Here is a 57,671-nt window from a genome sequence, read left to right as displayed (position 1 = left end):
TCCCGCTACATGGTGCGTCATTGACAACAACAGCTGACTATTACATTCTGAAGTTGACGAAACCGCGCGATGGCAACGCTTGATGATAACTCCACAACTGCGAGAAACGATTGTGGTCAATGTTCAGTAACCGCAAGGAATCAACGATTGCGTGATACTAAATCTACCAGTCGTGCATCACGATTGTGCGAATCTATTACGTTGACATCCATACGTCCGTTGCGATTCTGAAGCGTTGACTGATGATTAATTCTGTCGTTTGTCGAATCAACGTCAGTCGTTGCAATACTGCCGTAATCCGTTCAGTTAAGCGCTTGAGATGATCTACAATAGTGCTAAATTGTGCAATGTGAGATGGAGGTAGCTGGCCAGGTGGATGCTGTGTCGCGATAATTGGTGGTTGTTGGTGATTTTCCAACAACCGCCAATTATCGGGGACGAATTTCAGACTCGCATGGGTTTTGGCGAGGCTGAAATTCGAGGCCTGAGACCGCCCTTCGGCTCAGGCCGGCCCCATAGCAGGAACCTGGCCGGCTACCGGAATCGACAGTTTACGCAAATCACTGCACGTCACAAACTAAACAGAAGAATGTTTACGCTGGACACAAACGTAAGTAAAAATTGAATGCCCCTTGACAGTATGAGAAACCTCAACTATAATCTAACTTAAATTTAATGAACGTTTTTAATTGCGTTGATGAGAAGAGTAGTAGTGCGAGCGGTTCACAAGGGAGTCGTGATAGTGGAACACGATAGCCGCAACCATTACGAAGATGAGCTCAGAGCAGAAGTTAGGTTCACGCTTAATTTCCGGTAGCCACCGATAACTGGCCGGGTATCAACAGGTACCTCGAGGTGTTGGCTGTGAAGCCAGTACGAACTAGGGTGGTAACGCGAGCTTTCGCCCCTATAACCGAGTCAGTCGGTGTAGGGGCGAAAGCTTTTTTTTCGTCAACAAGTGCCAGCAAATGAACGTTCATTAAAAAATTAAAACTAACGGATAGATTTCTAATTAAAGGGGATTACACATTATGAGCGAACAAACAGCAGTTGAATACACGAAACGAACAACATCACCATTCCGGTACGACGTGGTCGGCAGTTTCTTACGGCCTGAATCATTGAAGCATGCCCGGCAACAATTTGCCAACAACGAGATCAACGCCGCTGAATTAAAGTTGGTTGAAGATCAATCCATTATTGAACTATTACACCAAGAAGAAAAGGCCGGCTTGAAGGCCGTTACCGATGGCGAATTTCGCCGGAGCTGGTGGCATTTAGACTTTTTTTGGGGCTTACAAGGGGTTGAAAAGGTTGATCTTGATAGTGGGTACGCCTTCCATGCTGAAGAAACGCGGGCTGAAAGTGCGCGCTTAACTGGTGAACTGAGTGGCGAAAACCATCCATTCGTTGAGCATTTCAAATTCACTCAAAAGCATGCCAGCGATAACGTGTTAGTTAAACAGACGATTCCAGCGCCTGCTCAATTTTTGGCAGAACTGCAGCGTCCTGAAAACTTGAAGGCTACCCAAGCCGTCTACGCAACTGATGACGAATTGATTGAAGGCATCGCTAAGGCCTACCACAAAGTGATTTTAGATTTGTACGCTGCTGGTTGTCGCAATGTGCAATTGGATGACTGTACGTGGGGCATGTTAGTGAGTCGCCATGATGGCGCTCGCCCTGGCGATCCAACCCCTGAAGAAGAACAGTTAGACATTTTGAAGTTACAATATGTGACGGTCAACAACAAGGCTATCGCTGATTTACCAGCTGATCTGACGGTTAACACCCACATTTGCCGTGGTAACTATCACTCAACTTGGGCTTCTGCCGGTGGTTACGAATCAGTTGCTGAACCACTATTCACCAAGGAAAATGTCTCGGCTTACTTCTTGGAATATGACAGCGAACGTGCCGGTGGTTTTGAACCATTGAAGAAGGTTGCGACTGACAAATTAGTTGTTTTAGGGTTGATTACGTCAAAGGATGGCAAGTTGGAAGATCCACAAGCCATCATCGACCGGATTCACGAAGCTGGTAAATACGTGCCATTGGATCGCCTCTGCTTGAGCACCCAATGTGGCTTTGCGTCAACTGAAGAAGGTAACATTTTGACGGAAGCTCAACAATGGGAAAAAATCGCGCTGGTTCGTAAGATCGCCAACAGTGTGTGGGGCGAAGAATAAACCGTTTAAAATAATTGATTAATGATTAAATAGTCCCGGAACTTCTCTGACTGGAAGTTGCGGGACTATTTGCATTTGTGGTGGGGTTAAATTTAAATAATCAAAATACTAAACAAAATCACCTTCCAAGCCTAAAATAGACTGGAGAGGTGATTGGATTGAAACGGTCTGAACGAAACGTAAAACAAGGTGTCATTATTGATATGAATGATTTTCTGATTGCTTATGGCGCACAAAAGCTAGGTAAGCGAGCGGATTTAGCTGAGGTGATTTACAACGCAGCTAAGCAAGATTTGAAGGGGTTAGATGACCTGTTCAAAGATAACGGTAATGCGCGCCAGCAAGTCTTTGAAGCGGTTGGTGAAGGCTTTATTGCCGACTACTTTGGTGACGATGACCCAGATCAACGTCAAAAGCGCGCGGATGAGTTGACGCAAGAGGCGATTTCGTATCTTGGGGCGCATTTGAGGGATTTTGATGATTGGGAGAATAATTAGAGCGTGAAACGAGACGCTTAGAAGGTGGCGTATAAGGGCCAGTACGTAAAACTCCCCGGGCTTTGGGGAGTTTTACGTACTGGCCCTTATACATAACCTTCTGTCTCGGTTCACGCGTTTCGGCGTGGTGGCCAGAAGGCGGGAAAGTTGGCGATTTCTAAAGGTAAATGGAACCCCAAGAAATATCAGGTTAAATCAAGCCGAAAACCAGTTGCCAGGAGCACCGTTTTGGTGGAGCCCTAGAGACTTTGGGACTTGTGGTGAGCGGGGCTTATGTGCAAGTCTCTGTTTTATTTTAAGCGTTTCGGCGTGGTGGCCAGAAGGCGGGAAAGTTGGCGGTTTTTGAATGTAAATGGAACCCCAAGAAATATCAGTCTCACCCAAGCCGAAAACCAGTTGCCCGGAGCAGTGTCTTGACTTAGCACTTTAAATTTACTGAGTATTATTGGCGACGCACATTACTATTACACATTTTCGGCGCTACTTAGGCTGTAGTTAGCAATAATCGTTACCATCGTGAAGCTGACTTAGATTACCGCCTTGATTAGCCTGCGCCGAAACGAGTTGCGCCAAACTGAGACTTGCATATAAGGGCGTCCAAGTAATACTGACTAAAACCCAGCCAGTATTACTTAGACGCCCTTATACTCCAGTCTCAAAACGTTTTGCTCCGCTCTCTAGTGACGTGCATTGCTACTACATAGTTTTCGACGCCACTGAAACTCTAGTTAGCAATAATCGTCACCATCGTGAAGCTGACTTAGATTACCGCCTTGATTAGCCTGCGCCGAAACGAGCTGCGCAAAACTGAGACTTGCATATAAGGGCGTCCAAGTAATACTGACTAAAACCCAGCCAGTATTACTTGGACGCCCTTATACTCCAGTCTCAAAGCGTTTTGCTCCGCTCTCTAATGATGCATCTTAAACTCCAAATACAAATCATTATACTTCCCAACCATCACCGGCGACAGGTTCTTATAGATCTGCAGATGCGCCATGGTTTGGTCGTTTGGATAGAATTGTGGGTCGCTTCGGACTGATTTTGGTAGTAGGTCCTGGGCGCGCTTATTTGGGGTGGCGTAGCCCACGTAGGTTGCGTTTTGGGCTGCGTTTTTTGGTTGCATCATGAAGTTGAGAAAGGCGTAAATGGCCTTATAGTGCTTGGCCGTTTTGGGAATCACTAGGTTGTCGAACCAGAGGTTGCTGCCTTCCGTTGGTACCACGTAGTGCAAATGCGAATTGTTGGCCATCATTTCGGCCGCTTCACCCGACCAGTCCACCGCGATAGCGGCTTCATTTTCGGCCATGTACATCTTGATTTCATCGGCAACAACGGCCTTAACATTAGGACTCAACCGATTCAACTTATTCTTAGCAGCCAGCAATTGTGCCGAGCTGGTCGTATTCATTGAATCACCGTTGGAAGCTAACGCAAAGCCCATGATGTCGCGCGCCGAATCCACCAACATGATCTGGTTACGGTACTTGGGTGACCAGAGCTGGTTCCAATGTTGCAAACTGCCTGGTTTGACCATTTTATCGTTATAAACGATGCCTAACGTTCCCCAGAAATAAGGAATTGAGTAGCGGTTGTCGGGGTCAAAATCCAGATTCATTAACCGCGGATCAAAGTTGTTGAGGCCCTTTAACCGGGATTTATCCAACGGTTTCAACAAATGCGCTGCCCGGAGCTTTTCAATCATGTAGTCACTGGGCACAGTCAGATCGTAACTGGTACCACCTTGCTTGATCTTCGTGAACATGGCTTCGTTGCTGTCAAAGGTTTCCACGTTAACGTGAATGCCGGTTTGCTTCTGAAATTTAGTGATCAAAGCAGGATCGATGTAGTCACCCCAGTTGTAGAGGTTTAACACGTTGTCACCGCCACCGGTGTTGTCGCTGGCAAGGAGTCGGTTGGCTGAAAAGCCGAGAAGCCCACAAGTTGCTAGAATTAAAATGGCGAGGGTCATTAATCGTTTCATCAGCGCGCCTCCCGTCGTTTTGACTTAGTTGCGGACTGCTGAACGAAGTAGTAGCCCACAATCAACGCTAGGGTCAGGATGAAGAGTAGGCCGGACAACGCATTGATCTCCAGACTAATCCCTTGACGCGCTCGCGAGTAGATTTCAACGGAGAGCGTTGAGAATCCGTTCCCCGTCACGAAGAAGGTCACCGCAAAGTCATCCAGCGAGTAGGTCAGGGCCATGAAGAAGCCGGAGAAGATGCCGGGGGTGATGAACGGCACGATGACGTGGCGAAGAATCTGCGCTTGGTTGGCGCCAAGGTCAGCCGCCGCGTCCAGCATACTGCCGTTCAGTTCCTTTAAACGTGGCAACACCATCAGCACCACAATGGGAATCGAGAAGGCCATGTGACTGAGTAGCACGGAAGTAAAGCCAAGTGGAATACTTAACGTGGTGAAGAAAATCAGGAAGCTGGCCCCGATAATGACGTCTGGTGACACGATCAGGATGTTGTTGAGGGACAGCAAGGTATTTTTAAATACCGGCCGGCTCGTTTGATGGATCCATAACGCACCCAGTGTCCCGATAGCGGTGGCCATTAACGCTGATAGTAATGCAATCACCAACGTTTCTAACACAATGGCGATCAGTCGCCGGTCAGCGAATAATTCGCCGTAGTGCGCGAGAGTGAACCCCTGAAAGTGGTCCATAGTTTGACCGCTGTTGAAGGAGTAAACGACTAGGAAAATAATCGGCGCGTACAACATGATGAAAACTAACGTCAAGTAGAGTCGCGACCATTTAAATGAGTTTAAGCGGGTCATCGTGTCACCCGCCCTTCGAGTTTCCGGTCACCAGTTAAAATCATGATGACGACCATGGCAATGATCAACACGACCCCAATCGTGGAGCCCATGCCCCAGTTCATGGTGGTGAGGAAGTGTTCTTCAATCGCCGTCCCTAAAGTGATGACTTTGTTACCACCAATCAGGCGGGTCAACATGAAGAGGGAGAGTGAGGGAATGAACACCGATTGCACGCCCGCCTTAACACCGGGCAGGGTCAGTGGCCAGATAACCTTTGAGAAAGTTTGCCAACCAGTGGCGCCTAAATCGTGACTGGCGTTTATATAGGAAGGATTTAAATCGTCCAACGCGTTATAAATCGGTAAAATCATGAACGGAATCTGAATGTAAGTGGCCACGAACACGAAGCTAAAGTTCGTAAACAAAATCTGTTGGGGGCCGATGCCAAAGACCTGAAGGAACTGATTCACCACCCCAGATTGACTGAAAATGCCAATGAACGCGTAGGCCTTCAGCAGCAAGTTGATCCAAGTGGGCAGAATCGTCAGCAACAGCCAGAGTTGCCGGTGCTTGAGTTGGTGAATGTAGTAAGCCGCGGGATAGCTGATCAACAGCGTAAACGCGGTGATCAAGAAGGCCCACCACAGTGAGTTCACGGTCATCATCAGGTAGGTTTTCGATTCAAAGTAGGTCTGGTAGTTGGCCAGGGTAAAGTGGTGATTTAAACTTAAAAAGGATTGGTAGATGATCAAGCCGACTGGCGCCAAAACGAACAGGCCAATCCAGAGCCCGTAAGGCACGTAGTAGGACCAGTTAGCAAATTGCCGACGATTCATTGCGTGACCTCCTCATCATCGTAGCTTTCCAACCGGGCGTCGAAGTCGGCCTCGGTTTCGTGCAGTCGCATAACGTGGATGTCATAAGGCTCGAAGGTCAGGCCGACCACTTCGCCGTCCTTGGCGGGATTGATCGAGTGAATCAACCATTCGTTGTGGTCATTATCGTAGGCCACAATTTCGTGGTAGTCGCCCCGGAAGAGCTGACTATCAATAGTGACGGTCAACTTACCTTGATCAGGCGTGGTGATATCGAGGTCTTCGGGCCGTAAAACAACTTCGACTGGTTCGTTAGGTTTCATCCCAGCATCGGCACATTCAAAATGCTTACCGACGAACGCCACCTCGTAATCCTTGATCATGGTCCCCGTCAAAATGTTGCTTTCGCCAATGAAGTCGGCAACAAAGTGGTTGATGGGTTCATCGTAAATATCCACTGGCGTCCCGCTTTGGAGGACGTTACCGTTATTCATGACGAAAATTTCATCGCTCATGGCAAGGGCTTCTTCTTGGTCGTGGGTGACGAAGAGGAAGGTGATGCCCAGTCGTTGTTGCAGATCACGTAGTTCGTACTGCATGTCTCGACGGAGTTTGGCATCCAACGCAGAAAGGGGTTCATCTAGCAGTAACATCCGCGGTTTCATGACAATGGCACGGGCGATGGCGACCCGTTGCTTTTGGCCGCCAGAAAGTTCACTGATTTGGCGAGAGCCGTAGTCGGCGAGGCGAACGGATGCCAGAGCTTCGTTAACCCGCTGGTTGATTTCAGCTTTACTGATTGATTTTTGAAGCCGTAGTCCAAACGCCACGTTATCGTGCACGTTCATGTGTGGGAATAGCGCGTAGTCTTGGAAGACGGTGTTGACTTTGCGTTGGTTAGCGGGCAAGTTATTGATGGCTTTGCCGTCAAATAAAATCGTCCCCTCAGTGGCATCGGTGAAACCAGCGATGATGCGCAAAATGGTTGTTTTGCCACAGCCGGAAGGGCCGAGCAGGGTATAGAACTTCCCCTGTTCAAGCGTGATGTCGATGCCCTTGAGAATCTCAGTGTCCCCGTAACGCTTCACAATGTGGTCTAAACGAATAATTGGTTCGGTCAATAAAAAGGCCCCCTTGAAGATCTAATTGAATAAGTGCAAGTTGCTTGCTATTTGGTGATATTTAGGCAATAATCACTTGTCATTATAAGTGGTTTAATGGGCAAAACCAAGCCCTGAGATCGTTGAATTGGTTCGGTTGATTAAAATACCCAGCGCTTCAAATTTTACACGATTTTTTACCGGAAAAATCTAAAAATTTCATGGCAAAAACCGCCGAATACGTCAAGTCCAACTTGACATACGTCAAGGCAATCGGCGGACTGGTCTGTTACGCTAAACTATGATAGATTGATAGTAGTGAAACCATCCGAGGAGGGGTTTAACATGTTAGGTCATCATGATGCAATTGCGTGTGTGCAGTTAGTGCCGATTTTCCAAGATCTTGATCACGCCACGGTATCAGCCGTTGCGGAACTCGTTCAAGAACGGCACGTTGCGAAGGGTGAGTTTGTCTTTTTAGCGGGAGATCATGCAGATTCGTTGGTGATTTTAGCGCATGGTCAGGTCAAAGTGACGCAGAGCACGGCTAGCGGTCGGGAACAGTTGATTCGGCTATTACAACCGGGCGACTTTGACGGCGAGTCAGTTTTGTTTGAAGAAACCGATCGGCAGACCAGTGCCCAAGCGTTGGTCGATTCGCAGATGTGCTTGATCACCCGGCAGGATTTCCAGCAACTCGTGCAACAATCGCCAGCCGTTGCGCTGAATATGTTGAACGCGTTGGGTAAACGGGTGGCTGACCTTGAAGCACAAGCAGCTGCCACGCTCACGACCAGTGTCGGTGAACGCCTAGCAAACTACCTCGTTGAAACCAGTTCCGAGATTGGCACGGCATCATTTGACCTGCCGCTTCAAAAAAAGGACCTGGCCCTGTACCTTGGGACGTCACCAGAAACGATCAGTCGCAAGCTCAGCCAATTTTCAAAGCAGGGACTGATCAGTCAAAGCGGTCGAAGTCACATTACGATTCAGGACGAAGATGGGTTAGCACTAGTTGAAAATTAATTGGAGGATGTTGGGATGAAGAAGGGACTTTGGTGGCTTGTAGGGATTATCGTAGTGCTCGTCGGTATCAGCGGTGCCCTGTACGGCATTCAAAACTACGGCCGTAGCTACTACGCGCAGGTTGGCAATATCAGTCATACCTACTTGCAAAAGCAAAAGGACGGCACCGTTATGGGCAAGAGCTACACCTATAACATGACCGGCTACGACAAGAACGGTAGCGCCAAAAAATTATCAGTCAACTCAATGACTGGTGTCAAATTCACGAAGGGCCACTACGTGAAAGTACTCTGGTCACCAGCTAAGGGTGTTAAGAGCTACGAACGTGTCAGCTGGTCACAAGTACCGAAAGCGGCACAGTCTAAATTGAAGTAGATTAACGTGGAACGTTGCGATGATTGCAACGTTCTTTTTTTGTATATGCTTGTCCAGTGATAGGGTACGGAGTTTGTGAAACTTGGCTTCATTGCGCGTTAATCATGGGTGATATTGTGGGCACAACCGGTCGGTCAGAAAATTTGGGCTGGAACGCCGTGGGCACGATTCTGAGCCGGAAAAACACGTCTCAGAATTCGGCCTTTCACTAAGCTGGAAGTTCACCAGCTAAGTGAAATTTCACGGCTGAGCCCAATTTTCTGACCGACCTCTTGTTTGCGGGTTTTCGGCATCGATTACCGTACTCCCGAAAATTTATCACGAAGGGCAAAACTGTCGCACGATGACAATTGCAAGCATCTCAGCAAGTGTTGAATGGCAACGTAACGACATTGGGTCAGTAGTATGTTCAAGCGAGTTGAGTCAACGTTCAGGATAGACTTACACTTGTTCATTATGGAAATGGCGACTGCTGACCGATTGTGTTATTTACCGAGTTGACATCAATCGCTGTCATACTGCAACAGCATGACGTCCGGTGAAGTACTTGAGATGGTCTACAATAGTACCGATTTACGCCAATGTAAGATTTCGGTAAGCGGCTAGGTGGATGCTGTGTCGCGATGATAGGCGGTTGTTGGTGTTTTTCCGACAACCGCCTATCATCGGGGACGAATCTAAGACTCGCGCGGGTTTTGGCGAGGCTTAGATTCGAGGGCTGAGACCGCCCTTTGGCTCAGGCCGGCCCCACAGTAGGAACCTAGCCGCTTACCGGAATCGTAAGTCCACGCAAATCACCGCACTTCACAAACTAAACATGCTTACGCTGGACACAAACGACAGTAATCGACAAAAGTAGCGAAAACCGTTAAGTCGCACGGTAATTCTTGATTTTAAGCGAGAACCATGCTAGCTTTAAACTGTTACCTCACTAACGATTTGGTGAGGAACGAACAACGGCCTGCCAATTGAGAGGCAAGGAGCGAATAATAAATGGAAGCAAAGGACACGGGGCGCTTATTACGGAAAGCAGCTAATCAGTTGATCTATAACTTCGACCAGTTCGCTGGTCAGTATGGGTTAACCAGTATGCAGATGTCAGTGATCGATTATTTGAGCCGACAAGGAAGGCACGTGGTGATTCAGCGGGATTTGGAACGCGAATTTAACGTGCAACGCTCAACGATGACCCTGCTATTGCAACGGATGGATAAAAAGGGCTTGGTGAAGCGACAAAAAGCGGTGACTGATGGTCGCCAAAAAGAAGTGACGCTGACGGCGAAAGCTCGTGAGATGGAACGAATCATCCAAGATTACATGCAAGATCAAGACCGCAAAATTCGTGCAACGTTTGATGATGAAACAATTGAACAATTTCAAGAGATTTTAACGTACTACATTAATTTGACTGAAGGGAAATGATGAGTTGAGTTTAACGCAACAACGAGTACTGATTCTTGGCGGGACGTCTGGCTTTGGCCTGCAAGTTGCCCAACAGGCGATCGCCGCTGGGGCCGAAGTGACGATCGTTGGTCGGCACGCTGACCGATTGATGAAGGCCCAACAAGCAATTATTGCAGCCCAACCAGAAGGCATTCTTGAAACGGCGCAGTTTAATGCGAGTGATGTTAAAACGCTGACGGCGTTCTTTGAAACGAACGAGCGGTTTGATCACGTGGTGTCGATGCTGGGTGGTGCCATGGGTGGCGGTTTTTTAGCTAATTCGGTGGCGGATATTCGGGCGGCAGTTGAGGCCAAGTTCTTTGATAACCTGAAAATTGCGCAGGTTGCCAGTCGGTATTTAAATGCCGGTGGGAGCTTAACGTTTACTTCGGGTTCGGGTGGCAGTCCCGCGACGGCTTCTGGTGCAATTGTTGGTAACCAAGCGATCAATTTAATGGTACAAGGGTTAGCCGTGGAATTAGCGCCCGACAAGCGAGTTAACGCGGTGTCGCCAACTTGGACGCCAACCGGTTTGTGGCGAGATTTGTCCGATGATGAGGTTGCAGAACAGACCAACGCGTTTGCAGCAAACGTACCGTTGAAACGGGTTGCCAAACCGGCTGAGGTGGCATCAGCGTACCTTTACTTGATGCAAAATCGGTTCATAACTGGACAAGTACTAGCAGTTGATGGAGGCGTTGATTTAGCCTAAATATGAAAAGTATCCGGTCGGCATTACAGGTTGTCTCGGATACTTTTTTTGATATGATTAGAGGATACGCAACATAAAAAATAGAGTAGGTGGCTTCAGATGAGAATAATAACGGCAGTGGTTCACGTTTTGGATAAGGACTCGGGTAACGTGGTATTATCCCACAAGGATATGGATCCCAACGATGTTGTCGTTGAGGAGTACCTGCAAAAGGTCATCCAAAAATTTGTGAACTCGGAGTACACGGAAACGGCTCTTGATGACTGTCCGATCGTCAAATCATTGGTTGATGATCCGGCTAGTTTTATGGACCAAACGACTGAACTTAGTTTGGCTTTTTTTGAAGCCATTAAGGGTGCTGAAAAAATTGGTGGCGGTGACCTGCTGTTTTTCCGGGTTGAAAACGATGATCTGGCAGAGCTGACCGGGATGGTGAAGTTGGATTATAACGCAAAGTATTTACACACCATCGAATACCAAGATGATGTGTTGGTCAACACGATCATTCAAAATAAAACCATTTTGCCGTCACCAGTTCAAACGATCAACGATGGCTTTTTGGTGATTGGCAACACGATTCGGGTTCGGTCGAAGAAGTACGACAATAATGGTGAAGACTGGAGTTTTGCGCAAAATATCCTGAAGATTCCAGCCGTGAAAAAAGTGTCGGAAGAGATTAAAATCATCGAAAAAACGGTTCAAGAAACAACGAAAAAATACACTGAAACCGGTGTGCTAACCGCACCAGAAACGCGAAAGGCCGTTCATGATAGTATCAAGAAGGATGAAACGATTGATAGCAATTACGTTGCGGAGGCGGTTTTCCCGGATAATCCGGTCGCTAAAGAAGAATTTAAGGCAACGTTGAAGGAACGCGGCGTTGCCGAAACGGTGCCGGTTCCTAACGCACCGATTTTTGAGAAGAAGTACCAAAAGCAAAAGATCAAGCTGGGTAACGGCATTGAAATGACGGTGCCAGTTGAGTTGTTGAAGAACAAAGACGTGATTGAATTTCGCACTAATCCGGATGGGACGATGTCCGTGATCGTGAAAAATGTTGAACGTGAGTAGTTGTCAGCATTAGGTTAATCAATAAAAAAGGTTCAGACCAGTTACGGTCTGAACCTTTTTTATGATTTTCAGTTGAAAAACAACCGGTTGCAATCAAACAACGACGGTTATCTTGACCAGCGGTTTACAGGTACCGCTTCTCAGCTTCTTTCCGGGCTTCAACGGCGTCGCTCTTATCGGTAAACGTCCGGTTTAAGACGTACCGACCATTGAAGTATAACCGGGCGATCCAGCGATCCTGCGCTTGATCGTAACTCACACCCGTGACCCCACTCTTGTTGTTCGCCCGTCGCTCATCGGACTTAGGGTGCCACGTTTTTTGAAGCACTTCCCAGTTACCGATGTATTTACGAGTAGCTGGGTTTTCCCGGATCATTTGACGCGACCGTTGCTTGCGGATACAGCCGCAGCTCAGGGTTTTCTTGGTCCGCAATTGGTGACCATCAACCACACAGCTGTTACCACAATCACAGTGACAGTTCCAGGTAATATTGCCGTTGGGTAATTTACCGGCCCGGCTTAAAACGGTTAAGCGACCGATGCGTTGCCCACGCATATCGATCATTTTCTGAGGCATGCTAATCCATCCTTCGTATTGATTTCAGTCCATTTTTAAGACATACAGGACTGTTTGTGTTGTTTCCTAGTATACCCGATGTGCTATGAAATTGATATGTCAAATTTCGGAGAGTGCTGGGTGCTGGGGGTAAAATGCAAACGGGAAAAGGTTGGGTTGAAGTGATGATGACGGGGTTAGTAGCGGGTGAGTGATGACTGATTTTTGGGGTGAAAATTTTTTTTATTTTTTTTGATTGGTTAGAGGAAAACGGTTGGTTTGAGTTAAATTGGGATATTGTTAAGAAAGTTGTCAGGTGGCGGTTGAAAAGGTGTTTGGTTGGTTTTGGTTGTCATAGAAGTTGACAATTGGGGGTGGTGGGATGGTGATTTTTCATTAGGTAAAGGGGTGTGAAATTGTGCCTTAAATTGCTCCGTATGAGGGATGTAAGGCGGTCCCGATATTAAATCGAGGGGCGTGACTTGGGTGGTGAGTGAGTGGGATAGGCGACGAGCATTTAGGCGGCGTTGTTTTCGGCTAACATTAAGCTGAAATTTTCCAGACAATCGAGTCAATGGTGAAGTTTGTCAGCGTTGGTTGGGTTAGGCGGCCACGCCGAAACGCGTTAAATCAAGCAGAAGGTTGCATATAAGGGCGTCCCCAGCAAACCTACCAAAACCCGGTAGGTTCGCTGGGGACGCCCTTATACTCCACCTTCTAAACGCTTGATTTAACGCTCTCTATCTAAAAACCGGCTTACTATTCCGATACAAAATATCATCATGCTTCTCCAACATGTTCGCATAGCGCGCTGCTGCGAAGAAGTAGTCTGATAAGCGGTTCATGAAGACTAATACGTCGTGGTTGATGTCGTCTTCGCCTTGTAACGTCACGATGCAGCGTTCTGCGCGGCGGGTGATCGTTCTTGCAACGTGTAATGCGGATGCTGGTTGCGCACCACCTGGCAGGATGAATTTTTGGACGGCTGGGACGGCTTCGGTGTACTTATCGATCTTGCCCTCCAACCACGTGGTTGCTTCTGGGTTGAAGATGAAGTCGCGCTTCGGGTCGTCGTTTAGGGTTGCTAAATCAGTGCCGGCGTCGAAGAGTTGTTGTTGGATCTCTTCCAGTTCGTCGTGAAGTTCAGCGGTGTTGGCCGTTAATAATGAGATGGTGTAGCCCACCCAAGAGTTGAGTTCGTCAACGGTGCCGTAAGCTTCAACCCGTGCGTCATCCTTGGTCACGATTTTCTTACCGATGATTCGAGTAGAGCCTTTGTCGCCTTTTTTGGTATAAATCTTCATGTCAAAATCCTCCTTAGTGTGTGGTGCTCATGTGTGTCCATTGTACCCAAAAATCCCGGCAAGTCACGCTTTAGACGGTATGGAAACGCCAAAGCACCAGAATTGGGTGAAAAGTTACCGTGTGACCGGCTAAATTGTGGGGACAATGGGGTGATTTAGTCAAAAATGTGCTATTTTTACCGAAATTAGCAGTTATTTTAATTCCAAAAATAACAATCTAAAAATTCGTAAATTATAACGACCCCATTATACCAGTTCCGAATCGAAATACCAGTATGAATCTTAACTGGTCCAGAACGAACTGATTTGCCAAAATTAGTAGTTTTTTATACTGATATTGAGAAGCGTTCCACAAATTTGTTAGACCGGTCACAAGCCGTTGAAAGACCGGCCCGGCTATCATATCTTTATATCAGGACGTTTTGTAAGCGACCTCATTTTAGCTAAAATTTGGACGAAGAAGGTTTAATGGTATGGATAATTCTGCAAGGTTAAAGCGAATCGTGTTGGCGGCCATGTTGCTGGCACTGTGTGTGGTTGGGGCCAACGTGAAGATTTTAGGATCGATCGCGTTTGATTCTCTACCAGCGTTCTTGGGCGCAATTTTATTGGGTCCCGTTTTCGGTGCTTTTTTAGGCGTATTTGGTCACTTAGTATCCGCTGGGTTAGCGGGGTTCCCTTATACGTTGCCAGTTCACTTGGTGATCGCCGTGATGATGGGCGTCTGCATGTTTGTTTTTGGCTGGATCCGTCAACGATTCGGTAAGGACAAGCTCAGTGTCGTTTTGATCGCTGATGTGATCGGTTACGTCATCAACGTGCCACTGGAAGTGCCGTTGATGTACCCGTTCTTGAAAGGCACGATCTTCGCGCTCTTTATTCCACTGACGGTCGCCACTATCGTAAACCTTGCAGTTTGCGAAGTTGTCTACGCTTTCTTGCCACAACGCGTCAAACACGCACCATTTTTAAGGAGTGAGGCATCATGATCAAAGTGATTCATGGTGGTAACCGGGAGGCAATTGCGCAACGAACCGGTCTCGACGCTACGGCGTTGATCGACTTTAGTGCCAATATTAATCCCCTGGGCCTATCGCCAAAGTTAAAAACGGTTTTAACCGAGTCGCTAGACGAACTGGTCTACTATCCCAATCCACAGTATCCGCAATTAAAAGCAGCTATTAGCCATTATTTAAACGTTTCTGCGGATGACGTGTTTGTTGGGAACGGGGCGGTTCAGATGATTTTTGACACGGCCACGGCGTTGCAGTCAACGCACGCCGTTGTGTTAGCACCCACGTTTGGTGAGTACGAACGCTCGTTGCGGCGAGCCGGGGCGACGGTTGACCATTACCGATTACGAGCAGAAAACCAGTTTCAAATTCAGTTGCCTGAACTGATCCAGTTTCTGGACCAGCAGCCGACCGTTGATCTGCTCTGCCTGTGTAACCCTAATAACCCGAGCGGCCAAGTCCTCTTACCAGATGAGGTACAGCGGCTAGCCGATTATTGCCGCCAACACCAGATTTGGCTGATTTTAGACGAAGCTTTCATGGACTTTATTGACCACGACCGCCTTAGCTACATTAACCGGTTAAGCGAAACGGATCCGGTAATGATTATTCGATCAGCTACCAAATTCTTTGCGATTCCAGGGCTACGGCTCGGGTTTGCAGTGACGAAACACCCGCAACTCAAACAACAGTTGCTTGAACAAGCCGAACCGTGGTCGGTCAATACGCTGGCCGCCCGGTTTGGAGAGCACATGTATGATGACCAGGCCTATATTCAAGCGACCTACGCTTGGTTATTAGCTGAAAAGAAAGCGCTTTACGAGGGTCTTGAAACGATTCCGTACCTCACCGTTTACCCGTCAGCAGCCAACTACTACCTCTTCAAGAGTGACATTCCCCAACTACGAGAACGGTTGTGGCCAAAGGGGTTAATGATTCGGGACTGTTCCGATTACGTTGGCTTAGATGCGAGTTACTACCGGGTTGCGGTGCGGTCACATGATGATAATCAAACATTATTAGCAGCATTACACGACTTAGCTTAAGGAAGGTGACGGACGTTGAAGAAACTACTGATTGCGGGCGCGACGAGTGGTTCTGGTAAGACTAGTGTGACGTTAGCCATCTTGGCGGCGTTACACAAGCAGTACCGAATTCAGCCTTATAAAGTAGGTCCTGATTACGTGGATACGAAGTTTCATTCTCGAATCACCGGTCGTCAGTCACGCAACATCGACAGTTTTTTGGTACCAGATCCGCAAACGTTACGGCAGTTGTTTGCGCGAGACACCGGGGATGTTGATTTGGGATTGATCGAAGGGGTGATGGGCCTGTACGACGGGCTTGGCACGGATAAGGACGCCCATTCAACCGCCAGTATTGCCAAACAGCTAGACGTCCCCGTGATTTTAGTTGTTAACGCTCGGTCAGCTTCAACCTCGGTTGCCGCTATTGTGAAGGGGTTTATGACCTTTGATCCGGCGGTCCCAATTGCGGGGGTGGTGGTCAATAACGTGATGAGCGAGAACCACTATCAGCTGATCAAAGGGGCCATCGACCGTTATGTTGGGTTACCAGTATTAGGGTATTTGCCCTTTAAAAAAGAACTGGCCCTACCTTCTCGGCAACTTGGGTTGGTTCCCGATAATGAGTTGCCCGAGATCGACAGTAAGATTGCAGCGCTGGGTGAGTTAGCAACTAAACATCTGGACTTAAACCGACTCTTGGCGTTGGCTGGGATGAGTACGACCATTGAAAATCCGCAACCGTTAGCCCGTCAGCGCGTTCAATTACGGTTAGGCATTGCCCAAGACGATGCGTTTAGTTTTTACTACCAAGACAACTTGACCGCGCTGCGAGAAGCGGGGGTGACATTGATACCGTTCAGTCCGATTCACGATGCGAAGTTGCCGGACGTTGATGCGCTGTACCTTGGTGGCGGTTATCCAGAGGAGTTTGCCGAACAACTGGCAGCTAACGGCACCATGAAACAGTCGATTCGAACATTTTCCGAAGCTGACAAGCCAATCTACGCCGAGTGTGGTGGCCTCATGTATCTGGGCCAAAAATTGATCACGGCAGACGGGACGTTTGACATGGTCGGCATCTTCAATGGCGATAGCCAGATGACGCCACGCTTGAAGCGGTTTGGTTACTGTCAGGCAACGCCAAGAACAACCACGGTGTTAGGTGACGCCGGAACGGTCATTTACGGCCATGAGTTCCATCACTCGGTTTTTACCACGCATGACACCCAGCTAAAACCAGTCTTGGAAATGGAAAAGGTCCGCGATGGCCAGACAGTGGCGACTTGGACTGGTGGGTATCAGGTTCGCCGGACGTTCGCCAGTTACCTGCACGTTCACTTTTATCAAAGCCAAGCGTTGTTTGAACGCTTGCTGCAACAGTTAGGGGCGGTGCGTGATGCAACTGATTAGCATGATCGTGATTGGTTTTGTGCTCGACTTGCTACTAGGTGATCCACCGAGTTGGCCGCACCCCATTAAGGTGATTGGCCACGCCATCGGTGGTTTGACCAAGCTGTTTAACCGACCGAAGTACGCCGCAACAACGCGCCAATGGTTAGGGTTATTGATGTGGGTCATCATCGTTGGTGGCACTTGGTTGATCGTAGCTGGCTTGATGTGGTTGGTCCGCGACGTGCTCTGGTTGAAACTGGTGCTCGGTAGCTACCTGTGCTACACCTGCCTTTCAATCAAGGGACTGGCAGTTGAAAGTCGTAAAATCATGGCAAGTTTAAAGGCGGATGACCTGGAGAAGGCCCGTTATCAGGTAGGAATGATCGTTGGCCGTGATACAGCGGCACTTTCTGGTGAGGACGTTTGCAAAGCCACCATTGAAACGGTGGCGGAAAATACCAGCGACGGGGTCATCGCACCGCTGCTATTTCTAATTATCGGTGGCCCAGCACTGGGACTGGCCTATAAAGCAGTCAACACGCTGGACTCAATGGTTGGGTATCAAAATGAAAAATACCGGGATATCGGCCGAGTGCCGGCGCGTCTCGATGACGTGTTCAATTACATTCCGGCGCGGTTAACGTGGCTGTTTCTGGTGATTGCCAGTGCGCTGTTACGGTACGACGTTCACAAGGCGGTTTCAGTTGGTTTGCGTGACCGGGAGCACCATAAAAGCCCTAATAGTGGCTTTTCAGAATCGGTTGTGGCGGGTGCACTCAACTTACGGTTGGGTGGTCCCCACTACTATTTCGGCGAGTTAGTGCCCAAACCCTACATCGGTAATGCGGATGCCGGGCCGGCGGATGCGCACGCTATTAACCAAACTTTGAGGCTATTGTACACTGCGTCAACGCTGGGCTTAATTGTTGTGATTGGCGTTCGCTGGAGCATTTTAGCACTGTTGTAACAACGAGTGAGAAGGAGGGATTGTCGTGACGGACTACATCACGATTCCAAATCAAATTACGGATAAGAGTTTTGAAATGATTCAAGCTGAAATTGATCAAATCGCACCGAATTACCACTTTGAATCACCGGTTGAAGAAGCAACAATCAAGCGGGCGATTCACACCACGGCGGACTTTGATTACTTGCATAACCTAAAATTTACCCATGATGCAATCAGCAAAATTGCCCACGTCATCACCAATGGTGGCACGATTTTTACCGATACCACCATGGCGTTATCAGGGATCAATAAGCGTAAGTTGGATGCGATTGGCTGTCATTATCACTGTTATATCAGCGACCCGGCGGTATTTGACCGGGCGAAGCAACAGGGAATCACCCGCTCCATGGCAGCTATTGAATTGGCGGCGGAAGTGCCAACTGAGAAGCTGTTTGTGGTGGGGAACGCCCCAACAGCCCTCTATAAGATTCTTGAAATGACCCAGGCCGGTACGCTGAAGCCGGATGCTGTGATTGGGGTGCCAGTTGGGTTCGTGGAAGCTGCCGAAAGTAAGCAAGCGCTCTACGAAAGTGAAATTCCCGCAATCGTTGCGTTAGGTCGCAAGGGTGGCAGTAACTTGGCTGCCGCAATGGTCAACGCGGTGCTGTACAACTTAGATTTAGTTTAGGCGGTGAGTAGATGCCAGCGGCAAAGGATGAGAATGATTATGTGTACTATAACGGTCGCAAGCTCCGAAAGGGCTACACGACTGGGACGACGGCAACAGCGGCGGCGGTGGCAGCGGCCAAAACGATTTTAGAACAACAGGCCACTACAACGGTTCACGTGAACGCCGCCAACGGTCAACCCGTTGACTTTGAAGTTCAGGATTGTCAGTTTGATGACCGGTCCGCACGAGTTGCCATTACCAAGGACGGCGGTGATGATCAGGATGCCACTGATGGGATGCTGATTGTTGCCACTGTGACGTTGCGCTCGGATGCCGAAATCACCCTCGATGGGGGTCAGGGCATTGGGCGGGTCACGCAGGAAGGTTTAGCAAACAAGCCGGGAATGCCAGCAATTAACCCGACGCCGTATAAGTTGATCCAACAGGGCGTTCGGCAGGTAATAGGCGATGACCGAGGTGCGGACATCGTGATTTCGGCGCCCGAAGGTGAACGGGTGGCCAAACTGACTTACAACCCGAAATTGGGCATCGTTGGCGGCATTTCAATTCTTGGGACTAGTGGCATCGTCACGCCGATGTCCGAAGAGAGTTGGAAACACTCGATTTCGATTGAAATGAATATTCACCGCAAACGTGGCGATACTGCCTTGATCCTGACGCCCGGCAACTACGGTGAGGATTTTCTAACCGGTGAGATGCACATCGGCACCGAAAAACAAGTTCAGATGAGTAACTTTGTTGGTTACGTATTGAAGGAAGTTCAGCGGTTGGGCTTCACCAAGCTGCTGATCGTTGGCGACCTTGGCAAAATGATTAAAGTTGCCGGGGGCATTTTCTCCACCCACAGTAAGGATGCGGATGCCCGAGCTGAAATTATGGTGGCCAACTTAGCACTGCTGGGCGCACCGGTTGAGTTGTTAAAGCAGGTCAACGATTGTTTAACGACGATCTCGATGATCAAGCTCGTCAACGAAGCCGGTTACCAAGCGGTTTACCAAGTGTTGGTGGATAAGATCAAGGGCCGGGCCGAGAAACTACTGGCGCACCGGGAACCCCACGTTGACATTGACGCGGTGATTTTTTCCCGCGATACCGGCTTTTTGGCGGCAACACAACCACTAGCAGTGATTGAGGAGGCTTGGCAATGATTACGGTACTTGGCATTGGCCCAGGGAACTCGTACTTAATGTTGGCCGGCACCCAGCGGTATTTGGAAGACGCCACGCTGGTCATTGGGTCTAAGCGGCAACTGTCGCTTTTTCCCCAAGTTGCTTCTAAGCAGTTATTGCTGCCGAAATTAAGCGTGCTCCGGGAGTTATTGGCGACTCGGCTGGACGATAACGTGGTGCTGTTGGCTTCTGGTGATCCACTCTTGTACGGCATTGGCACCTGGGCGTTTCATCAATTTGGTCGGGCGCGGGTTCAAGTCGTGCCGGGAATCAGCTCGATTCAGTACCTGTTTCACCAAACCGGGCTGTCCATGAACGAGTGTTACTTCACTAGTAGTCATGGTCGGGTGCCGGACTTCGATTTTCTACTGATGCACGACACAATTGGCATGGTAACGGATGACAAGATTGGGCCGTACGAAATTGCCCAAGCAATCGTCAAACGGCACCAGCACCGACAAGTGATCGTGGGTGAGATGCTCAGTTATCCAGAGGAAACCATTACAACCTATCCGGCAGAAGCAGTTGAACAACGAGACTATCAAATGAACGTGGTGATTATAACAAATGCGTGATGAACTCTTTTTACGAACGAAGGTCCCGATGACCAAGGCGGAAGTCCGGGCCATCAGCATCGACCACCTGCGATTACAGGGAAAACAGCAGTTTCTCGATATTGGTGCAGGAACTGGTAGCGTGAGCCTACAAGCAGCGTTGATGTACCCCGATTTACAGGTGACCGCAGTTGAAAAAAGCGATGCGGCAATCGATATTATGCGGCAAAATATGGCCCAGTTTGGGACGACTAATCTGAATTTGATTCAGGGCGAAGCACCAACAGCCATTCCGGATCAACAGTACGACGCCATTTTCGTTGGCGGCAGCGGCAGCAACCTCGATGAGATCATCGACTTTGCGTTAGCCCACCTGACAGTGGGTGGCGCGTTGGTCCTGAACTTTATTTTGCAGGAAAATGCGTTACAGGCCTATCAGTATTTGACCACGAAAAACGTGACCGATTTAGACATGACAGAAGCGCGAATCGCCAAATGGCACGCGCTCGGCAAGGGTCACTACTTTAAACCACAGAATCCCACGCTGATCATCAGCGCAACTCGAAAGGACTGAACAAAATGACATTAGTAAGCTTTGTTGGGGCAGGTCCCGGCGATAAAGATTTGATCACATTAAAGGGGTACCGGCGGCTTTCGGAAGCTGACGTCGTGATTTACGCGGGCTCGTTAGTGAACCCAGCGCTCCTCGACTACTGTAAGGCTGGTGCGGTTAAATCCGATAGTGCCAGTATGACGCTAGAAGACATCATTAACCAAATGGCTGAGGCCGTTGCGAATGACCAAACGGTGGTCCGGCTTCAAACCGGTGACTTCTCAATCTATGGGTCAATTCGCGAACAAATCGAAGAATTGAAGAAGCGTAACATCGGTTATGAATGTATCCCAGGAGTCAGCTCCTTCTTGGGCGCTGCTTCCAGTATGGGTGTTGAATACACAGTGCCAGATGTTGCCCAGTCGGTGATCATTACCCGAATGGCCGGCCGGACACCAGTGCCAGAAAGCGAATCACTGAAATCGTTAGCGCAACACCAAACTTCGATGGTGATCTTCTTATCCGTTCAAGGCGTTCGCAAAGTGGTTCGGGAACTATTGGCAGGCGGTTACACCGAAGCCACCCCAGCAGCCGTGATCTACAAAGCCACTTGGCCAGAAGAAAAGATGGTCAAAGGCACCTTAGGCGACATTGCCGATAAGGTGAAGGAAGCCGGGATTCGTCGAACGGCGCTGATCATGGTGGGTGAGTTCTTAGGCGACGAGTACAACTACTCCAAACTCTACGATGCTCAGTTTACGCACATGTACCGGAAGGGTGTGCCGGATGACAGCGACAACCAGTAACACTAAGGTCGCCGTCATTGCATTGACGGTTCACGGCGCGACGTTAGCGCGGCGGTTGAGCCAAGCATTAGCCAGTCAGTTAGTGTTACCCGCCCGGTTCGCACAACCCGGAGAACAGTCGTTTGAAAAGGGCATGTTCACTGCTACTTGTCAGCGGCTATTTCGAGATGTTGATTGTGTCATTTGCGTAATGGCGACGGGAATTGTGGTTCGCACGATTGCACCGTTGATTACTGACAAGACGGTTGATCCAGCGGTACTGGTGATTGATGAACAAGGTCACCACGTGATTAGCCTGTTATCAGGACACGTTGGTGGTGCCAACGCCTGGACAACTCAGGTGGCAACGATTTTGGACTCGGATCCGGTGATCACCACCGCAACCGATACCGAAAACGTACAGGCGCTAGACACGCTGGCTCAGCGGGTGAATGGCTGGTATCCGGAATTCAAGCGCAACACTAAACGGTTTAACGGTTTATTGGCGGCGGGAAAGCCCGTTGCCATTTACGTTGACCCGGTCTTTCGGCCCCAACTCACTGATTTAAGGGGCTGGACGGTGGTTGAACGCGTTGCTGACGCGCCAGCCGGGGTACCGCTTGTGATCGTGTCTGATCGGACTGATTTTGAGAAACGTGCTGACACGTTACCAGTGATTCCGCGGCTGAATGCCTTAGGAATCGGGTGTCGCCGAGATGTAACGACCCAAATGATGCAGGACACCTTTACTAAATTCTGCGCTGCCCATCACTTGGCTTGGCGGTCGATTGCCCAACTCGGATCGATTGATGTTAAGCAGCACGAAGCCGCTATTCAGATGTTGTCAGCCACGCTAAACGTGCCGGTTAAATTTTTCACCGCTGACACGTTACGACCAGCAAGTGCGCACTATCCCGAATCGGCCTTCGTGGCGAAAACAGTGGGGGTGGGCAACGTGGCAGCCGCCAGTGCGGAAGTATTAACGGGGCACTTAGCGGTGACGGACCGGTTTGCCCAAAACGACATTACCATGGTGTTAGGACGCCAACTCGAAAACATAAACAACTTAAAAGGATGATGATGACATGTTATACATTGTTGGCTTAGGCCCAGGTTCACGAGACTTAATGACCCAAGAAGCCCTCGACGTGATCAAAAAAGTGCATACGATCGTGGGGTACGCAACCTACGTGCGGTTGATCCGCGACATGCTGGAAGGTAAGGAATTAGTCGTTACCGGGATGCGCGGTGAAGTTGAACGCTCCAAGAAGGCGATTGAAATTGCTGCCAGTGGTGAAGACGTTGCCATTATTTCTAGCGGTGACGCCGGCATCTACGGGATGGCGGGGTTGGTCTTAGAATTAGCCTCCAAAATGGAACAGCACATTGACGTGCGCGTCGTCCCTGGTGTCACGGCTAGTATTGGTGCAGCGGCTGCGTTAGGCGCACCGCTCATGAACGACTTTTGCCACATTAGTTTGAGCGATTTGATGACCCCTTGGGACGTGATCAAACAGCGGGTTGACGCCGCAGCGAAGGCGGATTTCGTTATCTGTCTCTACAATCCACGTAGCAAAGGGCGGCCAAACAATTTACGTGAAGCCCTAGATATTATGTTGAAATACAAGTCACCGGACACCGTTGTGGGTCTTGGAAAGGACGTTGCCCGTAAGAACGAGATCGAAACGATCACCACGATCAAGGATCTCAACGAAGAAGACGTTAACATGACCACCATCGTCATCGTGGGGAATCAAAACACCTACGTGGCTGATGGTCGCATGATCACCCCACGGGGCTACACTCTATGATTTTGTTACTTGGTGGGACGAGTGAAAGTCTGGCGGTTGCGGACTGGTTAACGGCGCACCAACGGCCGTTCATCTTATCGGTGACGACCGACTACGGTGCCACTTTGGCCCGACAGCACGCCCAGCAGGTTTCAGAAGCGGTGCTGACACCGGCGACGTTCAGCCACTTTTTTGAAACGCACGCGATTACGATGGTTCTTGATGCGACTCACCCGTTTGCGTGGGTCATTTCAACCACCATCATCGAGGCCGCTGCAACGGCGGGCATTCCTTACTTACGGTTTGAACGCGAGGACGGATTAAAATCCAGCGCGAACCTAGTTTTAGTTGACAGTTTGACGCAAGCCTGCGACTATCTTAAACAACGGGTCGGAACAGTGTATCTATCAACGGGTAGTAAAACAGCCGCTGATTACGCCGACCAGCTAGGTGTCGACCGGCTGCACGTTCGGGTGTTACCGACGACCGGCGTCATGACGTTGTTGACGGCGGCCGGGTTTAACTCCGGTCAAATCGACGGGATTCGCGGGCCCTTCACGGTGCAGTTAAACGTTGAGCTGTTTGAACGCGCCAACGCCATTGCGGTGGTGACCAAGGAAAGCGGTCGTCGCGGCGGCGTTCAGGAAAAGATGATGGCCTGTGATCAGTTGGGCATTCCCTGCATCGTCATTCGGCGACCAGCAGTCGATTACCCGCAGCGCGTGTCGACCCTAGCAGATTTAGCACGGTATTTTACCGCGACAAACTGAGTGTGATGGAGGATGTTAAGTATGAGTGGACGCGTTTCTTTGATTGGTGCCGGGCCAGGAAATCCGGAGTTGTTGACGTTGCTAGCCCAACGGCGGTTAGCGGAGGCTGACGTAATCGTTTATGATCGGTTGGTCAATCCCGCGTTGTTAGCGCCCTATGCGGCGGAAAAAATTGACGTTGGGAAGTTACCCCATCACCACAAGGTCAGTCAGTATCAAATCAACGATATGTTGGTTGAACTTGCGCAGTCGGGTAAGCGGGTAGCGCGGCTTAAAGCGGGCGACCCCTACGTCTTTGGCCGGGGTGGTGAAGAAGGACAGTACCTGAAACAACACCACGTGGCTTTTGAAGTGGTGCCCGGGCTAACCAGTGCGATTGCTGGGTTAGCGGCAGCGGGAATCCCCATTACTCACCGGGACTACGCCTCAAGTTTTCACGTGATCACTGGTCACCGGAAGGCCGAGGGTAAGGAACTGGATTGGGCCAACATTGCGCACCAGGAAGGGACCCTCGTGTTCTTGATGGGCATGGAACAACTGGCCACGATTGCCGACCAACTGGTGACCAACGGGATGCCAGCGACGACACCCGTAGCGGTTATTCAGTGGGCGACCCACTGGAAGCAGCGGTCGGTCTCAGCAGATTTAGCAACGATCGTGGACGTGGTTGCAGCGGCCAAAATTGGTGCGCCGGCGTTGATCGTTGTCGGCGGTGTTGTAAAACTGATGCCTGAGTTACAACCACAATTGGCACTACAGGGCTTGCACCTCTTGATTCCGTTTAAAGCCGAATCAAAGTTGTTTGCGGCATTGCAAGATGAGGGTGCCTCGGTCAACTACTTTGATCGACGCAAGAAACAACCTCGTGCAGTGGCGTTACCAGATATGACAGCTGGTGGCACGCTGGTGATCACCGACTTTGCGGCGTTCCATTATTTCCAACAACAGTTACTCACGCTGGGCGTTGATGGTCGGAGTTTGAACCACTGGCAACTGGTGGCAATGAACCGGGTGGTCGCCACTCGGCTACAAGAAACCGGGCTGTTGGCAGATGCCTTATATGATGAACAACAGTTGGATCTGACCCAGCCCGTTGTTTACCTTGGTGAACAGGCCGCGCTGGCCCAGTTGAATGGTCCAGCAACGGCCCAGTACTTGGCAACTTATGAAAGTATTGCAGTGCCACAATCGGTGGATCTAGCGGACTTTCACGCGGTTGTTTTCCCAAGTTCAGCCTCGGTCAACGACCTGTATGCCGGTTGTGATGCCGCTCAACGTGCGCAACTGCAAACGATGACCTGCTTTGCGATGGGCCAAACGGTTGCCGATGAATGTCAAAAATTAGGTTTGCACGCCATCGTGGCGGCTCCAAGTTATGATGACGTGATTCAAGCCGTTAAAAAGGAGTTTTCAACGGATGAGTCGAATCGCGTTACTGGTCGTTAGCTTCGGTACGACCTACAAACAAACGCGCCAAAAAACGATTGCGGCAACGGAACAGGCCTTTCAACGGGCCTTTCCAGAAGCGGACGTTTTTCGCGCCTTTACCTCTAAAATTGTGATTTCACGAATTCAGCAGCACGAAGGGGTGGTTGTGGCTACCCCGGCACAAGCCCTTGAAAAGATCCAAGCGGCTGGCTACGATACGCTGTACGTCCAGTCGTTACACCTGATTCCGGGCATCGAATACCACCAACTGTTACAGCAGGTTCGCAAAGTGACGCCGGCGTTTAAACAGGTGGTCATCGGCAAACCATTGCTAGAGACCTTTGAAGATTACCAACAAGTGGTCACCTTTTTAGAGCAGTTGCACCAACCATTGGATAAAAATGCGGCCGTCCTCTTTATGGGACATGGGACTGCGCATCATGCCTTTACTGCGTACGCCTGCTTAGATTACATGTTGCGGGGCACCCGGCACTACGTTGGGGCAGTTGAAAGCTATCCGGATATTGACTTAGAACTGGCGCGACTAAAGGCAAATGGCATCACTAAAGTGACGTTACAACCGTTGATGTTGGTGGCCGGCAACCATGCGCATCAAGACATGGCTTCGACCCAACCAGAGTCGTGGCGTTCAAAGTTAGAGGCGGCTGGTATCAAGGTGGCCAGTGACCTCACTGGGATGGGCGAGTATCCAGAGATTCAAAACCTATTCATTGCACACCTTAAACAACAACTCAATCAACAAGGGACGGTGACGGCATAATGGCAACGTTTTATGGTATCGGGGTAGGCCCCGGTGACAGTGATTTATTAACCCTCAAGGCAGTCAACACGCTGCAGGCGTTAGACATTTTATACGTGCCTCAAGCACATAAGGGACAGGCAAGCGTGGCGGAACGAATCGCAATGCCACACTTACCCGCAACCTTAGTGGTGAAACGCCGGCATTTTCCAATGGTCAAAGACCTGACGGAAAAGCAGCAAAGTTGGCGTGAAATTGCGACTGAAATCGTTGCTGACGTTCAGGATGGCAAAAACGTTGGCTTTGTGACGTTAGGCGATCCAAGTGTTTACAGCACTTACAGCTACCTCGTAGAACTGATCGATCATCAAATCGACGTTCAAACGATTGCGGGGATCTCGGCGTTTTCGCAAATTGCCGCCAGCATCTCCGTGCCGCTGACGTTGGATGACGAACTGCTAGAAGTGTTACCGGCAACCGCAGACCTCACCACGATTGAAAAGGCCATCGACGTCAACGATAACGTGGTCATCATGAAGATTTCGGCGAACTTCCCGGCGATTTACGATTTGTTGGCACAACGCGACCTGTTGCAACACGCCATTTTGATTTCAAATGCCTCGATGGACCAACAGACCAAGCGGACGTTAGCCGACATCGCGCCGACGGAGAAGTTACCGTATTTCTCAACCCTATTATTGAAGAAACGGGTGCAGTTTGCGGCTGAATAGCGTGACTTCGTTTTGATATTTAAAGCGTTCTGGCGACGTGGCAGTGCCGAAACGGTGCAAAGCCACGTCAGTCGTTGTGTTATCGGTGATAAATCAAATTAATCAGGCAACGGTGACGTAATGGACGCAACGTTTTCTAATCAACGTTTAATATGATATAAATAAAGTACGTGTCATTTCAGGTTAAGCTGGAAGTGATACGCTGGCGGGGCTTCGGTCGCCGTCGTATTTTGGGAGGGACTCACATGGGTACACAATCGATCATGTTTCAGGGGACGGCGTCAGATTCCGGCAAGAGTTGGGTGGCTGCTGGCCTATGTCGAATTTTACATAACCGTGGCTTAAAGGTGGCGCCCTTTAAATCTCAGAATATGGCGTTAAATTCCTACATCACGAGTGACGGCAAGGAAATGGGCCGGGCTCAGGTTTTTCAAGCGGAAGCTGCCGGTATCGCACCAGATGTGCGGATGAACCCGCTGCTGTTGAAGCCCTCAACCGATCAGGATTCTCAAGTCGTTTACATGGGTAAGGTGCTCAGTAACATGAGTGCGGCAGCCTATCAGGACTACAAACCCCAGTTGAAGCAACAGATCTTTGAAACCTACCGTTCATTGGCTGATGAAAACGACGTGATGGTGCTTGAAGGCGCCGGCAGTCCAACGGAAATCAACTTGAACGAGCGTGATATCGTTAACATGGGGATGGCTGAAATTGCGGATGCACCGGTAATCTTGGTAGCCGATATTGATAAGGGCGGGGTTTACGCCTCAATCTACGGCACCATTAAACTGTTACCAGAAGCTGACCAACGCCGGTTTAAAGGCATCATCATCAACAAGTTCCGCGGTGACGCCACCTTATTAGAATCAGGTAACCGAATGATTGAAGAACTGACGGGCGTGCCGGTGATTGGCGTTGTGCCCATGACGGATGTTGACTTAGATGAAGAAGATAGTGTGGTCTTGGCTCGTAAATCCCGGACAAAGGATAGCACGAAGGCGTTAGACGTTGCCGTGCTGGCATTGCAAAAAATCTCTAACTTTACTGATTTTCATAGTCTAGAGATTCAACCCGATGTGTCGGTCCGTTACGTGGTTCGACCAGAAGAGTTGGGCCACCCAGACTTATTGATTTTACCGGGTAGTAAAAATACCAATCAGGATATGGCCGCCCTGCGTGAACAGGGCTTTGTGCCATTGATCCAACAACTGCATACCGATGGCACCCAAATTATCGGCATCTGCGGTGGTTACCAAATGCTGGGCACCCAGATGTTTGATCCCAACCACGTGGAGTCTGATCTGTCGCAGCAAGCCGGCTTTGGTTTGCTGGATACCACGACCACCTTTACGGGTGAGAAGACGACGACCCAAGCCGTTGCCCGACATCGCGATATCGAACTGCACGGTTACGAGATCCACATGGGCGAGACGGTGCTAGGACCGACTGCAAAACCATTTTCGACGATTATCGAAAATAACGGCCAACCGGTTGATCGCCCAGACGGCGCCGTTGACGCCGCTGGCCGGGTATGGGGGACTTATCTTCACGGTATTTTTGATAACACCGCTTGGACCCGTCACTTACTTGACCAACTACGGCAGGCGAAGGGGTTACCGGTTTTGCATCAGAGTAGTCCCGCAATGGCGGCCTACAAGGAAGCCCAGTACGAGAAACTTGCTAAGGTGATCGAAGCCAACGTTGATATGGCTAAACTTGATCAAATCTTGGCCGATTCAGCTAAAGGAGATGCGTAACGTGAAACACCCATACCCAATCAACATCGACCTGAGTCGAAAAGCGGTCGCCGTTGTGGGCGGTGGTGCCGTCGCAACGCGAAAGATTCGGGCACTATTGGATGCCGCGGCCAACGTGACGGTGATCAGTCCGGTGTTAGCGCCGGAAATCGACACGAGCCAAGTGACTTGGCGACAAAAACGTTATGAAACTGGCGACATCCAGGCGATGGATATGATCATTGCCTGTACGGATGACGCCGCGGTGAACGCTCAAATTACGCGGGACGCCACGCATTTTCAACTGGTGAATAACGCTAGTGATAAGACCCAGTCGGACTTTTTTAACGTGGCGAAGCTTGAAGATGAGACGTTACTGTTAACGGTCTCGACAAAGGGCAAGTCGCCAGCAACGGCGAAACGCATCAAACAAACACTCCGGCGCTGGTTAGACGATCAGCACTGGTTTAAAGGGGAGGATCAGTAAACCATGTTTGTCATTTACGTGAGTTTAAATTATCAGCAATTACCAATTGATATTCGCGAACAGCTGGTCTTTGCCAAGGAGGACCTAGACAAGGCCAACCAACTGTTAAATAGCGAAAAAAGTATCTTAGAAAACGTGATTCTATCGACCTGCAACCGGACGGAAATTTACGCGGTGGTCGATCAGATTCATACCGGGCGCTACTACCTGAAACGGTTTCTCGCCAACTGGTTCCACGTGACGATTGATCAAATGACTGAGTGGTCCGTGATTGGCACCAAGGAAGACGCCGTCGCCCACGTAATGCGGGTGGCGACTGGTTTGGAATCGCTGATCATGGGTGAACCGCAAATTTTGGGTCAGTTGAAGAACGCCTTCTTTACCGCCCAGAAGGATGGGACGACTGGTGTGATTTTAGACCATCTGTTCCAAGAAACGATTGCCTTTTCAAAGCGGATGCACACCGAATATCGGGTCAGCGAGTTGGCGAAAACGTCTGGTCAAACTGGGTTACATCAAATCAAGGTACAACTCCAAAATTTGACTGGGAAACAACTCGTAATCGCCGGCATGGGCGAAGTCGGGACTCACGTACTGAAAAATGCCAGCACGATGGGCTTTGACCAGATCACCGTGTTGAACCGAACGGATGCGAAGGCGACTCAGTTGGCGGCGGATTACGACGCAACCGTTCAAGCGGATGCGTGGTCGGATCTACCCACGGCGGTCGCTGATGCTGATGCAGTCATCTTATCGACAGCCGCTAAGGAACCGGTACTTTCCGCACAGGCGCTTCAAACGACGCGGCCTAAGTTAAAAGTGATGATCGACTTGGGGGTGCCGCGTAACGTTGATGCCCAGACGTTACCAGCTGACGTGACCTACTATGACATTGATCACTTAACTGAAATCATTGCCCAGAATCAACAGACTAAGGATGCGATGATGACCGCCATTGCTGAAAATGTGCCGGCAGCGGTGAACGACTTTTACGTTTGGCAACGGCAGCTTCACGTGGTGCCGGTCGTTCGTGAGTTGCGGGAATCAGCGTTGAGCGTTGAAAAAAACGTCTATGACAGTTTGTTACGCAAATTGCCAGAACTGGATGCCCATCAACGTAAGGTCATCAGCAAGCACATGAAGAGTATCATTAATCAGATGATCAAGGGCCCCATCAAGGAAATCAAGGAGTTGTCGGTTCGCGATGATGCGGCGTTAGATTTAGCCTTTTTCTGCCAGATTTTTGGCCTCGCAACGGATGACGTTTTACAGGAGGACAGTCACCATGAAAAATAAGTTTACCGTGGGGACGCGCCGGAGCCAGTTGGCGCTGTGCCAAACGAACCTCGTGGTTGCCGCACTGCAGGCACAATTTCCCGATGTTGAAATCACGGTGAAGGAAATCGTGACGCAGGGTGACCGCAACCTCAAGGATAGCCTCCAAAAAATTGGTGGTAAGGGCGTTTTCGTCAAGGAAATCGAACACGATTTACAGACGAACGAAATTGACTTTGCGGTTCACAGTCTCAAGGATGTCATGCCGGTACTGCCGGATGATTTGACGATTGGCTCGATTCCGAAGCGCAACTCGCCCTTTGATTGTTTGATCACACCCAAGCCGGTTGCGAGTTTAGCAGATCTACCGCAAGGCGCTCGCATCGGCACCAACAGCCTACGTCGGCAGGGCCAGTTGTTGCACGCTCGACCAGATATTGCCATTATTCCGATTCGGGGGAACGTTGAGACCCGAATCAACAAAATTGAGAGCGAGCACTTGGATGGCGTCGTGTTGGCCGAAGCCGGCCTTAACCGGTTGGACTTTGACTTGACGGGGCTGTACCGCATCAGTTTGAAGGACGTGATTTTGCCCGCAACTGGACAGGGTGCGATTGCCATCGAGTGTCGGAAAAACGACGCCGATACGTTGGCGTTGCTGCACAGCATTGAAGACGCCGCGACCCGAACTAGCGTTGTGGTTGAGCGCGACTTTCTGCGCGAACTTGGCGGGAGCTGTACGTACCCGATTGGGGCGTATGCTTACTTGGAAGCCGACACCCTGCATTTTCACGGGTTGGTTGCCTCGACTGACGGCCAGCACCTGTTTACGAAGCATCAGACAGGAGTTGCCGGTGACCAGTTAGGCCGCAAAACCGCCCAAGCGTTGATTGCGGAAGGCGCGTTGAAATTCATTGAATAATTCGCTATGCTGGAATTAACTTAAACTAAATGATTGAGAAAGAAGATTGTTATTATGGTAAGTTTTGATCGTCACCGTCGTTTAAGAAGTAGTGCTGCTATGCGTGATCTCGTTCGCGAGACGCACTTAGCCAAGTCTGATTTGATCATGCCCGTGTTCGTGGACGCCACGATCACCGGTAAGGAAGCCATCGACTCCATGCCCGGGATCTACCGTTTCGGCTTGGATTCGATTTTGGATGAAATCAAGGAAATCGTGGACTTAGGCATTGAATCGATCATCATCTTCGGGATCCCCGACCACAAGGATGACCTCGGTACTGGTGCTTGGGAAGCGGATGGCATCGTGCAACAAGCCATTCGTAAAATCAAGGCCGCATACCCTGACCTAATCGTCATCGCCGACACCTGCATGTGCGAATACACGTCAACCGGTCACTGTGGCATCGTCAAGGATCACGAAGTCTTGAACGATGAGTCACTCAAATACAACACGAAGACCGCCGTTAGCCAAGTTGAAGCCGGCGCCGATATGGTTGCCCCTTCAAACGCCATGGACGGTTTCGTTGCCGCGATTCGGGCAGGCTTGGACGAAGCGGGTTACGAAAACACGCCAATCATGGCTTATTCAGTCAAGTACGCTTCTAGCTTCTACGGCCCATTCCGGGACGCTGCGGATGGCGCACCAACCTTTGGTGATCGTAAGGGTTACCAGATGGATCCTGCTAACCGGTTGGAAGCCCTTCGTGAAATGACCAGTGATGAAGCAGAAGGTGCCGATTTCACGATGGTTAAGCCAGCGATGGCGTTTTCTGATATTATTAGAGATGTTCGGAACAATACCAACCTGCCATTGGTGGCCTACAACGTGTCTGGCGAATACGCCATGGTGAAGGCCGCCGCGCAAAACGGTTGGATCAACGAAGAACAGATCGTTAACGAAGTGCTGGTCGGCTTGAAGCGGGCTGGTGCGGACTTGATCATCACGTATTTTGCTAAAGAAGTTGCTGCTCGTATGAAGTAGCCAAAGGGAGTGCTAATTTAATGAAGCAGTTTGAAAATTCCAAGCGGGCCTTCGCTGAAGCCAGCGAATACATGCCGGGCGGGGTCAACAGTCCGGTTCGGGCCTTTAAGAACGTCGGTGGTGACCCACTGTTCATCGAACGGGGCAAGGGTGCCCACATCGAAGACATTGACCACAATGTGTTCATCGATTACGTGTTATCGTGGGGGCCGTTAATTTTAGGTCACGCCGATGACCAAGTGGTGGCGGACCTCCAAGCCGCAACCGCCAAGGGGACCAGTTATGGTGCCCCCACCGAACTTGAAACGGAACTTGCCAAAAAGATCCAAAGCATCGTGCCGTCAATGGAAATGATGCGGATGGTGTCTTCCGGGACTGAAGCCACGATGAGCGCGATTCGCTTAGCTCGGGGCTACACCCACCGGGAAAAAATCGTCAAATTCATCGGGAACTACCACGGCCACAGTGACTCACTGTTAGTCGATGCCGGGTCTGGGGTTGCGACGTTCAACATCAACACCTCACCAGGGGTGCCAAAGGACTTAGCTTACGATACGTTGACTGTGCCCTATAACGATGTTGAAGGCGTGAAGGCGGTTTTTGAAGCCAACGGTGACGATATCGCCTGTGCCATCGTGGAACCAATCGCCGGCAACATGGGCGTCATTCCAGGAACGCAGGAATTCCTGCAAACCTTGCGTGACGTGACAACGGCTCATGGGAGTGTTTTGATCTTTGACGAAGTGATGTCTGGTTTCCGGGCAGCCTACCACGGCGCTCAAAGTCTCTACGGGATTACCCCTGACCTGACGACATTAGGTAAGGTCGTTGGTGGCGGGTTACCCGTTGGGGTCTTCGGTGGTCGTCGTGACATCATGATGAACATCACGCCAGCTGGGAACGTCTACCACGCTGGTACCTTGTCTGGTAATCCACTGGCGATGACCGGTGGCTTGAGTACGTTAGCCCAGTTAAACGAGTCGTTGTACGCTGAAATGAGTGCGAAAACGACCCGCTTAGTCGAAGGCATCAAACAAGCTGCTGACGCGCACAACGTGCCAGTAACGGTGCACCACGTAGGCACCATGTGGAGCTACTTCTTCAACGCCGGTCCAGTCAACAACTTTGATGACGTGCAGGCCAGCGACGTGGCGTACTTTGCGAAGTTCTACAAGCAATTGCTCCAACAAGGCATCTACACGGCACCATCACAATTTGAAACCAACTTCATGTCCAGCAAACACACGGACGACGACATTCAAGCCACGATCAACGGCTTTAACGCCGCGTTTGATGCGGTCGAAAACGAGGACTAATAATGACAACAACACAATTTCGCGATCTTTCATTAATACCGCTAACGGCAACCGAAACGTTAGTGATTGCTTGTGATAGTAGCGCCGGAATTGGGGAGAAGCAAGCGGACGTGGTAGCGATTGACCCAGCTATTACGGCCGCTTATTCTTTGCGAGTCCCCTTACTGGAGCTTCTATGTTTTGGCGCAACGCCGGTCGCCATTACGGATACGATCGGTAACGAACTACACCCAACCGGAGAACGAATCATTTCGGGCATCCGGGGCGAAATGCAGCGAGCGGGTTTAGCTGATTTACCACTGAACGGCAGTACCGAAGATAACATGACCACCCTCACCACCTCAATTGGCGTAACGGTGGTGGCCCGGATCGAAACGGCGAAGCTACCAGTGGTCGGTCAACACGAACTGGCCGTCTTTCAGATGGGGACGCCGTACGTTGCGGCTCAAGTGGTGGCGCACCTAGACAGTATTTTTAGTTATGACGCGGTTCGACAACTAGTCCAGCGTGATGACGTGGTGGACTTGCTGCCAGTTGGGTCAAAAGGGGTGGCGAACGAAACGGCACAGATGGCGCAAACTCACGGTCTGAACGTTGAGGCCACCGTTGATTTGACTGATGAGGCATTCACTCAATCAGCCGGACCGGCGACGGTGTTACTGGTCGGCGTGCGCGCGGACCAAGCACCCCAATTTCAAGCGGCTTATCCGGATTTGATTCGGGTAGCGACTTTGCGGAGGTAATCAAGATGACAGGACAGTTAACCTTAGTGACCGGTGGTGCCAAGAGCGGTAAATCGGTCTTTGCAGAACAACAGTTGTCAGATGACGACCAAGTCTGTTACATTGCGACCGGTGTGATGACGGCGCCAGACCCGGAGATGCAACTCCGGATCAAGACCCATCAACAACGCCGCTCCGATAAGTGGACCACTGAGGAACGCTACGAAGACGTGGCGGGCTTTATTCGGTCGCACCAGTTTGACGGGTACTTGTTAGACGATGCCACTATGCTGATCACGAACCGCTTTTACCAAATGATGCTGGCGCAAGCTGATCAACAGGGACAGCCGTTAGATGACGTGATCGAGCAGATGGGGCGCGATGAAATCGCCGAAGTGGGTGACGTGATCTTTAACGATTGGCAAGATATCGTGACCGCGTTACGCGAAACCGACCAGTCGATGTTCATTGTGACCAACGAAGTGGGGCTGGGCATTGTGCCGGCAACCAAGCAGACACGTATTTTGCGCGATTTATACGGGCAGGTTAATCAACGCCTCGCTCAAGCGGCCGACCACGTTTACTTTGTGATCAGCGGGCTGCCACAAAAATTGAAATAGAAAGGTGTTTGATCATGGGACAAGCGATGATTTTATTCACGCAATTTTTCACCCGGATCTCCGTCCCAATTGAGATTCCGGACGCAACGAATAAGTTTAAACAAAATATTCAGTACTTTACCTTTTTTGGGTTCTTGGTAGGGTGCGTTGAAGCTGCTATTTTTTGGGTGTTTACCCTAATTTTTCCACTCTGGTTTGCCTGGATCCTCTACTGGATCACGGACGGGTTGATCACGGGTGGCTTTCACTTGGATGCGCTGGCGGATACGGCGGATGGCTTGTATTCGTCTCGTGCACCGGAGAAGATGCGCGCTATTATGAAGGACAGTCGGTTAGGGACGATGGGGAGTTTGGGCCTGTTGTATTTTTACCTGATCGTCATTAGTTGTGGCATCATCATTGCGCCACAGTTGCCACTATGGCAGTTGGTGGGCTTAACGGCCGTGACCACGATGATGGCCAAGACCGGGATCGCCGTTTTGTTTTATAAAATGGTGTACAACGGCAGTGGCCCCAGCCTATCCAGTTTATGGGTCGGCGTTACCACTTGGCGCATCATTGTCGCCCAGATTTTTTCAATTATCGTGATTGGCGCTATTTTACAAATCCCGGGTTTGATCGCCTACGCAGTTGTGATGGTGTTGGCCTACTTTTACCGGCGGTTCCACATTCACCTGTTGCACGGGTTCAGCGGGGATACGATCGGCGCTTACGGTGATTTATCACAGGTGATTTTCTTGCTGGTTTACGCTGGCTTAGCGGGAGTGATGTTGTAATGCACCTATTAGTGACGCGTCATGGTGAAACGGCGCTTAACAAACAAAAGAAGTTTTATGGGTCGCTGGATTGTCCGGTGGATGCGCTGGGCGAGACCCAGGCAGCGCAGTTAGCCGAGAAATTGGCGAATGTACCAATCGATGTAATGTTGCGAAGTGACATGCTTCGCACGGCGCAAACCGCCGCACCAATCATTGCCACCCACCCGACAACTGAGGTCCGCATCGATGCTCGGTTAAATGAAATGGGCTTTGGGAAGTGGGAAGGGTTGAATGCTGACGAGATTCAGGCTGCATACCCGCAGGATTGGCAAACATGGCTGGATCACCCGTTTGAGGCGTTTCCAACGGGCGCTGAATCGTACCCGGTGTTTAAGACCCGGGTGTTGGCGGCTCTTGATGACTATCAAGACCTCATTAATAGTGATCTAACGGTATTGCTGGTCGCCCACCTTGGCACGTTGCGGACGTGGCATCAACACTGGTTCCCAGACACGACTTATTGGGATCTGCATTTTGAGGCAGGGTGTTACTCGACGTATGAGGTGACGGCGAACTCGGCGACGTTAACGGGATTGAATTTGTAAGAAAGCTGGTGTTGAGATGGGGTTTCTAATCACATATCCGCAAGAAAAGGTGGCGCCGGACCTGCAGGCGCAGTTAGCGGCGGTAGCGCCAACGCAATATGTGCCGTTACGCCATTTGACGCCAGTGACGCTCACGGCTACGGATGAGCATTTGATTGCAATGAGTGACGTGCTCGTGTTGACCAGTCCATTTGCACTTACGGTGTACCTTGACCGGCTGCGAGACTTAGCACCGCTGGCAACCGTTGCGGTTTTGAGTCAGAAAATGGCCGCTAAGTTAACGAAAGCTGGCGTGCAACGATGCATCGTGGCGCCGCAAGAGAATCAGGCCAGTTTGCAACGCGTGCTCCAAGACTATCCGGCGGGCACGATCATGACGTGGCTCCGGGGCAATTTAACGGTGGCACATGCCATGAATCAGCTCCCAAAATTACAAATGGTACAGGTGTATCAAAATACTTGGTCGAAGGCGCAAACACAACTTGTTGCCAACCAACTGGCCGCCCCAATTACCAGAATTTTAGTCACCAGTCCCGCTAGTTTTCAGCGCTTGCAACAAGTTATACAACTAGTTCCGGCGAAATTTGGTCAAATTACCTACTATGTTTTAGGAAAAAGTACCCTGGAAATAATCCGTGATACGCACCAATCAGTGATTGGACCGACCCAAATGAAAGCGGTTTTAAGGCAGATGCTCCAGAAAATGTGCTGTGATGAAGCCGAATCGCGGTAAAATTTTGACTTGTTATATTTTTTTGTGATAAAGAATTAAATTTGTGCGGAAAAAGAGCCAAAAATATTTCAGATAAAGCGCTTTCAAATATGCTAAACTAAGAACTGTTAATTGTGAATTAACAAACTAATATAAAGGTGGGTGTCACTTATGGATGGTTTTATCGGTGAATTTTTCGGAACCGCTATCCTAATCCTTTTGGGGGCCGGTACTGGTGCCGGACTTAACTTGAAGAAGACCTATTCAAGAGGATCTGACTGGACCTATGTCTGCTTGTCTTGGGGTATGGCCGTTACGATGGGGGTTTACGTTGCTGGTTTGTTAGGCTCAGATGGGCATTTAAATCCAGCTGTTACGATTCCATTTGCAATTTTTGGTCTCTTTCCTTGGCATGAAGTTTTGCCTTATCTTGCTGGTCAATTCTTGGGTGCGTTCGTCGGAGCAGCGCTTGTTATGGTTGCATTCGGGGCACACTTCAAAGAATCTAACGGCGCAGAAGAAGGTAACACAGTCGGTATCTTCGCTACTGCACCAGCAATTGCATCGCCATTATTCAACTTCTTCTCAGAAGTTATTGCAACATTCGCGTTTGTCTTTATTCTGTTGAACTTAGGTGACTTTACGACTGGTTTGAAGCCATTAGTTGTTGGTTTCTTAATCTTCGTTATCGGTACTGGTTTAGGGACGACCACCGGGTTCGCCATCAACCCAGCTCGTGACTGGGGTCCACGGTTTGCCTACACGGTTATTCCTTTACCTGGCAAGTCCTCAGCAAATTGGGGCTACTCCTGGGTACCAATGTGTGGCCCACTTGTAGGTGGCTTCATTGCTACTTGGATCGAATCACTGGTTCACTAATACTCACTTTGACACCATCCACTTGTTGGGTGGTGTTTTTGTGTACACTTGTGTCCAGCGTAAGCATTCTTGTGTTTAATTTGTGAAGTTCGGCGATTTGCGTGGACTGGCGATTCCGGTAGGCGACTAGGTTCCTGCTGTGGGGCCGGCCTGAGCCGAAGGGCGGTCTCAGACCTCGAAGTTAAGCCTCGCCACAACCCACGCGAGTCTTAACTTCGTCCCCGATAATTGGCGGTTGTTGGAAGTTCGTCAACAACCACCAATTATCGCGACACAGCATCCACCTAGTCGCCTACCCGCATCTCACATTGCGCAATTCGGTGCTATTGCAGATCATCTCAAATGCTTAACTGCACGGTTGACTACGGGATTACAACAATTGATGTTAATTCGACAAACGTGGCACGCAATAGCATGCGTACAATCGTTGATTCATTGCGGTTACTGAACATTGACCACAATCGTTTCTGCAGTTGTTGAGTTACCTGCTAACGTTCTCGGCAAGCAGTTTCGTCAACTTCAGCATGTGACAGTCAGCAGTTCTGGTACTGACAGCGCACCATGTAGCGGGAGGCGGAGGCGCGCGGGGCTCAGCAGTGTCGGTATGACTTGGGCAGTCGTGCCCCGTGGGGTTCGGGGTGCGAGTGCCTTAGTCATACGCGGGTCCGGAGAGATCCGGCATGGAAGTGGTTTTCTTCCATTCCTAGCTCGTAGGCCCGCCACTGCGTTCCAGTCCCCGCATAGCGTCGGAGCCTCCCGCGGCATCTTCCCACTATAGAAAACCAGAATCACTGAACTTCACAAACTAAATATGCTTACGCTGGAGACACAAGCGACAGCACAAAAAGCGTCACCCGCATTTGCGGGTGACGCTAATTTCATATCTAAGGTGATATACAGAACCGCTACGAACTAGTTTGGATTGGTCATGTAGGCGGTGTAGATCCACTGCACAACGGATTTGCCTTTCACGCTGACGGCGCTAGACGGAATCGTTGGTTGTTTGCAGTCGATGGTGTAGATCCAGCCACGGGCACCCGTGGAATCGGCGAGGTTATCGATGTTGTTGATGTAAGGATAGCCGTTGACTGGTTGTGAGAAGTAGCTGATGTGGTTCTTTTGGAAGAAGCGTTTGGACACATCAAAAACGGTATCAGTTTCCTTCCAGGTCATGTCCCGGTGAATCGTGTAGATTTTTTGAATCGACGTGTTTTGGTGTCGATATTCGGAAGGGGTCAACCCAGTCCGTTGTTTAAAAATCTTGGTAAAGTAGCTGGTTTGCGAGAAGCCAATTTGGTTGGCAATGTAGTTGACTGGTAACTTGGTCAACGCTAATTTTTCACTGGCAATCGCAATTTTACGGTTGTTAACGTAATCAATGAAATTGACATCCAGCACTTTTTTGAAGATTCGACTGAGGTAAGAGGGCGACAAGAACACTTCTTGGGCGACCTTGGACAGTGAAATTGTGCGGCGAATGTTCTTTTCAATATATTGAATGGATGCTTCAATACTTTGATGAACCCCTTCGCCATCTTCAGAGAAGGCTGAAGGTTCCGTTGTGAACCGGTTTAAATCGGTTTTGACGGGTGTGGTTACTAAGGACTTATCATCTGATGAAGCTGACCGTAAAAAGGTATCAAAGTAGCGAATCTTTGAAAGTTGCTCCATATCAAGGGCGTCCCAAACTGAGACGGTGATATTAAACTGTGGTTCCAAGAGCTGGTTGAAAATGTTTTCCAAGTAGCTACGAGATAGGTAGATCCGTTGTTGCGACACGTCGATTGAATTGCAGATCACGAATCCCCAGAGCCGATGCTCAATCGTGACCGGAAAAATGGCGTAAACTTTGAGTCCTTCTAAGTCGATGTGTTGTTGGACTTCTTCGATCCCCGTGTATAAAGTCCCATCTTTTAGAAGTTGCTCATCTAGCGTGTAAAAAACGGTTTCGATTTGCGTAATCCCTGAAAAAGTATCCACCGCACCGGCGAGGGTTCGGTAGTCTTCCTGTTTCAATGGATAACTGATCATATTGCTACCTCCATGAATGACAAATACTTACTTAATGGAAGCGTTGTCACATTCGTTTGCCTTTAATTCTAGGATAAAAAAGTCCTAAATTCAAGGAAAGTTTCAAAAACTAGTATTATTTTGTACAATTGCTATTTTTTATTGTAAGCGTTTTCCATATTTGTGTTTCGAAAAATCCACTTGATTAAAATATCACAAGGATTATCGCTTATACTGAAAGTGTTTTCAAAACCAATTGGAGATATCCCGGCATCAACGAAGAATCAAGATTACTTGATAATTTTACGAAATTGGGATAGTTCCAAATTTTAGGAGGAAGCTCTTATGGATCAAGAGGCTTTAGGATTAATCGAAACAAAGGGTCTCGTTGCTTCAATCGAAGCTGCGGATGCTATGGTCAAGGCTGCCAACGTTAACTTGGTAGGTCAAGAAAAGATTGGTCACGGATTGGTTACAGTTATGGTACGTGGTGACGTTGGTGCCGTTAAGGCTGCCGTTGACGCAGGGGTACAAGCTGCTGAAAACATCGGCGAAGTTTTATCTAACTACGTTATCCCACGTCCACATACTGACGTTGAAAAGATTCTCCCAAATCCTGATAAGTTATCAGCGGAATAATCAATTACTAGCAGATTGCTAGCTAGTTGATTTTGAGGGTGAGATTATGAGCAATAAAAATGACGCGTTAGTTGAGCAAGTGATGCGTGAGCTCCTCAAAAAGGGTATCTCGCTAGATGACAAAAATCAGTCTAAATCATCGGGAGGATTTAAAATGAATGATTTTTTAAACTCTACTAGTGTCGTCCCTGAATTCGTTGGCACCCGAGAAATCGGTGACACGATCGGGATGTGCATTCCTAGTGTTGACCCAATGTTGTTGGATCAATTACACATTTCAAAACGTTACTCAGTTATTGGTGTTCTAAGTTCTCGTACCGGTGCCGGTCCGCATATCATGGCGGTCGACGAAGCCGTTAAGGCAACGAACACCGAAGTTATTGACATCGAATTACCTCGTGATACTAAGGGTGGCGCTGGTCACGGTTCCCTTATCTTGATCGGTGGTTACGATCCTTCAGATGTCCGTTCAGCTATCAACGTTGCACTTGATAACTTGAGCAAGACATTTGGCGATGTTTACGGTTCCGATGCTGGTCACTTGGAACTTCAATTTACTGCCCGTGCTGCCGGTGCATGTCACATGGCATTCGGCGCACCAGAAGGTAAGGCTTACGGATTAATCTGTGGTGCACCTGCTGGTATTGGTGTAGTTATGGCGGATACAGCTCTTAAGACTGCTGGTGTTGACGTTCTTGCGTTTGCTTCTCCTGCCCATGGCACGAGTTTTTCAAACGAAGGTATGGTTCACATTAGTGGTGATTCTGGCGCCGTACGTCAAGCTGTTATCGCTGGTCGTGAAGTCGGCTTGAAGTTGTTAGCCTCAATGGGCGAAACACCTACAAACGATTTCCCATCATACATCAAGTAGTAGCAGGAAGGAGGAAACACATTGAAACGTCAAAAAAGATTTGAAAAATTAGAGCAACGCCCAGTTCACTTGGATGGTTTTGTTAAGAATTGGGACGCCGAAGGTTTAGTCGCAGAAAACGGTGTTAACGATCCAACACCAAGTATCAAGATTGAAAATGGTGTCGTTACTGAAATGGACGGCAAGACTGCCGATGAATTCGATTTAATCGATCAATACATTGCTAAGTACGGGGTTAACCTCGACAAGGCTGAACAAGTGATCAACACCGATTCGTTGAAGATTGCTAACATGATGTGTGACCCTAACGTCTCACGTTCTGAAATCATCGAATTAACGACTGCGATGACCCCAGCCAAAGCTGCTGAAGTTATCAGCAAGTTGAACTTCGCTGAAGAAATCATGGCTGCTCAAAAGATGCGTCCACGTCGGACTCCTATGACGCAAGTGCACATCACCAACACTTTGGACAACCCAGTTCTCTTGGCTGCCGATGCTGCCGAAGCTGCCCAACGTGGTGTTCCTGAACAAGAAACCACGCCAGCTATCGCGCGTTTCGCACCAATGAACGCCATTGCCGTTATGGTCGGCGCTCAAACTGGTCGTCCTGGCGTTATCTCACAATGTTCTGTCGAAGAAGCATTGGAACTTTCAATGGGGATGCGTGGGTTTACTGCTTACGCCGAAACCATTTCCGTTTACGGGACTGACCGGGTCTTCACCGATGGTGATGATACGCCTTGGTCAAAAGGTTTCTTAGCTTCTTGCTACGCTTCACGTGGGTTGAAGATGCGGTTCACTTCAGGTGCCGGTTCAGAAGTTATGATGGGTTACACGGAAGGCAAGTCAATGCTTTACCTTGAAGCTCGTTGTATCTACATTACTAAGGCTTCTGGTGTTCAGGGTCTTCAAAACGGTGGTGTTAGTTGTATCGGGATGCCTGGTGCCGTTGTTGGCGGGATCAAAGAAGTCCTTGGTGAAAACTTACTATGTATGGCACTTGATCTAGAATGTGCTTCTGGTAACGACCAAGCCTTCTCTCACTCGGACATTCGTCGTACTGGCCGGATGATTGGTCAATTCATCGCCGGGACCGACTACATTTCTTCTGGTTACGCTGCCGAAGAAAACATCGATAACACCTTCGCTGGTTCTAACATGGACGTTCTTGATTACGATGATTACATTACTCTTGAACGTGATATGGCCGTTAACGGTGGTATCATGCCTCTTGAAGAAGAACAATCGATCAAGATCCGTAACAAAGCCGCTAAGGTTGTCCAAGCCGTATTTGAAGGCTTAGACTTACCAAAGATCACCGATGAAGAAGTCGAAGCTGCTACTTACGGTAGTGGATCAGTTGACATGCCAAAACGTGACCTTGTTCAAGATATGAAGGCTGCTCAAGGCTTGTTCGACCGCGACATCACTGTCATCGACATCGTCAAAGCATTGAACAACACTGAATACAAAGACGTTGCCGAATCTGTGCTTAAGTTAGCACAACAAAAGGTTACAGGTGACTACCTGCAAACTTCTGCTGTCTTTGAAGCTGGTTGGAAGTGTGTATCAGCCATCAACGATGCTAACGATTACGAAGGCCCAGGTACTGGTTACCGTGTATGGGAAGACGAAGACAAGTGGAACCGTTTGGAAAATGTTCCTTGGGCTTTGGATCCTCAAAAATTGGAATTCTAACCAGTAAGGTCGAAAGGAGGTAAGCACAGTGACAGAAATCGATGAAACATTACTCAGAAATATCATCAAAGGTGTGTTAAGTGAGGTAAGTAGCCAAGATACCCCAATTAATTTTGGAGGTGAAGCTGCTCCTAAGGCTGGTGCCGACACACCAAACTCATTGGACTGGTTCAAACACGAAGGCGTTGCTAAGCCAGGCTTATCAAAGGACGAAGTTGTGATCGCGGTTGCCCCTGCATTTGCAGAAGTTTTAACCCAAACCATGACTAAGATCCAACACAAGGATGTCTTGCGTCAAATCATTGCCGGGATCGAAGAAGAAGGTCTTAAAGCTCGGGTTGTTAAAGTTTACCGGACTTCAGACGTTTCCTTCTGTGCCGCAGAAGCCGACAAATTATCTGGTTCTGGAATTTCAGTTGCCGTTCAATCAAAAGGTACTGCAATCATTCACCAAAAGGACCAAGCACCTTTGAACAACTTGGAACTGTTCCCACAAGCACCAGTTATTACGCTTGAAACTTACCGTGCTGTTGGTAAGAACGCTGCGCAATACGCTAAGGGCATGTCTCCTAACCCAGTGCCAACGGTCAACGACCAAATGGCTCGTGTTGCATACCAAGCACTTTCTGCTTTGATGCACATTAAGGAAACGAAACAAGTAGTTCTTGGGAAACCAGCTGAAGAAATTTCAGTAACCTTTTAATTGAGGAGGATTTGAGACATGAGTGAAGTAGACGACTTAGTAGCTAAAATCGTGGGTCAGCTTCAAAGCGGTAACACTTCAAGTGCTACTACGGCTGCACCTGCCGCTTCTGGTAAGGAATTAGGTGGCGCTGACTACCCACTTTACCAAAAGCACCCAGAATTAATTAAGACTCCAACCGGCAAGAACGTTGACGAAATTACCATGAGCAACGTTGTTAACGGCAATATCACACCTAAGGATATGCGGATCACGCCAGATACGTTACGTTTGCAAGGTCAAATCGCAGCGAACGCCGGCCGTCCAGCTATCCAACGGAACTTCGAACGGGCTGCCGAATTAACCGGTATTCCTGATGATCGGGTTCTTGAATTATACGAAGAATTACGGCCATTCCGTTCAACTAAGCAAGGCTTGTTGGATACGGCTGCTGAATTGAAGAACAAGTACAACGCACCTATCTGTGCTGGCTGGTTCGAAGAAGCTGCTACCAACTACGAAAAGAACAAGAAGTTAAAGGGTGACAACTAATTTTTAGTTAGGGGCTTTTAGTATGACACGTGTAATTGGTGTTGATATTGGGAATTCCTCAACTGAAGTTGCTTTAGCTGATGTCACCGACAATGGTGAAGTAACGTTTATCAATTCTGGAATTGCCGAAACAACAGGCATCAAAGGAACAAAGCAAAACTTGATTGGTGTTAGAAATTCCATTAACCAAGTTTTGGAAAAGTCGCATATGGCCATCTCAGACGTGGATTTGATTCGGATCAACGAAGCGACACCGGTTATCGGCGACGTTGCGATGGAAACTATCACTGAAACGGTGATTACCGAATCAACCATGATCGGCCATAACCCTGGGACCCCTGGGGGCATCGGCACTGGTTCTGGTTACACGGTTGAATTAGTCAAGTTACTTCAAGAGAGCGATAAGTCTCGTCCATACATCGTCATCATCCCTAAGGAAGTTGACTTTGAGGACGCGGCCAAGCTGATCAATGCTTATCATGCATCTGGCTACAACGTCACCGCCGCCATCCTGCAAAGTGATGACGGGGTGCTGATCAACAACCGGTTGGATAAAAAGATTCCAATCGTTGATGAAGTTGGCCAGATTGATAAGGTGCCACTGGGCATGTTAGCCGCTGTTGAAGTTGCTGCACCTGGTAAGGTGATTGCACAACTCTCTAACCCATACGGGATTGCTACATTGTTTGACCTTTCATCTGAAGAAACGAAAAACATTGTGCCAGTTTCACGGGCCTTGATCGGTAACCGTTCTGCGGTTGTCATCAAGACGCCAAAGGGGGACGTTAAAGCACGGGTCATCCCAGCTGGGAAGATCTTGATTAGCGGCCAACCTGGCGGTAGAGGCGAAGTGAACGTCGCCGCTGGTGCAGACGCCATCATGAAGAAGATCAATGAGTTTGACAACATCGCTGACATTGCCGGTGAGTCCGGTACCAACGTTGGTGGCATGCTCGAAAAAGTTCGTCAGACGATGGCCGAATTAACCGGTAAACAAAACAGTGAAATCGCCATTCAAGATTTATTGGCCGTTAACACCTCCGTACCCGTTACGGTTCGTGGTGGCTTAGCCGGTGAATTTTCAATGGAAGAAGCGGTCGGGATTGCCGCCATGGTTAAATCCGATCACTTACAAATGCAACAAATTGCGGACTTGATTCAGGGTGAATTCCACGTTCCCGTTGAAATCGGGGGCGCCGAAGCTGAATCCGCTATTTTGGGAGCGTTGACAACGCCTGGGACCACGAAACCAATTGCCATCTTGGACTTGGGGGCTGGTTCTACCGATGCGTCGATCATCAACCAAAAAGATGAAAAAGTCGCAATTCACTTGGCTGGGGCCGGTGACATGGTAACCATGATCATCAACTCTGAGCTTGGTTTGGAAGATCCTTACTTAGCCGAAGATATTAAAAAGTATCCGTTGGCTAAGGTGGATAACCTGTTCCAGCTTCGTCACGAAGATGGCGCAGTTCAATTCTTCGAGGATCCACTACCAGCTGAATTATTTGCGAGAGTTGTCGCAGTTAAGCCAGATGGTTACGAACCACTACCAGGTAACTTGAGTATTGAAAAAGTTAAGATCGTTCGCCAGACCGCTAAGAAGCGGGTCTTCGTTACCAACGCGATTCGTTCACTGCACCACGTGAGCCCAACTGGTAACATCCGCGATATCCCATTCGTGGTTATCGTCGGTGGCTCAGCACTTGACTTTGAAATTCCACAACTCGTTACCGATGAACTGTCGCACTACAACTTAGTTGCCGGTCGTGGGAACATTCGCGCCGTCGAAGGTCCTCGTAACGCCGTGGCAACCGGATTAATTCTTTCATATGCGAGTGAAAAGAGGGGATAGTTATGGCAATTGATAAAGACCGGCCGACAATCATTATTGCTTGTCCAGCAGGTTCCAACGATCAACTCCCTGAAAAACTAAAACCAATGTTGCTCGGCATTGAGGAAGAACAAATTCCGTATCAATTCACCGACATCGACAAACCAACCGCGGTTGAACGGGCGTATGACGCTTCCGTAATTTCCCGGTTGTCCGTCGGAATCGGCTTTGATGATGATCAGGTGATTGTTCATTACAAGAACCTGAAGCCCGACAGTCCACTGTTTAAAGTCGCTGAAACCGGCTATGACGCAATTCGTAAAGTTGGCGCCAACGCGGCTCGACTGGTTAAGGGAGTACCATTCAAGAAGTAAGGACAGGTGAGGGTTTTATGCAATCAGAATCAATTGGCTACCTTGAAGTCGAAGGACTTCCTGGCGCAATTGTTGCTGCTGATCGAATGCTTAAAACTGCTAATGTCAGTCTCCGGTATGTTGAAAATACCAAGGGTGGCGGCTGGATCACCGTCTCAGTTGTGGGCGACGTTGCTGCAGTTAATGCGGCGATCGACGCCGGCAAGGGCGAATTGGGCGATCATGTGTATTGCTCAACCGTCATTGCCAGACCCGCACCAGGTATCGATACCTTAGGGAAAAACGATGCCATTAAGGGCGCGCAATCGAATAATGACGGACCAGATGATCCTCAAGGGCCAGATGACCCACAAGGACCACAAGGACCCGATGATGACGATCCTACCGAACCTGAAGGACCATTAGCCTCATCAACGGATGCAGCGCCGACAGGGTCTGTCGACGACAACAAAGGCGCTAATGCAGCGCCTTTGTCTGTTAACGGAGATGACAAAGGAACTACTGAGCAAGCAGCACCAAAACAAGACGCAAAAACAACTGCTAAACCAGTTGCCAAAAAGAAAAAAGCAACTTGTAACCTCTGTGGTGATCCCGATTGCCCACGCAAGTTAGGCGAACCACGTAAAAAGTGTATTCACTACGCTGAATTAGAAGGCAAGAAGAAATAGGAGGAATTTTATTATGAACAACGCATTAGGAATGATTGAAACCAAGGGTCTCGTCGCATCTATCGAAGCAGCCGATGCAATGGTTAAAGCCGCTAACGTTGAAATGGTTGGCCAAGAAAAGATCGGTTCAGGTCTTGTAACTGTTATGGTTCGTGGTGATGTTGGTGCCGTTAAAGCATCTGTTGACGCCGGCGTACAAGCTGCTGAAAACATTGGCGAAGTCTTAACTTCATTCGTTATTCCTCGTCCACACGCTGAAGTCGAAGCTATTTTACCAGAAAAGAAATAATTTATAATTCAACAAAGGATGGTTGTTAATTTATGGAATTAACAGAAGAGAAACTCAGACAGATCATTAAGAAAGTCATTCAAGAACAAACCGGTCAGGCATCTGATCCGCACCGCGTTCAAGTGAGTGTTTCTAACCATCATATTCATTTAACTGAAGACGACTTTAAGACGTTGTTCCCAGGCCAAAAGATGACACCATTCAAGCCATTGAAGCAACCTAAAGAATTTGCTTCAACTAGCGTGGCTGATGTTGTTGGGCCTAACGGTAAAATTTCTCACGTGCGGGTTCTTGGCCCATGCCGGTCACACTCACAAGTTGAAATTTCACGCTCCGAAGCCATCGCAATTGGGGTTGATGCACCAATTCGTTTGTCCGGTCACTTGGATGGTGCGCCTAGCGTTAAGCTAGTTACGCCGGATGGTGAAGTTACCGTGCAAGGGGTTATCGTAGCAAAGCGTCACATTCACATGAGTAATGATGATGCTGCTAAGTTGGGTGTTAAGTTGGGTGACTTGGTTTCAGTTGAAATCAAGACGCCAGACCGTTGCACCATCTACAACGACGTGGTTGCACGTCCTCGTGAAGACTTTGTGGAAGAAATGCACATTGACACTGACGAAGCAAGTGCTGCTAACGTTGGAATGGGTGCCCCAACATTCGGTCGGATCATCGTTCCCGAAAAAAAGTAATCGTCAGTAAATGAAGGTTGGTGGCCAAATTGGATCATATTATTGAGCAAGTACTGGCTAAGATCAAGCAGCGCGAACACCAATCTTACGAAGTTGATTATCACAATCAGGGCTTACCGCCTGATGAACAAGTGTACACGGAATATGGCAACATCGCGATCAACGATGTGACCATTGAACTGTTACTTGAGCTGTACCGGGTCAACGTTAATGACCCGTGGACACGCTGGATCTTGCAAGGGATTAGCTTTCAAGAGAACTTTACGTTCCACATTAGCCAGTATATGATCAAGTTTATTCCTAAGAAGATGCTGTTAGATTGGCCAGTGACATTTGTTGTTGATAAAGAACATCCCGTGTTTTCGTTTTACCAGAAGTCTGTTAGCAGACAAGATTTAGCAGCTATACCGGATCAGTCAATTGTGGTGGTCACACCGACCCAAAAATTGACAACGGAAGCTAAGGAAGTTAGCCAATATAAACAGCTGACAATAAAGATTAGGACTGATGAAGATTGTATATGGCAAAAGTAGTTGGGAGCGTCGTCTCCACGCAAAAAGATTCTTCGTTAGTGGGTCGTAAACTCATGATCGTCCAACCGGTCAACTCTGATGGGCAAACCGTCCGTCACGAAGAAGTCGCTGCAGACACAGTGGGTGCCGGCATTGGCGAGTACGTGTTACTCGTTCGTGGTGCGGGTGCTCGGCGGGCTTCTGCTGAGGCCGTGTCGAATGACGTCAACGACTGTTCGATCGTCGGCATCATCGACCGATTTGATAAGTGATAAAGAAGGGGTAGCTAATGGCCATTTATACTAAGGGTGGCGATAAAGGTACAACAAGTTTATTCGACGGCAAACGAGTTCCGAAGAATTCACTACGTGTGGAGACCTACGGAACGTTTGACGAACTGAACGCGAACGTGAGCCTAGCAGACAAATTCTGTTTAAGCGCTGACAATCGTAAGATCCTTCAGCGGGTCGAATACCGGATGTTCTTCCTTCAAGGTGAGATTGCAACTGAGGAACCGGAAAAATTCCGCAAACAAAGTACGATCATCACCGATGAAGACACCCACTACTTGGAGTCCATTATCGACAAATACACCGCAGAACTACCAAAAGTAACCAGCTTTATCCTACCTGGTTCAAGTTGTGCAGGTGCACAATTGCATGTTTGCCGGACGGTTTGCCGTCGGGCGGAACGTCAATTCGTTTCGTTCATGGAGAGTAATGACGTACGTCCCGAACTGGAACGTTACGTGAACCGACTTTCCGACTTCTTCTACATCATGGCCCGGTCAGAAGACCAAGTTGCGATGAACGAAAAAGTTGTCGACATGGTAGTCGACCGGTATAAAAAGGCAATGGAGGAATCCTAATTATGAATAAAGAACAATTAAGTGAAATCATTAGCCAAGTGTTAGCCGATAACGGCGGCGCTGCAGCAGCTTCTGCTACAAGCGACAACCTGTTTGACAAGCACAAGATGGAACGCGCGATCGATGCGGGCGTTGCCAAGGCTGATGAACTTAAAGTGGGTGTGACGATCGCCATTGAAGATATCACAACCACGGTTCAAATGTCATACCACATGCCAAACGGTAACTTGGTAGGCACGTACCTCGCACCAAAGAAGGCTTGGTCAGCAATTGCCATGAAAGAACCGACAAAGGATATCAGTAAAGATATTCAACCTGGCGGGCCTTTGTACCAAATGGAAACCATGTTGGATGGGAAACTCGTTTCCTTCCCAGGTGGCATTCCACTAGTCCTCAACGGTGAAATTGTTGGCGCTGTCGGCGTCAGCGGTGGGTTGATTGAAGAAGATCAAGCAATCTGTGAAGCCGTTGTTAATGAATTTTTAAAGGAGAGTAACTGAGTATGGCAGATCAAAGTATTGAAGCAGCAATTAGAAAAATTCTGCAAGAAGAATTAAGCGGTAACGCGTCTTCGAGTGCAGCGACAACCAGCGAAGTTCAACCTGAAGGTCTTGGTAACGGGATCTTTACCGATGTTAACGAAGCCATCGCTGCTGCTAAGCAAGCTCAAGAAATCCTTGCAGACAAGCCAATGGACTTCCGTAACAAGGCTATCCAAGCAATTAAGGACGGCTTTGGCCCATATATCGAATACATGGCAAAGGAAACCCGTGACGAAACTGGCATGGGGACCGTTGAAGCTAAGATTGCTAAATTAAAGAATGCATTATACAACACCCCAGGGACTGAACTGCTTCAACCAGACGTTGAAACTGGTGACGGCGGCATGGTCATGTACGAATACACACCATTTGGGGTTATCGGGGCCGTTGGTCCAAGTACGAACCCATGTGAAACTGTTATTAACAACAGTATCATGATGATTGCTGGTGGGAACACCATCTTCTTCGGTGCTCACCCAGGTGCCAAGAACATTACCCGTTGGGCCGTTGAAAAGTTAAACGAATTCGTTTACGACGCAACTGGCTTACGTAACGTCTTGGTTTCATTGGATACCCCATCAATCGAATCCGTTCAACAAATGATGCAACACCCAGACATCGCAATGTTGGCCGTTACTGGTGGCCCAGCCGTTGTACACCAAGCCTTGATCAGTGGTAAGAAGGCTGTCGGTGCCGGTGCTGGTAACCCACCTGCAATGGTTGATGCAACTGCTGATATCGATTTAGCAGCCCACAACATCATCACTTCAGCTCAATTTGACAACGAAATCCTATGTACTTCAGAAAAGGAAATCATTGTTGAAGCACCCGTTAAGGATGAATTGTTGACCAAGATCCAACAAAATGGTGCCTTCCTTGTTAAGGACCAAAAGGATATTGATCACTTGGCTGAAATGACCATCGGCGCTAACGGTGCCCCTGACCGGAAGTACGTTGGGAAAGACGCAACCTTCATTCTTGAAGAAGCTGGCATCTCATACACCGGTCACCCAACTGTGATCACCATGGACGTTGACAAAGACAACCCATTGGTTAAGACAGAAATGTTAATGCCAATCTTGCCATTAGTTTGCGAACCTGATTTTGACGCCGTATTGGCAACTGGCCTTGAAGTTGAAGGCGGCAACCACCATACTGCATCAATTCACTCAAACAACATTCAACACATCAACAAGGCTGCTCACCGTATGAACACCTCGATCTTTGTTGCCAATGGACCTACCTTTGCTGCAACCGGTGTCGGTGACAACGGCTACTACAGTGGTGCCGCTGCATTAACAATTGCAACGCCTACTGGTGAAGGGACAACTACCGCGAAGACCTTTACGCGTCGTCGCCGGTTCAACTGCCCACAAGGGTTCTCATTACGTTCATGGGAGGTCTAGCTCATGGAAGAATTCAAAATTCCTACTAAGGTCTACTCTGGCAGCGATAGCTTAGAGTGGTTACAACGCTTATCAGGCCGTAACATCCTGATGGTTTGTGACGCCTTTTTGCCCGGCACCCCAACCTTAGACCGTATCAAGAAAAACATCGAAGGTAAGAACCAAGTGACCATCTTCTCAGATGTAAAACCTGATCCGCCTTTGGAAAACATCATGGCCGGTACTGAAGTGTTCAACTCAGTTAAGCCGGACGTTGTGTTAGGTATTGGTGGCGGTTCTGCCATTGATACTGCCAAGGCAATTCGTTTCTTTGGTGAAAAATTACAGAAGTACGAAATTGACTTGTTTGTTGCCATTCCAACGACCAGTGGGACTGGTTCCGAAGTGACCCAACACAGTGTGGTCACTGATACGGAACACCATAAGAAGGCCCCAATCATGGAAGACCACATCATTCCTGATGTTGCCTTACTTGATCCACAGTTGGTCATGTCCGCACCTAAGAGTGTGACCTGCTTCTCTGGCCTTGATGTGTTGACCCACTCCCTAGAAGCTTTAGTTTCTAAGGATGCCAACACGATCACAGACGCCTTAGCTGAAAAGGCTGCCTGCATCATCATCAAGACGTTGGTTACGGCTTACAAGAACCCAACGGACGAAGCTGCCCGTAAAGTGGTTCACGAAGCTTCATGTGCAGCCGGGATGGCCTTTGCGAACGCTGGTTTGGGCTTTGCTCACTCCATCGCTCACCAATTGGGTGCTAACTACCACATGCCACACGGTTTGGCTTGTGCCATCATGTTGCCACACGTTATCATGTACAACGCCACTCACGATGAAGAAGCCATGCACAAGTATGCAAATGCCTTCAAGAAGACTGGCTTGGTATCCTTCGGCATGAACGACAAGATCGCCGTTAAGCGCTTGGTTGCCGAGATCCACCACATGATGATCGAAATGGATTGCCCACAGACCTTAAAGGCCTTTGGTATCGATCCTAAGGTTGCCTTAGAAAACACCGACTTAGTTGTCGAAGGTGCTAAGGCCGACGGTACCTTCCCAGGTAACCCAGTAACGCCATCTGATGAAGACTTGGCTGCTGTTTACCACGAAGTTATCAAATAGTCACGCCAGTGTGCGCGATGATTATCGTAACTGCTTGAATTAAAAGCGGTTGCAGGGTAGGCGTCAGTCTTCCCGAGTACTCAGCGAGCCGTACGCCAGTGGTTGACGTATGACTCGCTGTTTGCTTTTTCGGGTGAATTGAGGGGTGTCGTTAGTAACGGTCAGCCAGCCAGAAGATTAGGTGACTAAAAAAGCCGACTAGTTGCCAGCAATATACCCGACCAATTTCATAGAAAGCCCGAAATCATGGTGTGCTCGCCAATTACCCGTGTTAAAATAGAAAGTATGAAAGCGCCATCAAATTAATTTTAAAAGTCAGAGAGGAAGCACAATATGTCGAAGAAAATCCTGGCCATCAATGCCGGTAGTTCCTCATTAAAGTTCAAGTTATACAACATGCCTGAGGAAGAAGTTTTAGTTAGTGGATTAGTTGATCGGATCGGTCATCAAGACGGGGTCTTTTCATACAAGATCGCGGGTCAACCCGATAAGCACGAAACTACTCAACCCATCGAAGATCATACCGCTGGGGTCCAGTTGGTGATCGATGCGCTCCTTGGGAGTGGCACCATTCAGGATAAGAGTGAAATTATTGGTGTTGGACACCGGGTTTCTCACGGTGGTCGTTACTACACGCAATCCGTTGAAGTCGATGACGCCGTTGCCAAGAAGATCGACGAACTTTCCGTGCTTTCTCCATTGCACAACCCAGTGAACCTGTTGGGGATCGAAGCGTTCGAAAAACTGTTACCAGAAGCGAAGGACGTCGCCGTATTTGACACCTCCTTCCATAGCACGATGCCAGCTAAGGCTTACACTTACGCCTTACCTTACAAGTTCTACGAAGAAGATGGTATCCGGCGTTACGGCTTCCACGGCCAATCACACCAGTACGTTTACGGCGAAGCTAAGCGGCATTTGGGTGAAAAGGCAACGAACAAGTTGATCTCGTGTCACTTAGGCAACGGGGCCAGCATCTGTGCCGTGAAGAACGGCAAGTCCGTTAACACGTCAATGGGCTTCACGCCACTGGCCGGACTTGTGATGGGGACGCGTTCAGGTGACATTGATCCTGAGATCCTGCCATTCATCGAAGAAGAACACAACATGAGCCCTGAAGATGTTCGGAGCATGTTGAACCACGATTCTGGTTTGAAGGGGATCTCTGGGGTTTCTAACGACGTGCGTGACGTGTTGGAAGCTGAAAAAGCTGGCAACGACCGCGCGAAGTTAGCAATGTCGATCTACATTCACCAGATCCAACAGTTTATCGGCGCATACACCACCGACTTGGAAGGTTTGGAGACCTTGGTCTTCACTGCCGGCGTTGGTGAACATTCCGCACCAGTTCGCTCACGGGTTTGTGCTAACCTGGGCTACTTAGGTGTTGAAATTGATGAAGATAAGAACTTAGCCAATGATTTTGAAATCTCAACGCCAAACAGTCGCGTTAAGGTACTCGTCATCCCAACCGATGAAGAGTTGATCATTGCGCGTGACACCTTAAAAATTGTGGGTGCCTAAATTTGTTGTAACGGAGGCCTTCAATCATGGCAAGAGATATTGAACGGACAATTCAAGAATACGTTCCTGGTAAACAGGTCACGTTGGCGCACATTGTCGCCAATCCAACGGAAGATATCTACGAAAAATTGGGAATCCAGATTCATCGAAATGCCTTGGGCATCTTGACGATCACCCCAAGTGAAGCGTCGATCATCGCTGGTGACGTGGCCACTAAAGCCAGCAACGTGCAACTTGGCTTCATTGACCGGTTCAGTGGCTCTGTCGTCCTAGTTGGTGAGGTTTCTGAAGTTGAGTCAGCATTACGGCAGGTTATTGATAAGCTTCACACCCTGCTTGGATTTGATATTCCGGAAATTACGCGAACGTAGATATGGAGTGGTGAGCATGAAAATTGATCAACTATTCAGCCCATATCAACTGACTAAGGATGTCAGGTTACAGAATCGACTCGTCATGGCACCGTTGAACATGCAATCGTCATTGTTTAACGGCGCGGTGAGCCAAAATGATTTGATTTTTCACGCCCGAAGAGCCAAATACGTCGGCATCGACGTCGTTGGTTCGGCGTACATCTCCGATTCAGGCAATACCGCCTATGGATCGATCAGTGCGGCGGACGATGGGAAAGTCAAAGGGTTGAAACAATTAGCAACGGTGATTCGTCAAGGGGGCAGCGCCGCCATCTTACAGTTGGTGCACGCTGGTCGAATGACCAACCATCTCGTCACCAAGGGGCAGCCGGTGTTAGCACCGAGTCCCGTTGAGGCCCAACATGGCCGGGTGGAAACACCGACCGAGATGACTTCAGCACAAATTGAAACGGTGATCCAGGAATTTGAACAAGCTACCCAGCGGGCAATTGACGCGGGCTTTGACGGCGTGGAACTTCACGGTGCCAACACGTTCCTGCTTCAGCAGTTTATGTCACCGGCATCGAACCAACGGACGGATGAGTTCGGCGGTTCCTTAGCAAACCGGATCCGGTTTGCTGCAACGGTGGTGAGCCGCATCATGAAAGTGGCCAATAACGTGTCGCGGCCGTTCATCATTGGCTACCGGTTATCACCAGAAGAGATCGAGCCTAACGGGTTGACCTTCGGCGATAACTTGGTCTTGATGAAGACGTTAGCGGCTCTTGGGATTGACTACATCAGTTTATCCATGAAACAGTACGACCAAACGCCAACGACCTGTCCTGAATTAAAGGACCAGCGCGTGGCGGACGCCGCTAAATTAGCGGTGGGTGATCAGGTGCCGATTATGGTGGCCGGTCACTTAGGTACCCAGTTTGGCTTTGAACGCGCCACTGGGGACCTGATGGCAGTCGGGATGAAGTTCTTAACGACACCTGACTGGCCAGCCCACGTTAAAAACAGTGGGATTCAGCCGGGGGAGAACCAGGGCGTCTCGATTCCCTACACGGCAATTTAGTGGGGAGGTGATCGATGATGACGAGTAACGACCAGCGCGTCATTCCAGTAACCGGTGGTGTCAACTACCGCGATATGGGTGGCTATCGGGCTGCCGACGGGAAAACCGTTAAGTGGCATAAACTCGTGCGAACGGGCTACCTGTCGGAATTGACCACTGATGACGAACGGTTATTACAAGATTACGGGATCACAACGGACATTGATTTTCGGTCAAGCGCCGAAGTCACGGCATATCCGGATCAGGTACCAGCGGGTATCAAATTCATTCATATGCCGGTCTTCGATGACGATGAAACGGAAAGTACTGGGACGGCCAAACGCCTGCAGCGCTACTACTCAAGTAGCCGTAAAAGCGGCTATTGGCGGATGCTTTACGTCTATCGGCGACTGGTGATCAATGAGCAACCGCAACGCGCTTACCGCCGCTTTTTCGACTATTTACTGGCACATGGTGAAGATGAGTCCATTCTCTTCCACTGTTCTGCCGGCAAGGATCGCACCGGCATGGGCGCCATTCTGGTACTGTTTGCCTTGGGCGTTAGCCTCGAGGATGTTCGTAACGACTATCTGTTGACGAACCAGTACTCGGTACCACGGATCGAAAAACGGGTTGCTGAGGCAAAGAAGGCTTACCAAAACCCGTGCTTTATCAGCTCCATCCGCGATCTCTCATCGGTTTCGGTCGACTACTTCGACCAATCGATGACCCTGATCAACTACGTCTACGGTGGCATCCACGCTTACCTGCGCGATGTCATCGGCGTCACGGATGCTGAAATTGCACAGTTGCGAGCCATATATCTGGAGTAACGTTATCTAAAAACAGCATCGATGAACTGCACTTGTGTGGTTATCGATGCTGTTTTTTGTTGTCGTTTGTGTCCAGCGTAAGCATGCTTCTGTTTAGTTTGTGAAGTGCGGTGATTTGCGTGGACTTACGATTCCGGTAAGCGGCTAGGTTTCTGCTGTGGGGCCGGCCTGAGCCAAAGGGCGGTCTCAGCCCTCGAATCTAAGCCTCGCCAAAACCAGCGCGAGTCTTAGATTCGTCCCCGATGATAGGTGGTTGTCGGAAAAACACCAACAACCACCTATCATCGCGACACAGCATCCACCTAGCCGCTTACCGAAATCTTACATTGGCGCAAATCGGCACTATTGTAGACCATCTCAAGTGCTTCACTGGACGTCACGTTGCTGCAGTAGTCAACTCGATAAACAACACAATCGGTCAGCAGTCACCATTTCCATGATGAACAAATGTAAGTCTATCCTGAACATTGACTCAACTCGCTTGAACGTACTGCTGACCCGATGTCGTAACGTCATCGGTCAACACTTGCTGAAATGCTTACAATTGTCAGCGTGCGACAGTTTGGCCCTTCATAATAAATTTTCGGGAGTGCGGTCCTGCTGCCGATAAT

Annotated in this window: 61 protein-coding genes; 54 read left to right on the top strand and 7 right to left on the bottom strand. The window is 49.2% G+C overall.

Annotated elements, in window-relative coordinates:
• Positions 1 to 1,031 precede the first annotated feature (1,031 nt).
• A complete protein-coding gene (locus ACYVR3_RS04230) occupies positions 1,032 to 2,189 on the top strand; it encodes a 5-methyltetrahydropteroyltriglutamate--homocysteine S-methyltransferase (protein WP_461243251.1) in 1,158 nt (385 codons plus the stop codon).
• 158 nt (positions 2,190 to 2,347) lie between these two features.
• Positions 2,348 to 2,686, top strand: a complete 339-nt coding sequence (locus tag ACYVR3_RS04225) for a hypothetical protein (protein WP_461243250.1) — start codon at positions 2,348 to 2,350, stop codon at positions 2,684 to 2,686.
• Between the two features lie 910 nt (positions 2,687 to 3,596).
• Here the strand turns inward: ACYVR3_RS04225 and ACYVR3_RS04220 are convergent.
• Genes ACYVR3_RS04220 through ACYVR3_RS04205 form a run of 4 tightly spaced genes read right to left on the bottom strand, consistent with a single transcriptional unit; the run spans position 3,597 to position 7,394 of the window.
• Entirely contained in the window at positions 3,597 to 4,670 is a 1,074-nt protein-coding gene (locus ACYVR3_RS04220; RefSeq protein WP_461243249.1) for an ABC transporter substrate-binding protein, read from the bottom strand.
• Positions 4,670 to 5,476, bottom strand: a complete 807-nt coding sequence (locus ACYVR3_RS04215) for an ABC transporter permease (RefSeq protein ID WP_461243248.1) — start codon at positions 5,474 to 5,476, stop codon at positions 4,670 to 4,672. Before ACYVR3_RS04215 ends, ACYVR3_RS04220 begins: the two co-directional genes overlap by 1 nt.
• Positions 5,473 to 6,294 (bottom strand): ABC transporter permease, encoded by an 822-nt coding sequence (locus ACYVR3_RS04210; protein WP_057152459.1) that lies wholly within the window; start codon positions 6,292 to 6,294, stop codon positions 5,473 to 5,475. Before ACYVR3_RS04210 ends, ACYVR3_RS04215 begins: the two co-directional genes overlap by 4 nt.
• Entirely contained in the window at positions 6,291 to 7,394 is a 1,104-nt protein-coding gene (locus tag ACYVR3_RS04205; protein WP_461243247.1) for an ABC transporter ATP-binding protein, read from the bottom strand. The genes ACYVR3_RS04210 and ACYVR3_RS04205 overlap by 4 nt, the downstream gene beginning before the upstream one ends.
• 324 nt (positions 7,395 to 7,718) lie before the next feature.
• Between ACYVR3_RS04205 and ACYVR3_RS04200 the strand changes: the two genes are divergently transcribed.
• The 5 genes from ACYVR3_RS04200 (at position 7,719) to ACYVR3_RS04180 (ending at position 12,000) form a co-directional block, all read left to right on the top strand.
• Entirely contained in the window at positions 7,719 to 8,399 is a 681-nt protein-coding gene (locus tag ACYVR3_RS04200; RefSeq protein WP_054734512.1) for a Crp/Fnr family transcriptional regulator, read from the top strand.
• A gap of 15 nt (positions 8,400 to 8,414) precedes the next feature.
• Complete coding sequence (locus ACYVR3_RS04195; RefSeq protein WP_461243246.1) at positions 8,415 to 8,774, top strand: YxeA family protein; 360 nt, start codon at positions 8,415 to 8,417, stop codon at positions 8,772 to 8,774.
• A 993-nt stretch (positions 8,775 to 9,767) separates the two neighbouring features.
• Positions 9,768 to 10,196 (top strand): MarR family winged helix-turn-helix transcriptional regulator, encoded by a 429-nt coding sequence (locus ACYVR3_RS04190; protein ID WP_461243245.1) that lies wholly within the window; start codon positions 9,768 to 9,770, stop codon positions 10,194 to 10,196.
• A gap of 4 nt (positions 10,197 to 10,200) precedes the next feature.
• The gene (locus ACYVR3_RS04185) at positions 10,201 to 10,929 is read left to right on the top strand and encodes an SDR family oxidoreductase (RefSeq protein WP_461243244.1); all 729 of its coding nucleotides are present in this window, start codon (positions 10,201 to 10,203) and stop codon (positions 10,927 to 10,929) included.
• A gap of 99 nt (positions 10,930 to 11,028) precedes the next feature.
• Complete coding sequence (locus tag ACYVR3_RS04180; RefSeq protein WP_461243243.1) at positions 11,029 to 12,000, top strand: nucleoid-associated protein; 972 nt, start codon at positions 11,029 to 11,031, stop codon at positions 11,998 to 12,000.
• Positions 12,001 to 12,124: 124 nt separating this feature from the next.
• On the opposite strand, the gene ACYVR3_RS04175 is transcribed toward ACYVR3_RS04180, so the two are convergent.
• Both ACYVR3_RS04175 and ACYVR3_RS04170 read right to left on the bottom strand, forming a co-directional pair.
• Entirely contained in the window at positions 12,125 to 12,577 is a 453-nt protein-coding gene (locus tag ACYVR3_RS04175) for a hypothetical protein (protein ID WP_057152457.1), read from the bottom strand.
• Between the two features lie 719 nt (positions 12,578 to 13,296).
• Entirely contained in the window at positions 13,297 to 13,860 is a 564-nt protein-coding gene (locus tag ACYVR3_RS04170) for a cob(I)yrinic acid a,c-diamide adenosyltransferase (RefSeq protein ID WP_057152456.1), read from the bottom strand.
• 473 nt (positions 13,861 to 14,333) lie between these two features.
• Between ACYVR3_RS04170 and ACYVR3_RS04165 the strand changes: the two genes are divergently transcribed.
• From ACYVR3_RS04165 to ACYVR3_RS04035, 27 genes are all read left to right on the top strand, one after another.
• Positions 14,334 to 14,849, top strand: coding sequence for an ECF transporter S component (locus tag ACYVR3_RS04165; RefSeq protein WP_057152455.1), 516 nt, complete (start codon positions 14,334 to 14,336; stop codon positions 14,847 to 14,849).
• The gene (gene cobD, locus ACYVR3_RS04160; protein WP_461243242.1) at positions 14,846 to 15,919 is read left to right on the top strand and encodes a threonine-phosphate decarboxylase CobD; all 1,074 of its coding nucleotides are present in this window, start codon (positions 14,846 to 14,848) and stop codon (positions 15,917 to 15,919) included. Before ACYVR3_RS04165 ends, cobD begins: the two co-directional genes overlap by 4 nt.
• Before the next feature lie 15 nt (positions 15,920 to 15,934).
• Positions 15,935 to 17,311, top strand: coding sequence for a cobyrinate a,c-diamide synthase (locus ACYVR3_RS04155; RefSeq protein ID WP_461243241.1), 1,377 nt, complete (start codon positions 15,935 to 15,937; stop codon positions 17,309 to 17,311).
• Positions 17,298 to 18,260: an adenosylcobinamide-phosphate synthase CbiB gene (cbiB, locus tag ACYVR3_RS04150; protein WP_461243240.1), complete on the top strand. Its 963-nt coding sequence runs from the start codon at positions 17,298 to 17,300 to the stop codon at positions 18,258 to 18,260. The genes ACYVR3_RS04155 and cbiB overlap by 14 nt, the downstream gene beginning before the upstream one ends.
• 25 nt (positions 18,261 to 18,285) lie before the next feature.
• Positions 18,286 to 18,930, top strand: a complete 645-nt coding sequence (locus tag ACYVR3_RS04145; RefSeq protein WP_461243239.1) for a cobalt-precorrin-8 methylmutase — start codon at positions 18,286 to 18,288, stop codon at positions 18,928 to 18,930.
• Between the two features lie 11 nt (positions 18,931 to 18,941).
• Entirely contained in the window at positions 18,942 to 20,081 is a 1,140-nt protein-coding gene (cbiD, locus tag ACYVR3_RS04140; RefSeq protein WP_461243238.1) for a cobalt-precorrin-5B (C(1))-methyltransferase CbiD, read from the top strand.
• Positions 20,078 to 20,677: a cobalt-precorrin-7 (C(5))-methyltransferase gene (locus ACYVR3_RS04135; RefSeq protein ID WP_461243237.1), complete on the top strand. Its 600-nt coding sequence runs from the start codon at positions 20,078 to 20,080 to the stop codon at positions 20,675 to 20,677. Before cbiD ends, ACYVR3_RS04135 begins: the two co-directional genes overlap by 4 nt.
• Positions 20,670 to 21,230, top strand: a complete 561-nt coding sequence (locus ACYVR3_RS04130) for a decarboxylating cobalt-precorrin-6B (C(15))-methyltransferase (RefSeq protein WP_461243236.1) — start codon at positions 20,670 to 20,672, stop codon at positions 21,228 to 21,230. Before ACYVR3_RS04135 ends, ACYVR3_RS04130 begins: the two co-directional genes overlap by 8 nt.
• A 5-nt stretch (positions 21,231 to 21,235) precedes the next feature.
• The gene (locus ACYVR3_RS04125; RefSeq protein WP_461243235.1) at positions 21,236 to 22,015 is read left to right on the top strand and encodes a cobalt-precorrin-4 methyltransferase; all 780 of its coding nucleotides are present in this window, start codon (positions 21,236 to 21,238) and stop codon (positions 22,013 to 22,015) included.
• Entirely contained in the window at positions 21,996 to 23,072 is a 1,077-nt protein-coding gene (locus ACYVR3_RS04120; RefSeq protein WP_461243234.1) for a cobalt-precorrin 5A hydrolase, read from the top strand. Before ACYVR3_RS04125 ends, ACYVR3_RS04120 begins: the two co-directional genes overlap by 20 nt.
• A 7-nt stretch (positions 23,073 to 23,079) precedes the next feature.
• The gene (cobJ, locus tag ACYVR3_RS04115; RefSeq protein WP_461243233.1) at positions 23,080 to 23,805 is read left to right on the top strand and encodes a precorrin-3B C(17)-methyltransferase; all 726 of its coding nucleotides are present in this window, start codon (positions 23,080 to 23,082) and stop codon (positions 23,803 to 23,805) included.
• On the top strand, positions 23,802 to 24,554 hold the full coding sequence (cobK, locus tag ACYVR3_RS04110; protein WP_461243232.1) for a precorrin-6A reductase: 753 nt from the start codon (positions 23,802 to 23,804) through the stop codon (positions 24,552 to 24,554). The genes cobJ and cobK overlap by 4 nt, the downstream gene beginning before the upstream one ends.
• Positions 24,555 to 24,575: 21 nt before the next feature.
• Entirely contained in the window at positions 24,576 to 26,000 is a 1,425-nt protein-coding gene (gene cobA, locus ACYVR3_RS04105; RefSeq protein ID WP_461243231.1) for a uroporphyrinogen-III C-methyltransferase, read from the top strand.
• Complete coding sequence (locus tag ACYVR3_RS04100) at positions 25,972 to 26,763, top strand: sirohydrochlorin cobaltochelatase (protein WP_461243230.1); 792 nt, start codon at positions 25,972 to 25,974, stop codon at positions 26,761 to 26,763. The genes cobA and ACYVR3_RS04100 overlap by 29 nt, the downstream gene beginning before the upstream one ends.
• Entirely contained in the window at positions 26,763 to 27,473 is a 711-nt protein-coding gene (locus ACYVR3_RS04095; protein WP_461243229.1) for a cobalt-factor II C(20)-methyltransferase, read from the top strand. Before ACYVR3_RS04100 ends, ACYVR3_RS04095 begins: the two co-directional genes overlap by 1 nt.
• A gap of 245 nt (positions 27,474 to 27,718) precedes the next feature.
• On the top strand, positions 27,719 to 29,230 hold the full coding sequence (locus ACYVR3_RS04090) for a cobyric acid synthase (RefSeq protein ID WP_461243228.1): 1,512 nt from the start codon (positions 27,719 to 27,721) through the stop codon (positions 29,228 to 29,230).
• Positions 29,223 to 29,696 (top strand): precorrin-2 dehydrogenase/sirohydrochlorin ferrochelatase family protein, encoded by a 474-nt coding sequence (locus ACYVR3_RS04085; protein WP_461243227.1) that lies wholly within the window; start codon positions 29,223 to 29,225, stop codon positions 29,694 to 29,696. Before ACYVR3_RS04090 ends, ACYVR3_RS04085 begins: the two co-directional genes overlap by 8 nt.
• Positions 29,697 to 29,699: 3 nt before the next feature.
• A complete protein-coding gene (hemA, locus tag ACYVR3_RS04080; protein WP_461243226.1) occupies positions 29,700 to 30,992 on the top strand; it encodes a glutamyl-tRNA reductase in 1,293 nt (430 codons plus the stop codon).
• The gene (hemC, locus tag ACYVR3_RS04075; protein ID WP_461243225.1) at positions 30,982 to 31,893 is read left to right on the top strand and encodes a hydroxymethylbilane synthase; all 912 of its coding nucleotides are present in this window, start codon (positions 30,982 to 30,984) and stop codon (positions 31,891 to 31,893) included. The genes hemA and hemC overlap by 11 nt, the downstream gene beginning before the upstream one ends.
• Positions 31,894 to 31,947: 54 nt before the next feature.
• On the top strand, positions 31,948 to 32,916 hold the full coding sequence (gene hemB / locus ACYVR3_RS04070) for a porphobilinogen synthase (RefSeq protein WP_461243224.1): 969 nt from the start codon (positions 31,948 to 31,950) through the stop codon (positions 32,914 to 32,916).
• 20 nt (positions 32,917 to 32,936) lie between these two features.
• Entirely contained in the window at positions 32,937 to 34,232 is a 1,296-nt protein-coding gene (hemL, locus tag ACYVR3_RS04065; RefSeq protein WP_054734566.1) for a glutamate-1-semialdehyde 2,1-aminomutase, read from the top strand.
• A gap of 2 nt (positions 34,233 to 34,234) precedes the next feature.
• Entirely contained in the window at positions 34,235 to 34,975 is a 741-nt protein-coding gene (locus tag ACYVR3_RS04060; RefSeq protein WP_461243223.1) for a hypothetical protein, read from the top strand.
• Positions 34,976 to 34,980: 5 nt separating this feature from the next.
• Positions 34,981 to 35,574, top strand: a complete 594-nt coding sequence (locus ACYVR3_RS04055) for a bifunctional adenosylcobinamide kinase/adenosylcobinamide-phosphate guanylyltransferase (protein WP_461243222.1) — start codon at positions 34,981 to 34,983, stop codon at positions 35,572 to 35,574.
• A gap of 14 nt (positions 35,575 to 35,588) precedes the next feature.
• Positions 35,589 to 36,350 (top strand): adenosylcobinamide-GDP ribazoletransferase, encoded by a 762-nt coding sequence (locus tag ACYVR3_RS04050; protein ID WP_054734575.1) that lies wholly within the window; start codon positions 35,589 to 35,591, stop codon positions 36,348 to 36,350.
• Entirely contained in the window at positions 36,350 to 36,937 is a 588-nt protein-coding gene (locus ACYVR3_RS04045; protein WP_461243221.1) for a histidine phosphatase family protein, read from the top strand. Before ACYVR3_RS04050 ends, ACYVR3_RS04045 begins: the two co-directional genes overlap by 1 nt.
• 16 nt (positions 36,938 to 36,953) lie before the next feature.
• On the top strand, positions 36,954 to 37,670 hold the full coding sequence (locus ACYVR3_RS04040; RefSeq protein ID WP_461243220.1) for a uroporphyrinogen-III synthase: 717 nt from the start codon (positions 36,954 to 36,956) through the stop codon (positions 37,668 to 37,670).
• Between the two features lie 150 nt (positions 37,671 to 37,820).
• Complete coding sequence (locus tag ACYVR3_RS04035) at positions 37,821 to 38,528, top strand: MIP/aquaporin family protein (RefSeq protein WP_054734581.1); 708 nt, start codon at positions 37,821 to 37,823, stop codon at positions 38,526 to 38,528.
• A gap of 912 nt (positions 38,529 to 39,440) precedes the next feature.
• Here the strand turns inward: ACYVR3_RS04035 and ACYVR3_RS04030 are convergent.
• Positions 39,441 to 40,559 (bottom strand): helix-turn-helix domain-containing protein, encoded by a 1,119-nt coding sequence (locus ACYVR3_RS04030; protein ID WP_461243219.1) that lies wholly within the window; start codon positions 40,557 to 40,559, stop codon positions 39,441 to 39,443.
• Positions 40,560 to 40,883: 324 nt separating this feature from the next.
• On the opposite strand from ACYVR3_RS04030, the gene ACYVR3_RS04025 reads away from it, so the two are divergent.
• The 20 genes from ACYVR3_RS04025 (at position 40,884) to ACYVR3_RS03930 (ending at position 57,060) form a co-directional block, all read left to right on the top strand.
• Positions 40,884 to 41,177 (top strand): BMC domain-containing protein, encoded by a 294-nt coding sequence (locus ACYVR3_RS04025; RefSeq protein ID WP_054734591.1) that lies wholly within the window; start codon positions 40,884 to 40,886, stop codon positions 41,175 to 41,177.
• A gap of 46 nt (positions 41,178 to 41,223) precedes the next feature.
• Positions 41,224 to 42,048, top strand: a complete 825-nt coding sequence (gene pduB / locus ACYVR3_RS04020; protein ID WP_300563081.1) for a propanediol utilization microcompartment protein PduB — start codon at positions 41,224 to 41,226, stop codon at positions 42,046 to 42,048.
• Positions 42,049 to 42,069: 21 nt separating this feature from the next.
• On the top strand, positions 42,070 to 43,746 hold the full coding sequence (locus tag ACYVR3_RS04015; RefSeq protein WP_461243218.1) for a propanediol/glycerol family dehydratase large subunit: 1,677 nt from the start codon (positions 42,070 to 42,072) through the stop codon (positions 43,744 to 43,746).
• Positions 43,747 to 43,774: 28 nt separating this feature from the next.
• Positions 43,775 to 44,449 carry a propanediol/glycerol family dehydratase medium subunit gene (locus ACYVR3_RS04010; RefSeq protein ID WP_054734599.1) on the top strand — a complete coding sequence of 225 codons (675 nt, stop codon included), beginning with the start codon at positions 43,775 to 43,777 and terminating at the stop codon, positions 44,447 to 44,449.
• 18 nt (positions 44,450 to 44,467) lie between these two features.
• Positions 44,468 to 44,980, top strand: a complete 513-nt coding sequence (locus tag ACYVR3_RS04005) for a diol dehydratase small subunit (RefSeq protein WP_461243217.1) — start codon at positions 44,468 to 44,470, stop codon at positions 44,978 to 44,980.
• A 22-nt stretch (positions 44,981 to 45,002) separates the two neighbouring features.
• Positions 45,003 to 46,835 (top strand): diol dehydratase reactivase subunit alpha, encoded by a 1,833-nt coding sequence (locus ACYVR3_RS04000; protein ID WP_057152446.1) that lies wholly within the window; start codon positions 45,003 to 45,005, stop codon positions 46,833 to 46,835.
• A gap of 2 nt (positions 46,836 to 46,837) precedes the next feature.
• On the top strand, positions 46,838 to 47,188 hold the full coding sequence (locus ACYVR3_RS03995; RefSeq protein ID WP_054734606.1) for a glycerol dehydratase reactivase beta/small subunit family protein: 351 nt from the start codon (positions 46,838 to 46,840) through the stop codon (positions 47,186 to 47,188).
• Between the two features lie 17 nt (positions 47,189 to 47,205).
• Positions 47,206 to 47,856, top strand: a complete 651-nt coding sequence (locus tag ACYVR3_RS03990) for a BMC domain-containing protein (RefSeq protein ID WP_300563072.1) — start codon at positions 47,206 to 47,208, stop codon at positions 47,854 to 47,856.
• Positions 47,857 to 47,866: 10 nt separating this feature from the next.
• Entirely contained in the window at positions 47,867 to 48,145 is a 279-nt protein-coding gene (locus ACYVR3_RS03985; protein ID WP_275453041.1) for a BMC domain-containing protein, read from the top strand.
• A gap of 32 nt (positions 48,146 to 48,177) precedes the next feature.
• A complete protein-coding gene (gene pduL / locus ACYVR3_RS03980) occupies positions 48,178 to 48,837 on the top strand; it encodes a phosphate propanoyltransferase (protein ID WP_057152445.1) in 660 nt (219 codons plus the stop codon).
• A gap of 29 nt (positions 48,838 to 48,866) precedes the next feature.
• Positions 48,867 to 49,370, top strand: coding sequence for a PduM family microcompartment protein (gene pduM, locus ACYVR3_RS03975; protein WP_054734615.1), 504 nt, complete (start codon positions 48,867 to 48,869; stop codon positions 49,368 to 49,370).
• Positions 49,358 to 49,621: a EutN/CcmL family microcompartment protein gene (locus ACYVR3_RS03970; protein WP_173585539.1), complete on the top strand. Its 264-nt coding sequence runs from the start codon at positions 49,358 to 49,360 to the stop codon at positions 49,619 to 49,621. The genes pduM and ACYVR3_RS03970 overlap by 13 nt, the downstream gene beginning before the upstream one ends.
• Positions 49,622 to 49,638: 17 nt before the next feature.
• Positions 49,639 to 50,217, top strand: a complete 579-nt coding sequence (locus ACYVR3_RS03965; protein ID WP_054734620.1) for a cob(I)yrinic acid a,c-diamide adenosyltransferase — start codon at positions 49,639 to 49,641, stop codon at positions 50,215 to 50,217.
• Positions 50,218 to 50,219: 2 nt separating this feature from the next.
• The gene (locus ACYVR3_RS03960) at positions 50,220 to 50,717 is read left to right on the top strand and encodes a GlcG/HbpS family heme-binding protein (protein ID WP_054734622.1); all 498 of its coding nucleotides are present in this window, start codon (positions 50,220 to 50,222) and stop codon (positions 50,715 to 50,717) included.
• A 2-nt stretch (positions 50,718 to 50,719) separates the two neighbouring features.
• Positions 50,720 to 52,165 carry an aldehyde dehydrogenase family protein gene (locus ACYVR3_RS03955; protein WP_057152444.1) on the top strand — a complete coding sequence of 482 codons (1,446 nt, stop codon included), beginning with the start codon at positions 50,720 to 50,722 and terminating at the stop codon, positions 52,163 to 52,165.
• A gap of 3 nt (positions 52,166 to 52,168) precedes the next feature.
• Positions 52,169 to 53,290, top strand: coding sequence for a 1-propanol dehydrogenase PduQ (locus ACYVR3_RS03950; protein WP_300563058.1), 1,122 nt, complete (start codon positions 52,169 to 52,171; stop codon positions 53,288 to 53,290).
• Positions 53,291 to 53,623: 333 nt separating this feature from the next.
• Positions 53,624 to 54,814 carry an acetate/propionate family kinase gene (locus tag ACYVR3_RS03945; RefSeq protein ID WP_054734627.1) on the top strand — a complete coding sequence of 397 codons (1,191 nt, stop codon included), beginning with the start codon at positions 53,624 to 53,626 and terminating at the stop codon, positions 54,812 to 54,814.
• Between the two features lie 26 nt (positions 54,815 to 54,840).
• Positions 54,841 to 55,185, top strand: a complete 345-nt coding sequence (locus ACYVR3_RS03940) for a BMC domain-containing protein (protein ID WP_054734630.1) — start codon at positions 54,841 to 54,843, stop codon at positions 55,183 to 55,185.
• Positions 55,186 to 55,201: 16 nt separating this feature from the next.
• Complete coding sequence (locus tag ACYVR3_RS03935; protein ID WP_300563051.1) at positions 55,202 to 56,248, top strand: oxidoreductase; 1,047 nt, start codon at positions 55,202 to 55,204, stop codon at positions 56,246 to 56,248.
• A 14-nt stretch (positions 56,249 to 56,262) separates the two neighbouring features.
• Positions 56,263 to 57,060, top strand: coding sequence for a tyrosine-protein phosphatase (locus ACYVR3_RS03930; RefSeq protein ID WP_300563049.1), 798 nt, complete (start codon positions 56,263 to 56,265; stop codon positions 57,058 to 57,060).
• The last annotated feature ends 611 nt before the right edge of the window (positions 57,061 to 57,671 follow it).

Source organism: Secundilactobacillus muriivasis (assembly GCF_054785195.1).
Note: the sequence above shows the minus strand (reverse complement) of the source record. Positions and strands in the feature narration are given on the sequence as shown.

Coding starts and splice junctions, on each gene's coding strand:
- ACYVR3_RS04230 (WP_461243251.1), top strand. CDS start 1,032: ATGAGCGAACAAACAGCAGTTGAATACACGAAACGAACAACATCACCA.
- ACYVR3_RS04045 (WP_461243221.1), top strand. CDS start 36,350: ATGCACCTATTAGTGACGCGTCATGGTGAAACGGCGCTTAACAAACAA.
- ACYVR3_RS04200 (WP_054734512.1), top strand. CDS start 7,719: ATGTTAGGTCATCATGATGCAATTGCGTGTGTGCAGTTAGTGCCGATT.
- hemL (WP_054734566.1), top strand. CDS start 32,937: ATGAAGCAGTTTGAAAATTCCAAGCGGGCCTTCGCTGAAGCCAGCGAA.
- ACYVR3_RS04090 (WP_461243228.1), top strand. CDS start 27,719: ATGGGTACACAATCGATCATGTTTCAGGGGACGGCGTCAGATTCCGGC.
- ACYVR3_RS04035 (WP_054734581.1), top strand. CDS start 37,821: ATGGATGGTTTTATCGGTGAATTTTTCGGAACCGCTATCCTAATCCTT.
- ACYVR3_RS04120 (WP_461243234.1), top strand. CDS start 21,996: ATGACAGCGACAACCAGTAACACTAAGGTCGCCGTCATTGCATTGACG.
- ACYVR3_RS03930 (WP_300563049.1), top strand. CDS start 56,263: ATGATGACGAGTAACGACCAGCGCGTCATTCCAGTAACCGGTGGTGTC.
- ACYVR3_RS04040 (WP_461243220.1), top strand. CDS start 36,954: ATGGGGTTTCTAATCACATATCCGCAAGAAAAGGTGGCGCCGGACCTG.
- ACYVR3_RS04180 (WP_461243243.1), top strand. CDS start 11,029: ATGAGAATAATAACGGCAGTGGTTCACGTTTTGGATAAGGACTCGGGT.
- ACYVR3_RS04175 (WP_057152457.1), bottom strand. CDS start 12,577: ATGCCTCAGAAAATGATCGATATGCGTGGGCAACGCATCGGTCGCTTA.
- ACYVR3_RS04005 (WP_461243217.1), top strand. CDS start 44,468: ATGAGTGAAGTAGACGACTTAGTAGCTAAAATCGTGGGTCAGCTTCAA.
- cobA (WP_461243231.1), top strand. CDS start 24,576: ATGAGTGGACGCGTTTCTTTGATTGGTGCCGGGCCAGGAAATCCGGAG.
- ACYVR3_RS03970 (WP_173585539.1), top strand. CDS start 49,358: ATGGCAAAAGTAGTTGGGAGCGTCGTCTCCACGCAAAAAGATTCTTCG.
- ACYVR3_RS03960 (WP_054734622.1), top strand. CDS start 50,220: ATGAATAAAGAACAATTAAGTGAAATCATTAGCCAAGTGTTAGCCGAT.
- ACYVR3_RS04165 (WP_057152455.1), top strand. CDS start 14,334: ATGGATAATTCTGCAAGGTTAAAGCGAATCGTGTTGGCGGCCATGTTG.
- ACYVR3_RS03940 (WP_054734630.1), top strand. CDS start 54,841: ATGGCAAGAGATATTGAACGGACAATTCAAGAATACGTTCCTGGTAAA.
- ACYVR3_RS04220 (WP_461243249.1), bottom strand. CDS start 4,670: ATGAAACGATTAATGACCCTCGCCATTTTAATTCTAGCAACTTGTGGG.
- ACYVR3_RS04135 (WP_461243237.1), top strand. CDS start 20,078: ATGATTACGGTACTTGGCATTGGCCCAGGGAACTCGTACTTAATGTTG.
- hemC (WP_461243225.1), top strand. CDS start 30,982: ATGAAAAATAAGTTTACCGTGGGGACGCGCCGGAGCCAGTTGGCGCTG.
- ACYVR3_RS04210 (WP_057152459.1), bottom strand. CDS start 6,294: ATGAATCGTCGGCAATTTGCTAACTGGTCCTACTACGTGCCTTACGGG.
- ACYVR3_RS04125 (WP_461243235.1), top strand. CDS start 21,236: ATGACATTAGTAAGCTTTGTTGGGGCAGGTCCCGGCGATAAAGATTTG.
- ACYVR3_RS04025 (WP_054734591.1), top strand. CDS start 40,884: ATGGATCAAGAGGCTTTAGGATTAATCGAAACAAAGGGTCTCGTTGCT.
- ACYVR3_RS03995 (WP_054734606.1), top strand. CDS start 46,838: ATGGCAATTGATAAAGACCGGCCGACAATCATTATTGCTTGTCCAGCA.
- ACYVR3_RS04050 (WP_054734575.1), top strand. CDS start 35,589: ATGGGACAAGCGATGATTTTATTCACGCAATTTTTCACCCGGATCTCC.
- ACYVR3_RS04195 (WP_461243246.1), top strand. CDS start 8,415: ATGAAGAAGGGACTTTGGTGGCTTGTAGGGATTATCGTAGTGCTCGTC.
- ACYVR3_RS03965 (WP_054734620.1), top strand. CDS start 49,639: ATGGCCATTTATACTAAGGGTGGCGATAAAGGTACAACAAGTTTATTC.
- ACYVR3_RS04100 (WP_461243230.1), top strand. CDS start 25,972: ATGAGTCGAATCGCGTTACTGGTCGTTAGCTTCGGTACGACCTACAAA.
- ACYVR3_RS04190 (WP_461243245.1), top strand. CDS start 9,768: ATGGAAGCAAAGGACACGGGGCGCTTATTACGGAAAGCAGCTAATCAG.
- cobJ (WP_461243233.1), top strand. CDS start 23,080: ATGTTATACATTGTTGGCTTAGGCCCAGGTTCACGAGACTTAATGACC.
- cobD (WP_461243242.1), top strand. CDS start 14,846: ATGATCAAAGTGATTCATGGTGGTAACCGGGAGGCAATTGCGCAACGA.
- hemB (WP_461243224.1), top strand. CDS start 31,948: ATGGTAAGTTTTGATCGTCACCGTCGTTTAAGAAGTAGTGCTGCTATG.
- cbiB (WP_461243240.1), top strand. CDS start 17,298: ATGCAACTGATTAGCATGATCGTGATTGGTTTTGTGCTCGACTTGCTA.
- cobK (WP_461243232.1), top strand. CDS start 23,802: ATGATTTTGTTACTTGGTGGGACGAGTGAAAGTCTGGCGGTTGCGGAC.
- ACYVR3_RS03990 (WP_300563072.1), top strand. CDS start 47,206: ATGCAATCAGAATCAATTGGCTACCTTGAAGTCGAAGGACTTCCTGGC.
- ACYVR3_RS04170 (WP_057152456.1), bottom strand. CDS start 13,860: ATGAAGATTTATACCAAAAAAGGCGACAAAGGCTCTACTCGAATCATC.
- cbiD (WP_461243238.1), top strand. CDS start 18,942: ATGCCAGCGGCAAAGGATGAGAATGATTATGTGTACTATAACGGTCGC.
- ACYVR3_RS03955 (WP_057152444.1), top strand. CDS start 50,720: ATGGCAGATCAAAGTATTGAAGCAGCAATTAGAAAAATTCTGCAAGAA.
- ACYVR3_RS04000 (WP_057152446.1), top strand. CDS start 45,003: ATGACACGTGTAATTGGTGTTGATATTGGGAATTCCTCAACTGAAGTT.
- hemA (WP_461243226.1), top strand. CDS start 29,700: ATGTTTGTCATTTACGTGAGTTTAAATTATCAGCAATTACCAATTGAT.
- ACYVR3_RS04085 (WP_461243227.1), top strand. CDS start 29,223: ATGCGTAACGTGAAACACCCATACCCAATCAACATCGACCTGAGTCGA.
- ACYVR3_RS04215 (WP_461243248.1), bottom strand. CDS start 5,476: ATGACCCGCTTAAACTCATTTAAATGGTCGCGACTCTACTTGACGTTA.
- ACYVR3_RS03945 (WP_054734627.1), top strand. CDS start 53,624: ATGTCGAAGAAAATCCTGGCCATCAATGCCGGTAGTTCCTCATTAAAG.
- ACYVR3_RS04095 (WP_461243229.1), top strand. CDS start 26,763: ATGGCAACGTTTTATGGTATCGGGGTAGGCCCCGGTGACAGTGATTTA.
- ACYVR3_RS04130 (WP_461243236.1), top strand. CDS start 20,670: ATGCGTGATGAACTCTTTTTACGAACGAAGGTCCCGATGACCAAGGCG.
- ACYVR3_RS03950 (WP_300563058.1), top strand. CDS start 52,169: ATGGAAGAATTCAAAATTCCTACTAAGGTCTACTCTGGCAGCGATAGC.
- ACYVR3_RS04030 (WP_461243219.1), bottom strand. CDS start 40,559: ATGATCAGTTATCCATTGAAACAGGAAGACTACCGAACCCTCGCCGGT.
- ACYVR3_RS04055 (WP_461243222.1), top strand. CDS start 34,981: ATGACAGGACAGTTAACCTTAGTGACCGGTGGTGCCAAGAGCGGTAAA.
- ACYVR3_RS04060 (WP_461243223.1), top strand. CDS start 34,235: ATGACAACAACACAATTTCGCGATCTTTCATTAATACCGCTAACGGCA.
- ACYVR3_RS03935 (WP_300563051.1), top strand. CDS start 55,202: ATGAAAATTGATCAACTATTCAGCCCATATCAACTGACTAAGGATGTC.
- pduB (WP_300563081.1), top strand. CDS start 41,224: ATGAGCAATAAAAATGACGCGTTAGTTGAGCAAGTGATGCGTGAGCTC.
- pduL (WP_057152445.1), top strand. CDS start 48,178: ATGGAATTAACAGAAGAGAAACTCAGACAGATCATTAAGAAAGTCATT.